This window comes from Arthrobacter sp. 754 (genome assembly GCF_040548695.1).
Lineage (GTDB): Bacteria > Actinomycetota > Actinomycetes > Actinomycetales > Micrococcaceae > Arthrobacter.
This window is the reverse complement of the sequence record NZ_JBEPSC010000001.1, coordinates 454,860-512,530: the sequence shown is the minus strand read 5'-3', so window position 1 is coordinate 512,530 and position 57,671 is coordinate 454,860. Positions and strand designations below refer to the sequence as shown.

At 61.5% G+C, this 57,671-nt stretch carries 39 protein-coding genes and 4 pseudogenes (2 of these 43 cut by a window edge); 24 read left to right on the top strand and 19 right to left on the bottom strand.

The window, feature by feature from the left end; genetic code table 11:
* Positions 1 to 2,314, top strand: the 3' portion of a protein-coding gene (gene secA, locus ABIA70_RS02445; protein WP_354146006.1) for a preprotein translocase subunit SecA. Its footprint begins 428 nt before the window's first position; 2,314 of the gene's 2,742 nt are visible here — the last part of the coding sequence; the start codon falls outside the window, past its left edge; the stop codon is at positions 2,312 to 2,314.
* 94 nt (positions 2,315 to 2,408) lie between these two features.
* Here secA and ABIA70_RS02440 read toward each other — a convergent pair whose 3' ends face one another.
* Entirely contained in the window at positions 2,409 to 2,876 is a 468-nt protein-coding gene (locus ABIA70_RS02440) for an Rv3235 family protein (RefSeq protein WP_354146005.1), read from the bottom strand.
* Between the two features lie 49 nt (positions 2,877 to 2,925).
* On the bottom strand, positions 2,926 to 3,753 hold the full coding sequence (locus ABIA70_RS02435) for a LysM peptidoglycan-binding domain-containing protein (RefSeq protein WP_354146004.1): 828 nt from the start codon (positions 3,751 to 3,753) through the stop codon (positions 2,926 to 2,928).
* Positions 3,754 to 3,899: 146 nt separating this feature from the next.
* On the opposite strand from ABIA70_RS02435, the gene ABIA70_RS02430 reads away from it, so the two are divergent.
* Positions 3,900 to 4,472, top strand: coding sequence for a hypothetical protein (locus ABIA70_RS02430; RefSeq protein WP_354146003.1), 573 nt, complete (start codon positions 3,900 to 3,902; stop codon positions 4,470 to 4,472).
* Between the two features lie 35 nt (positions 4,473 to 4,507).
* Here the strand turns inward: ABIA70_RS02430 and ABIA70_RS02425 are convergent, their stop codons facing one another.
* On the bottom strand, positions 4,508 to 4,723 hold the full coding sequence (locus ABIA70_RS02425; protein ID WP_309811174.1) for a helix-turn-helix domain-containing protein: 216 nt from the start codon (positions 4,721 to 4,723) through the stop codon (positions 4,508 to 4,510).
* A 152-nt stretch (positions 4,724 to 4,875) separates the two neighbouring features.
* On the opposite strand from ABIA70_RS02425, the gene ABIA70_RS02420 reads away from it, so the two are divergent.
* Genes ABIA70_RS02420 through ABIA70_RS02405 form a run of 4 tightly spaced genes read left to right on the top strand, consistent with a single transcriptional unit; the run spans position 4,876 to position 13,232 of the window.
* Complete coding sequence (locus ABIA70_RS02420) at positions 4,876 to 5,520, top strand: hypothetical protein (protein WP_354146002.1); 645 nt, start codon at positions 4,876 to 4,878, stop codon at positions 5,518 to 5,520.
* Positions 5,517 to 6,824 (top strand): CpaE/TadZ family protein, encoded by a 1,308-nt coding sequence (locus ABIA70_RS02415; protein WP_354146001.1) that lies wholly within the window; start codon positions 5,517 to 5,519, stop codon positions 6,822 to 6,824. Before ABIA70_RS02420 ends, ABIA70_RS02415 begins: the two co-directional genes overlap by 4 nt.
* 57 nt (positions 6,825 to 6,881) lie before the next feature.
* Complete coding sequence (locus ABIA70_RS02410; RefSeq protein WP_354146000.1) at positions 6,882 to 11,735, top strand: NAD-glutamate dehydrogenase; 4,854 nt, start codon at positions 6,882 to 6,884, stop codon at positions 11,733 to 11,735.
* 27 nt (positions 11,736 to 11,762) lie between these two features.
* Positions 11,763 to 13,232 (top strand): sensor histidine kinase, encoded by a 1,470-nt coding sequence (locus ABIA70_RS02405; RefSeq protein WP_354145999.1) that lies wholly within the window; start codon positions 11,763 to 11,765, stop codon positions 13,230 to 13,232.
* A 205-nt stretch (positions 13,233 to 13,437) separates the two neighbouring features.
* Here ABIA70_RS02405 and ABIA70_RS02400 read toward each other — a convergent pair whose 3' ends face one another.
* On the bottom strand, positions 13,438 to 13,686 hold the full coding sequence (locus ABIA70_RS02400) for a WhiB family transcriptional regulator (protein WP_003804966.1): 249 nt from the start codon (positions 13,684 to 13,686) through the stop codon (positions 13,438 to 13,440).
* A gap of 245 nt (positions 13,687 to 13,931) precedes the next feature.
* Between ABIA70_RS02400 and ABIA70_RS02395 the strand changes: the two genes are divergently transcribed.
* Positions 13,932 to 14,432, top strand: coding sequence for a hypothetical protein (locus ABIA70_RS02395; protein WP_502917148.1), 501 nt, complete (start codon positions 13,932 to 13,934; stop codon positions 14,430 to 14,432).
* A 13-nt stretch (positions 14,433 to 14,445) separates the two neighbouring features.
* On the opposite strand, the gene ABIA70_RS02390 is transcribed toward ABIA70_RS02395, so the two are convergent.
* The gene (locus tag ABIA70_RS02390; protein WP_354145998.1) at positions 14,446 to 18,567 is read right to left on the bottom strand and encodes an FtsK/SpoIIIE domain-containing protein; all 4,122 of its coding nucleotides are present in this window, start codon (positions 18,565 to 18,567) and stop codon (positions 14,446 to 14,448) included.
* A gap of 238 nt (positions 18,568 to 18,805) precedes the next feature.
* Here ABIA70_RS02390 and glf point away from each other — a divergent pair, with 238 nt between their 5' ends.
* The 5 genes from glf to ABIA70_RS02365 are packed head-to-tail and all read left to right on the top strand — an operon-like array spanning position 18,806 to position 25,854.
* Positions 18,806 to 19,993: a UDP-galactopyranose mutase gene (gene glf / locus ABIA70_RS02385; RefSeq protein ID WP_354145997.1), complete on the top strand. Its 1,188-nt coding sequence runs from the start codon at positions 18,806 to 18,808 to the stop codon at positions 19,991 to 19,993.
* Positions 19,990 to 21,981 (top strand): glycosyltransferase, encoded by a 1,992-nt coding sequence (locus ABIA70_RS02380; protein ID WP_354145996.1) that lies wholly within the window; start codon positions 19,990 to 19,992, stop codon positions 21,979 to 21,981. Before glf ends, ABIA70_RS02380 begins: the two co-directional genes overlap by 4 nt.
* The gene (locus ABIA70_RS02375) at positions 21,982 to 22,851 is read left to right on the top strand and encodes an ABC transporter permease (RefSeq protein WP_354145995.1); all 870 of its coding nucleotides are present in this window, start codon (positions 21,982 to 21,984) and stop codon (positions 22,849 to 22,851) included. It abuts the gene before it with no gap.
* A 1-nt stretch (position 22,852) separates the two neighbouring features.
* Positions 22,853 to 23,623 (top strand): ABC transporter ATP-binding protein, encoded by a 771-nt coding sequence (locus tag ABIA70_RS02370; RefSeq protein WP_354145994.1) that lies wholly within the window; start codon positions 22,853 to 22,855, stop codon positions 23,621 to 23,623.
* Positions 23,620 to 25,854 carry a hypothetical protein gene (locus tag ABIA70_RS02365; protein WP_354145993.1) on the top strand — a complete coding sequence of 745 codons (2,235 nt, stop codon included), beginning with the start codon at positions 23,620 to 23,622 and terminating at the stop codon, positions 25,852 to 25,854. The genes ABIA70_RS02370 and ABIA70_RS02365 overlap by 4 nt, the downstream gene beginning before the upstream one ends.
* A gap of 86 nt (positions 25,855 to 25,940) precedes the next feature.
* Here the strand turns inward: ABIA70_RS02365 and ABIA70_RS02360 are convergent, their stop codons facing one another.
* The 4 genes from ABIA70_RS02360 to ABIA70_RS02345 all read right to left on the bottom strand — a co-directional run bounded on the left by ABIA70_RS02360 (position 25,941) and on the right by ABIA70_RS02345 (position 29,425).
* Positions 25,941 to 26,801: a glycosyltransferase family 2 protein gene (locus ABIA70_RS02360; protein ID WP_354145992.1), complete on the bottom strand. Its 861-nt coding sequence runs from the start codon at positions 26,799 to 26,801 to the stop codon at positions 25,941 to 25,943.
* Positions 26,798 to 27,295 (bottom strand): GtrA family protein, encoded by a 498-nt coding sequence (locus tag ABIA70_RS02355; protein ID WP_354145991.1) that lies wholly within the window; start codon positions 27,293 to 27,295, stop codon positions 26,798 to 26,800. The genes ABIA70_RS02360 and ABIA70_RS02355 overlap by 4 nt, the downstream gene beginning before the upstream one ends.
* 128 nt (positions 27,296 to 27,423) lie before the next feature.
* On the bottom strand, positions 27,424 to 28,359 hold the full coding sequence (locus tag ABIA70_RS02350) for an NAD-dependent epimerase/dehydratase family protein (RefSeq protein ID WP_354145990.1): 936 nt from the start codon (positions 28,357 to 28,359) through the stop codon (positions 27,424 to 27,426).
* 10 nt (positions 28,360 to 28,369) lie between these two features.
* Complete coding sequence (locus ABIA70_RS02345; RefSeq protein WP_354145989.1) at positions 28,370 to 29,425, bottom strand: glycosyltransferase; 1,056 nt, start codon at positions 29,423 to 29,425, stop codon at positions 28,370 to 28,372.
* A gap of 249 nt (positions 29,426 to 29,674) precedes the next feature.
* Between ABIA70_RS02345 and ABIA70_RS02340 the strand changes: the two genes are divergently transcribed.
* Positions 29,675 to 31,909: a glycosyltransferase family protein gene (locus ABIA70_RS02340; protein ID WP_354145988.1), complete on the top strand. Its 2,235-nt coding sequence runs from the start codon at positions 29,675 to 29,677 to the stop codon at positions 31,907 to 31,909.
* Positions 31,902 to 33,836, top strand: coding sequence for a DUF7657 domain-containing protein (locus ABIA70_RS02335; RefSeq protein ID WP_502917147.1), 1,935 nt, complete (start codon positions 31,902 to 31,904; stop codon positions 33,834 to 33,836). The genes ABIA70_RS02340 and ABIA70_RS02335 overlap by 8 nt, the downstream gene beginning before the upstream one ends.
* Before the next feature lie 887 nt (positions 33,837 to 34,723).
* Here the strand turns inward: ABIA70_RS02335 and ABIA70_RS02330 are convergent.
* From ABIA70_RS02330 to rfbA, 3 genes and pseudogenes are all read right to left on the bottom strand, one after another.
* A pseudogene (locus tag ABIA70_RS02330) lies at positions 34,724 to 35,920 on the bottom strand (IS110 family RNA-guided transposase).
* A 650-nt stretch (positions 35,921 to 36,570) separates the two neighbouring features.
* The gene (locus ABIA70_RS02325; RefSeq protein ID WP_354146576.1) at positions 36,571 to 38,061 is read right to left on the bottom strand and encodes a DUF2142 domain-containing protein; all 1,491 of its coding nucleotides are present in this window, start codon (positions 38,059 to 38,061) and stop codon (positions 36,571 to 36,573) included.
* Between the two features lie 130 nt (positions 38,062 to 38,191).
* A complete protein-coding gene (gene rfbA, locus ABIA70_RS02320; protein ID WP_354145986.1) occupies positions 38,192 to 39,061 on the bottom strand; it encodes a glucose-1-phosphate thymidylyltransferase RfbA in 870 nt (289 codons plus the stop codon).
* A gap of 56 nt (positions 39,062 to 39,117) precedes the next feature.
* Here rfbA and rfbB point away from each other — a divergent pair, with 56 nt between their 5' ends.
* The 3 genes from rfbB to ABIA70_RS02305 all read left to right on the top strand — a co-directional run bounded on the left by rfbB (position 39,118) and on the right by ABIA70_RS02305 (position 42,884).
* Positions 39,118 to 40,116 carry a dTDP-glucose 4,6-dehydratase gene (gene rfbB / locus ABIA70_RS02315; protein WP_354145985.1) on the top strand — a complete coding sequence of 333 codons (999 nt, stop codon included), beginning with the start codon at positions 39,118 to 39,120 and terminating at the stop codon, positions 40,114 to 40,116.
* Positions 40,113 to 41,516 carry a dTDP-4-dehydrorhamnose reductase gene (gene rfbD, locus ABIA70_RS02310; protein WP_354146575.1) on the top strand — a complete coding sequence of 468 codons (1,404 nt, stop codon included), beginning with the start codon at positions 40,113 to 40,115 and terminating at the stop codon, positions 41,514 to 41,516. The genes rfbB and rfbD overlap by 4 nt, the downstream gene beginning before the upstream one ends.
* Positions 41,517 to 41,693: 177 nt before the next feature.
* Complete coding sequence (locus ABIA70_RS02305) at positions 41,694 to 42,884, top strand: hypothetical protein (protein ID WP_354145984.1); 1,191 nt, start codon at positions 41,694 to 41,696, stop codon at positions 42,882 to 42,884.
* Positions 42,885 to 42,998: 114 nt separating this feature from the next.
* On the opposite strand, the gene ABIA70_RS02300 is transcribed toward ABIA70_RS02305, so the two are convergent.
* Complete coding sequence (locus tag ABIA70_RS02300) at positions 42,999 to 43,397, bottom strand: DUF2304 domain-containing protein (protein ID WP_354145983.1); 399 nt, start codon at positions 43,395 to 43,397, stop codon at positions 42,999 to 43,001.
* 1 nt (position 43,398) lies between these two features.
* Positions 43,399 to 44,139, bottom strand: a complete 741-nt coding sequence (locus ABIA70_RS02295) for a glycosyltransferase family 2 protein (RefSeq protein WP_354145982.1) — start codon at positions 44,137 to 44,139, stop codon at positions 43,399 to 43,401.
* A gap of 186 nt (positions 44,140 to 44,325) precedes the next feature.
* Between ABIA70_RS02295 and ABIA70_RS02290 the strand changes: the two genes are divergently transcribed.
* From ABIA70_RS02290 to ABIA70_RS02275, 4 genes are read left to right on the top strand one after another with little or no spacing between them, the layout of a single operon-like run.
* Positions 44,326 to 45,354, top strand: coding sequence for a polysaccharide biosynthesis protein (locus tag ABIA70_RS02290; RefSeq protein ID WP_354145981.1), 1,029 nt, complete (start codon positions 44,326 to 44,328; stop codon positions 45,352 to 45,354).
* Entirely contained in the window at positions 45,351 to 46,202 is an 852-nt protein-coding gene (locus ABIA70_RS02285; RefSeq protein ID WP_354145980.1) for an SDR family oxidoreductase, read from the top strand. Before ABIA70_RS02290 ends, ABIA70_RS02285 begins: the two co-directional genes overlap by 4 nt.
* Positions 46,203 to 46,215: 13 nt before the next feature.
* Positions 46,216 to 47,352 carry a non-hydrolyzing UDP-N-acetylglucosamine 2-epimerase gene (gene wecB, locus ABIA70_RS02280; protein WP_354145979.1) on the top strand — a complete coding sequence of 379 codons (1,137 nt, stop codon included), beginning with the start codon at positions 46,216 to 46,218 and terminating at the stop codon, positions 47,350 to 47,352.
* Positions 47,353 to 47,356: 4 nt separating this feature from the next.
* Positions 47,357 to 48,586 carry a glycosyltransferase family 4 protein gene (locus ABIA70_RS02275; RefSeq protein WP_354145978.1) on the top strand — a complete coding sequence of 410 codons (1,230 nt, stop codon included), beginning with the start codon at positions 47,357 to 47,359 and terminating at the stop codon, positions 48,584 to 48,586.
* Between the two features lie 276 nt (positions 48,587 to 48,862).
* On the opposite strand, the pseudogene ABIA70_RS02270 reads toward ABIA70_RS02275, so the two are convergent.
* The 5 genes and pseudogenes from ABIA70_RS02270 to ABIA70_RS02250 form a co-directional block, all read right to left on the bottom strand.
* A pseudogene (locus ABIA70_RS02270) lies at positions 48,863 to 49,024 on the bottom strand (transposase); the annotation flags it as partial.
* Positions 49,025 to 49,076: 52 nt separating this feature from the next.
* Positions 49,077 to 49,235: a hypothetical protein gene (locus tag ABIA70_RS02265; RefSeq protein ID WP_354146602.1), complete on the bottom strand. Its 159-nt coding sequence runs from the start codon at positions 49,233 to 49,235 to the stop codon at positions 49,077 to 49,079.
* A 61-nt stretch (positions 49,236 to 49,296) separates the two neighbouring features.
* A pseudogene (locus ABIA70_RS02260) lies at positions 49,297 to 49,704 on the bottom strand (hypothetical protein); the annotation flags it as partial.
* Between the two features lie 325 nt (positions 49,705 to 50,029).
* Positions 50,030 to 52,150, bottom strand: a complete 2,121-nt coding sequence (locus ABIA70_RS02255) for a hypothetical protein (RefSeq protein ID WP_354145977.1) — start codon at positions 52,148 to 52,150, stop codon at positions 50,030 to 50,032.
* A 582-nt stretch (positions 52,151 to 52,732) separates the two neighbouring features.
* Positions 52,733 to 54,934: a lysozyme gene (locus tag ABIA70_RS02250; RefSeq protein WP_354146574.1), complete on the bottom strand. Its 2,202-nt coding sequence runs from the start codon at positions 54,932 to 54,934 to the stop codon at positions 52,733 to 52,735.
* Positions 54,935 to 55,668: 734 nt separating this feature from the next.
* Between ABIA70_RS02250 and ABIA70_RS02245 the strand changes: the two are divergent.
* The 3 genes and pseudogenes from ABIA70_RS02245 to ABIA70_RS02235 form a co-directional block, all read left to right on the top strand.
* Positions 55,669 to 55,935: pseudogene (locus ABIA70_RS02245) on the top strand (CpaF family protein); the annotation flags it as partial.
* A gap of 41 nt (positions 55,936 to 55,976) precedes the next feature.
* Positions 55,977 to 57,392 (top strand): recombinase family protein, encoded by a 1,416-nt coding sequence (locus ABIA70_RS02240; RefSeq protein WP_354145976.1) that lies wholly within the window; start codon positions 55,977 to 55,979, stop codon positions 57,390 to 57,392.
* A protein-coding gene (locus ABIA70_RS02235; protein WP_354145975.1) for a hypothetical protein crosses the window boundary here: on the top strand, positions 57,389 to 57,671 show its 5' portion. 224 nt of this gene lie beyond the right edge of the window; 283 of the gene's 507 nt are visible here — the first part of the coding sequence; it begins with the start codon at positions 57,389 to 57,391; the stop codon falls past the right edge of the window. The genes ABIA70_RS02240 and ABIA70_RS02235 overlap by 4 nt, the downstream gene beginning before the upstream one ends.

Genomic DNA, 57,671 nt, shown 5'->3' with positions numbered 1-57,671 from the left:
CCGTGTTTACCGGTTCCTTGGCCTGACCAGCGGTTGCATCCTTTCCAACCAGGATCCCGCCGTGCGCCGCCAGCAGTACGCCGCGGACATCACCTACGGCACCAACAACGAGTTCGGCTTCGACTACCTGCGCGACAACATGGCATGGGACAAGTCGGAGCTGGTCCAGCGCGGCCACCACTTCGCCATCGTTGACGAGGTCGACTCCATCCTGATCGACGAGGCCCGCACCCCGCTGATCATCTCGGGCCCCGCCCAGGGGGACACCAACCGCTGGTACAGCGAATTCGCCAAAGTGGTGCAGCGACTGAAGGCCGGCGAGGACTACGAAGCCGACGAGAAGAAGCGCACCGTCGGTGTCCTGGAGAGCGGCATCGAAAAAGTGGAGGATTACCTGGGCATCCAGAACCTCTACGAGTCCGCCAACACTCCGCTCATCGGGTTCCTGAACAACGCCATCAAGGCCAAGGAACTCTTCAAACGGGACAAGGACTACGTCATCCTCGACGGCGAGGTACTGATCGTTGACGAACACACCGGCCGCATCCTTGCCGGGCGCCGGTATAACGAAGGCATGCACCAGGCCATCGAGGCCAAAGAAGGCGTGGAGATCAAGGCCGAAAACCAGACCCTGGCCACGGTGACGCTGCAGAACTACTTCCGCATGTACTCCAAACTGTCGGGCATGACCGGTACGGCCGAGACCGAGGCCGCCGAATTCATGGGCACCTACAAGCTCGGAGTGGTGGCCATCCCCACCAACCGGGACATGCAGCGGATCGACCAGTCCGACCTCGTGTTCAAGAACGAAAAGGTCAAGTTCGACGCCGTCGTGAAGGACATTGCCGAGCGTCACGAAAAGGGCCAGCCCATCCTGGTGGGCACCACCAGTGTTGAAAAGAGCGAGTACCTTTCCGGGCTGCTGGCCAAGGAAGGCATCAGGCACGAAGTCCTGAACGCCAAGAACCACGCCCGTGAAGCGGCAATCGTTGCGCAGGCCGGCCGCAAGGGTGCAGTGACAGTTGCCACCAACATGGCAGGCCGAGGCACCGACATCATGCTGGGCGGCAACGCCGAGTTCACCGCAGTGGCCGAACTGGCCAAGCGTGGACTGGACCCGGAAGAGAACTCCGAGGAGTACGAGGCCGCATGGCCAGCCGCCCTTGAGGCCGCGAAGCAGTCCGTGAAGGACGAACACGAGCAAGTGCTCGAACTCGGCGGCCTGTACGTGCTGGGAACTGAACGGCACGAGTCCCGTCGTATCGACAACCAGCTCCGCGGCCGCTCCGGACGCCAGGGTGACCCCGGTGAATCGCGCTTCTACCTCTCCCTGACCGATGACCTCATGCGCCTCTTCAACTCAGGTGCCGCCGAGCGGCTGATGAACAGCTCCGTTCCGGATGATGTGGCGCTCGAATCCAAGCTGGTTTCCCGGGCCATCGCGTCCGCGCAGGGCCAGGTCGAGGGGCGGAACGCCGAGCAGCGCAAGAACGTCCTAAAGTACGACGACGTGCTGAACCGCCAGCGCGAAGCCATCTACGGTGACCGGCGCCGGATCCTCGAAGGCGACGACCTGCATGAGAAAGTGCAGTTCTTCATTGAGGACACCATCACCGCACTCATCGACTCCGCCACGGCCGAGGGCAACGGGGACGACTGGGACTACACCCAGCTGTGGACCAACCTGAAGACGCTGTATCCCGTGAGCGTGACCCCCGAAGAGATCATCGACGAAGCGGGCGGCAAGTCCAGGCTCACCGTCGAGTTCCTCAAGGAGGAGCTGCTCTCCGATGCCCGCGTGGTTTACCAGGCCCGCGAAGAGGTTATCGGTTCCGAGAGCATGCGTGAGCTGGAACGCCGTGTGGTGCTGTCCGTCATTGGACGCAAATGGCAGGAACACCTTTACGAGATGGACTACCTGAAGGAAGGCATTGGCCTTCGTGCCATGGCCCAGCGCGACCCGCTGGTGGAGTACCAGCGCGAGGGCTTCACCATGTTCCAGTCCATGATGGAGGCCATCCGCGAAGAAAGCGTGGGCTTCCTTTACAACCTTGAGGTGGAAGTGACTCCCGCCCAGGATGTCGTGGTGGCCGATGCCGCCGGTGGCCACACCGAGCACCTCGAACCGCAGATCCGCGCTGCCGGGCTCGAAGCGCCGGAGAAGCCGGCGCAGCTGCAGTACACGGCACCGGGCGAGGACGGAGCCACGCAGACCCGTGTGGAGGGCCGCTCCTCGTCCCGGTCCGGCAACCCCGCCAAGGCCGCGGCACAGGATGCCACCAAGCGTCCGCCCGCAAAGAAGAAGCGCCGCTGACCTGCTGTTTCAGGGGCCGGTCAGGCTTGAATGAGAGAAGTGCCCGGAGCAGCCGCTCGGGGCACTTCTCTGTTTATGTGCACAGCCTTCTGTGTCAACCAATCATGAATTCTGTAATCCGCCAGACCTGTTTGCTCCGCTCGAGCCGGACAGCCACTGCCCGCGCCCGCACATCGTCAACCACCACGGCGCTTGCCTCGTAAATGCCGGGAGCCACCTCGCATGCCCGGACCGAACGGACTACGGAGTTCCTGTGGAGCTTGGCCAGGAAGGGTGAGGCCGTGCGTGCCTGTTCGCGGCGGATGAGAGCTGCACGGTGCTGGAGTGCCGCCAGGCAGCGGGGATCCAGGCGGCGGGCCAGCTGATGGACCGGACGGATCCCGGCCAGGACTTCCATGGCTGCCTGCACGGTGCTTCGGGTGATGGCCAGGATTTCGGAGGTCTCATCTGCTGCCCGCAGTGGCGGACCAGGCGCTGTTGTGGCCGGGAGGGGCACGCGGCGGACTGCGGCTGCGGGGCCCGAATCGGCCAGCGCGGAGCGGATCGGCGTAACGGTGTTCATGTGATTCCCCTTGGATGTGCGGATGTGCGGATGAATGTTGAAATGCCGGCTAGGCCGTGGAAGGTGATTTCAGGATCTGACCGGGCAACAGGACATGAGGACTCTCCCCGATCTGGGATTTGTTGGCTTCGTACCAGCGTGGCCACTGGAGGGCGACGTCCACATCTGTTGCCGTGGGCCCTAACTGGCGGGACGCGATGTCCCAAAGCGTGTCCCCTGCCAGTACCGTGATTTCCCGCGGCGGTGCCGGCAGTCCCTGCGCCGCACGGATAGGCTGTGCCGCCAGCAGCCCGGGATCGGGGACAGGCGCGCTGGGGCGCCATTCGGGGCGGACCGCCGGCGTCGGAGGTTCAACAGGCGGAAGTGCCGCAGGCTGCTGCGTTGGCGACGCTGGGTCCGGAGTATCCGTAATGCCTGGTCCCAACATCGCCTCCGAGGCAGCGGTGGGTGCCCACTGCGCCTGGACAGCTACCTCCTGCGTCGGCACCCAGGCGGGTCCTGCCGGCGGAACTGCCGCTTGAGCGAGCGGAGCGGACAGCAACTGCACAGAGAACGCGGCGAGTGCGAGCCGGCGCATAAAGGCCGGACAAAATCTGCCCGCCTTTACTGCGGCTCGTTTTCGGCCGTACTTCGCCAGTACGGCCGCAGCTGCGGCCAGCAGGACAGACACAATCCACCAGCCCACAATGGCGAGCCCTGCCCAAACGGCTACGGCACCTAGCAGGTCATCGATGTCCGGCCCCTGCCGGCGAGCGGCAGACTGTTGCCATCGTTCCATCAAGCCCATGCCGGTAAGAAACAGAAATAGCCCCAGCAGCAGGACTGAAGCAGCCATGGCCGCATCAGCCCTGAGCCCGCGTGCAGTTGTTGCGTCCATAGCGCTAACAGCTCCTTTTGATGCCGTTTGATGTTGTTTGATACATCTGAATCCAGTTTGACCGAGTAGAGCCGGATTTGTCCATAGACTGGAAAGAACTCGTTCGTGATTGACCGCCAGGGAAGAGGCCGCTTACGCTTGGCCCCATGCGTTGGGATGCTCTGTTCAGTGACATGGAGGCGCAGTTTGCCGAGGGCGACCGGCTGGAGGTCGAAGCAGAGATCTCGGAGCGGGCAAGAATCGAAATCGCGTCAATTGCACTGTGTGACAGGCTGCGGGGCTCGCTAAACAGCCATCTGACAGTCCACCTGCTCTGCGGAAGAACGTATGAGGGCACTTTGAGTCACGCCGCGGCAGATGCCCTGGTTCTCACTGAGGTGCGCCACCAGATCCTGATTCCGTATGGCGCCGTCGCACGTTATACAGGGTTGGGGCGTACATCGCTTGCCGAGCCCTCACCGGTGCGGAGGCGGATCGGCTTATCGTCGGCGTTGCGTGGCCTCGCCCGGGACCGGTCTGAGCTGGTAGTGACACTTCGCAGCGGGCCGGAACGGGACAGTGGACTCAGCGGTGTCATCGACAGGGTTGGCAGTGACTTCTTTGATGTGGCGCTGGTCAGCCCGGGTGAAGCCAGACGGGCATCCCAGGTCCGACAGGTCGCGACCATCCCGTTTGAGTCGCTCGGTGCCATCCGGTCACGGACGGGTGCCGAGTTGTAGCAGTCAATGGATGGGGGCGGGCTGCCCCGGCATGCTCAGGCTTGCTTTGCTTTCGCTTCCTGAATCATCCGGCTGGCCTCGGCGTAGCGCTCCTCGATGTATTGCTCCAGCATCTTTTCCTCAACCCGCCACTGTCCCCTTCCGCCAACCTGGATGGCCTTGAGTTCGCCGCTGCGGACCAGTGCATAGGCTGCCGGCGAATTGATCTGGAGTTGTTCGGCAACGTCGGCGAGGGTGAGGAATCTGGGCATGCATCCATTTTGCCACCGAAGAAGCCGTCTGGCGCTGTTATCCACAGTTTGATGTTGTTTGGACTTTTGACTTTCGTTCCGGGGTGCATGCCGCAACAATGAGGTGTCCGGGTGCAGCAAGCCGTCCGGCGCGAGTTTAGGGGGAGACAGGCATGAGCCATGATGCTGCAACCGCGGGTGCCAGGCTGAAGCCGCCGTCGTGGAAGGATCCGCGGCTGCTGGTTGGCATCTTGCTGGTCCTGGCATCAGTCGTGGGAGTGATCTCCCTTGTTGGCAGTGCCGACCGGACCACAGAGGTCTTTGCGGCCAAGGACTCCATCGCAGTGGGCGAGAAGCTGACCACCGAAAACGTTGTCAGGGCAAAGGTCCGGCTCGGAGAGACTGAAGAGCACTACGTCACGGTTGAGGCAGGGCTTCCCGAAGGGCTCGTGGCAGTCCAGCGAATCGGAAAAAGCCAGCTGGTGCCCAAGGAAAGCCTGGCCACTGTTGACGCACTGGACCGGAAACCGGTTGCGGTGGCAATCGAAGAAGCACTCCCGCCACAAGCCGTGGCCGGAACGCGTGTTGACGTGTGGGTTGCGGCCCCCGACGCACGGAACGGCTTCAGTGAGCCGAAACTGCTGCTGCCCGGCGCCGAAATCGCCCAGGTGACCGCGGGCTCCACAGCCCTGGGGTCCGCCCGCAGCACAGTGCTGATGGTCCTCGTCGCGGACGGCCAGATGCCGGCCCTGTTGGGGGCCCAGGCGAACCATGCCAAGATCTCTGTGGTGTGGAACCCGGGCGGAGGGACGTCATGAGCATCCCCGTTGTGACTGTCGGTCAGGCCCAGGAGGACGTCGTCGGCGGTCTGGAAAGGCTGCACGGTCCTGTGACAGTGGTGAGGCGATGCACTGAACTGACCGAACTGCTCGCCGCCTGCCAAAGCGGTCTCGCCAGGGCCGCCGTGGTGGCCGACGGGTGCGAAGGCCTCACTGCTTCCCTTGTTGACAGGCTCGGCGCGGTCGGGGTGGCGATAATCGCCCTCACAGACAACCCCGAAGAAGCCGCCCGGCTGCGCGGGATCGGCGTGGCTTCCACATTGGCCGGCGTCGAGTCAGCCGCGCTGGCAGGCAGGATTGCCGAGGCGGTTGCCCAACTGACCGGCAGCACGCGGGACGTCGGCTACGGCAGCGGCGTGGGCGATACGGGTGCTGCGCTGCGCCAGATGCCCGCGGAACAGGCGGACGTGCCGCCGGCCTCAGGTACCGGGAGGATCATTGCCGTGTGGGGACCGGCCGGTTCCCCGGGAAGAACCTTCATCGCCGCCAACATTGCGGGGGAGTTGGCGGCAGAAGGCAAATCCGTGCTCCTTGTTGATGCGGACAGCTATGGAGCCAGCATCGCGGCGGTCCTGGGCCTGCTGGATGAATCGGCCGGCCTTGCCCAGGCGTGCAGGCTGGCGGACCAGGGGCTGCTGGACGCCGATGCCCTGCTGAAGGTGGCCACCCCCGTCACCACCAAACTGGGTACTTTCCGCGTACTGACCGGCATCACGCGCGCCGACAGGTGGACCGAGCTGCGGGCAGCAGCCCTGTCACTGGTGCTTGACCGGGCGAAGGAGGTTGCCGACGTCGTCGTGGTGGATGCGGGGTTCTGCCTGGAGGCAGATGAGGAACTCAGCTTCGACACGATGGCGCCGCGCCGTAACGCCGCCACCCTGCGGAGCCTGGAAGTGGCGGACACTGTCTTCGCCGTCGGGGCCGCGGACCCAGTGGGCGTTCCCCGGCTTGTCCGGGGGCTCGCTGACCTTGAAACGGCGGTACCTCATGTGTCGCCCGTTGTGGTGCTGAACAAGGTGCGGGCGGCCGCGGTGGGCAGATCGCCGGAACGTCAGCTGCGGGACGCCTGGCAGAGGTACGGTCCGTCGTCGGCCATCACTGCGTTTCTTCCGTCGGACAGTGCCGTGGCCGACGCGGCGCTGCTTGCCGGCTCGTTGCTGCTGGAAACCGCCCCGGACTCGAAGCTGCGGCGGTCCATCGCGGATTTGGTTTGTGCACGTGTCCAGCGATCTTTGCGATCCTCTGTATTTTCTTCCACACCGAGGCGCCGCCTGAAGGATTAGGCTCACCATAGGAGCTGCAACGGGGCAGCAATAAACTTCTGATGGAGGCGTTTGTCGATGTCGTCTGGATCCAGCGTGGAGGATCAGTCCCTGGCCATTGAAGACCGGGAGGGCTTCCTGGCGGACTATTACGAGCATCTGGCAGAAGAGGACGCCCGAAGCTATCCCCAGGACGTCCTGGCCGCCCGGGCGGAAACGCACCGCAAGGTTGCAGCCAGCCGGTTGCCGGGCCAGGCGAAGGTTTCCATCGTCAACGAGGCGGACAGCAGTGTTGTTTACGTCGTCACGGACGATATGCCCTTCCTTGTTGACTCGGTCAATGCAGAGCTGGTCCGCCAGAAGGCTGCAATCCGCCTTGTCCTGCACCCGCTTTTTGTCGTAACCAGGAACCGGGAAACGGGGCAGTTGGTCAAAGTCGACCGCGTCCCTTCCCACATCGGGATCTCCAGCGGCGACACCGCGGCGATGCCCGTCATGTCCCACCTGATCGCGCAAGGTGAGAATGCCTCCCACATGGAGTCGTGGATCGCTGTGGAGATCAGTCATGTTTCCCACGGTGCGCAGGCGTCGCTCCTGGACGGCCTGGACCGGATCCTCGGCGACGTCCGCGCCGCCGTCGAAGACTGGCCCAAGATGCGGAACAAGGCCCTGCAGATTTCGGCCAGCCTGGACCAGGTTGCCAACCCCGCCCAGATCGCCGAGCTCAGGCAGGCGCAGGAACTCCTGCGATGGCTGGACGACGGCAACTTCACCTTCCTCGGCTACCGCGAGTACGACCTCATCACCGTGGACGGCGAGGACGTGCTGGAACTGCGCGAAGACAGCGGACTTGGCCTGCTCCGTGCCAAGCCGGACTCGCCGCATGTGCAGCATCTGACCGAAGTGGGCCGCCGCAAGGCGCGGGAGAAGCGGGCGCTTGTGATCACCAAGGCGAACTCCCGGTCCACCGTCCACCGGGCCGCGTACCTGGACTACATCGGCGTCAAGAGTTTCGATTCGGCGGGCAACGTCAATGGCGAGCGCCGCTTCATCGGCCTGTTCGCGACGAGCGCGTACACCGGGTCTGTCCGGGACATTCCCGTGGTCCGGGAGAAGGTGGCGGCAGTTCTGGGCAGCGCAGGCTTCCCGCCGGATTCACACTCCGGCAAGGACCTTTTGGGCATCCTGGAGACCTATCCGCGTGACGAGTTGTTCCAGATCGAAACCGAAGATCTTGCTGCCACGGCCACCGGCATCCAGAAGCTCCAGGAGCGGCGGCGCACGCGGCTCTTCCTTCGCCCGGACATCTACGGCCGCTTCATGTCGGCCCTGGTCTACCTTCCGCGCGACCGCTACACCACCAACGTCAGGCTGCGCATCGAGGAAGAACTGCGGTCCACTTTCCGGGCGGAGTCCATCGACTACGAGGCCAGGATGACGGAGTCCGCCCTCGCCCGGCTCTTCTTCCGGATCCGCCTGCCCAAGGGTGCCGACGTCAGCGACGTCAACACCGATGAGCTCGAAAAGCGGCTTGTCCGGGCGGCGCGCTCGTGGAGCGAGGGCATCGCCGAGGTCCTGCGGGAACGCGGCGCTGATGAGCACGCCAAAGAACTCGCCAGCCTCTGGTCCGAGGCCTTTCCGCCCGGCTACCGCGTTGACTACGAGGTCGAGGACGCGCTGGAGGACATCACCCGGTTCGAGCAATACGGGGCCCAGGCAGAACGCGCAGAAGGTGCAGCGCAGGAACGGCCCGGAGTCAACGTGTACCTGCCCAAGGGCGCGGGCGAGGTCCTCGAGGAGGACGCCCGCGTCAAGCTGTACATGCTGGAGCCCAAGAGCCTCAGCCAGATCCTGCCGTATTTCCACAACATGGGGCTGGAAGTACTGGACGAACGGCCCTTCGAAATCGAGACCGCCGACCGCCGCGACTTCTTCCTGTACGACCTCGGGCTGAAGTACCCCGCCGGCATCGACCCGCTGGCCACCGGGCAGCTGCTGGCTGAGTCGTTCGGCGCGGCGATCTCCGGCGCCGTCGAGTCTGACAGCTTTGACCGGCTCGTGCTGCGCGAGGGCATGCAGTGGCGCCAGATCACGATTCTGAGGGCTTACGCGCGGTATATGAGGCAGATGGGAAACACCAACTCCGTGGGGTTCATGGCTGACACCCTGCTCGCGAATCCCCAGGTTACCAAGGCCCTGACCGCGCTCTTCGCCGCGCGGTTCGATCCGGCCCTGGGCAAAGACGAGCGCGTTGCCGCGCAGGCCAGGGTGCGCGCGGCGCTGTCAGCTGCGATCGAAGAGGTGGAGACGCTCGACGCCGACCGTGTACTGCGGACCTTCGCCAACCTGATCGAGGCCACCCTCCGCACCAACTACTACCAGAACAAGCCGCACCTGAGCTTCAAACTCGATCCTTCGCGGATTGAGGGACTGCCGTTTCCGCGCCCGAAGTTCGAAATCTGGGTCTATTCCCCACGGGTCGAGGGCGTCCACCTCCGCTTCGGCAAGGTGGCCCGCGGCGGGCTTCGCTGGTCAGACCGCCGGGAAGACTTCCGGACGGAGATCCTTGGCCTGGTGAAGGCCCAGACCGTCAAGAACGCGGTGATCGTGCCCACCGGGGCCAAGGGCGGATTCTTCGCCAAGAAACTGCCGGACCCCACCGTCGACCGGTCAGCCTGGATGGCTGAGGGCATTGAGAGCTACAAGACCTTCATCCGCGGGCTGCTGGACCTTACTGACAACCTCGTCACCGACGCTGCGGCGGAAACTGTTGTTCCGCCGTCGGACGTTGTCAGGCACGACGACGACGATTCCTACCTCGTGGTGGCAGCCGACAAGGGGACGGCCACGTTCTCGGACGTCGCCAACGGGCTCGCCGCGGAGTACGGGTTCTGGCTCGGCGATGCGTTCGCTTCCGGCGGTTCGGTGGGCTACGACCACAAGGCCATGGGCATCACCGCGCGTGGTGCCTGGGAGTCGGTCAAACGCCATTTCAGCGAGCTCGACGTGGACACCCAGACCCAGCCCTTCACGGTGGTGGGCGTGGGCGACATGTCCGGTGATGTGTTCGGCAACGGCATGCTGCTCTCGCGGCACATCCGGCTGCTGGCGGCCTTCGACCACCGGCATATCTTCCTGGACCCAGCCCCGGACGAGGAAGCATCATTCGGGGAACGGCAGCGGCTGTTTGAACTGCCGCGGTCCTCGTGGGACGACTACAACAGGTCCCTGATCAGTGAAGGCGGCGGCGTCTATCCCCGCCAGGCCAAATCCATTCCGGTCTCGCCGCAGGTCAGGAACGCGCTGGGCCTGCCGGAAGGAACCACCGAGCTGAGCCCGCCCGAGCTGCTCCGCGCCGTCCTGCTGGCCCCGGCCGATCTGCTGTACAACGGCGGCATCGGAACCTACGTCAAGGCGAGCACCGAAACCCATGCCTCCGTGGGGGACAAGGCGAACGATGCCATCCGTGTTGACGGCAAGGACCTGCGCGTCAAGGTGGTTGGCGAAGGCGGAAACCTGGGCATGACGCAGCGGGGCCGCATCGAGGCTGCGCTCCAGGGCGTCATCCTGAACACTGACGCGATCGACAACTCCGCCGGCGTGGACTGCTCCGACCATGAAGTCAACATCAAGATTTTCGTGGACCGGATGGTCGCGGCCGGCAAGCTGTCCGCCGAGGAACGCGCGGGCTTCCTCGCGTCCATGACGGATGAGGTGGGGCGGCTGGTCCTGGAGGACAACGTGGACCAGAACATCCTGCTCCTCAATGACCGGATGCGGGTGGCTGAGTGGAGCCCCAGCTACGAGCGCCTGATGGACTGGCTGGAGAAGTCGGCTGACCTGAAGCGTGACCTTGAAGCACTGCCGAGTACGGAAACGCTGCGGGAGCGGCTTGGCCAGGGCCAGGGGCTAACGTCACCTGAGCTTTCGGTTCTGGCGGCGTACGCGAAGATTGAGCTCGCCACGGCGCTGCGGGCGAGCGACCTCGCCGACGATCCGTGGTTCCGCGGGACTCTGCGCGCGTATTTCCCGAAGCAGCTTCGCGAACGGTTCGACGCCGAACTGGACACCCATCCGCTGCGCCGGGAGATCATAGCCACCGTGGTGGCCAACGACATGATCAACATGGGCGGCATCACGTTCGCGTTCCGCACCATGGAGGAGACGTCCGCCACGGAGGCGGCCGTGGCCAAAGCCTTTGTGGCACTGCGCGAAATCTACGAACTGAACACCATGGTGGACGAGCTGAACGGACTGCCGGCGTCGTTCCCCACCGAGCACTGGAGCACCGTCCATCTGGACATCCGCCGCCTGCTGGACCGCGCCGTCCGCTGGCTGCTGAGCCAGGGCGGCACGTCGCGCTCCATCGCCGAGACCGTCAAAGAGTTCAAGCCCCTGATGGATCCGATGCGGGCACGGCTGCTGGACTACCTGCGGGGCGATGACCGGGAGCGGGTGGCAGGCTGGCTGGAGAAGGCACGCGGGTGGGAACTTCCGGAAGACCTTGCGCTCCGCTGGGCGGAACTCTTTGAGAGCTTCGTCCTGCTGGACATTGCCAAGATCGGTCACGCCCGCAATGAACCCGTGGAAGAGATCGCGGCCGTCTACTACACGGTGTTCAACCGATTCCACATCGACTCGCTGCTGGAGCGGATCACCGGACTGCCGAGGCAGGATCGGTGGCAGGCGCTGGCGAGGGCCGCACTGCGGGATGACCTCTATTCCACCGTTTCCGACATGACGACGGCGGTGCTTGAGTCGACGCCGTCGGACGGTTCTGCGGAGGACAGGCTGAAGGACTGGGAAACCCAGAATGCGGAGCAGTTGGGCAGGGCGAAGACCATGTTCGACGAGGTCAACTCCCTCGAGTCCGACGACATGGCCTCACTGTCGGTAGCATTGAGGCTCTTGAGGTCAATCGTCCGACGCTAGGAATCCCGCGTCGCAACTGGAGGTGCAGTGGCAATCTTTACGGACCCCATCAGGGAACATGCTGATTTCGGGCCGGGCGATGCCGAATGGCTGCACCTCCTGGTTGGCGACTGGCAGATGGTCGCGGACCTGGCGTTCGCGGACCTGGCCCTCTGGTTCCCGCACCCTGACTACGGGTACGTGGCGCTGGCGCACGTCAGGCCATCGACCACCCACACGGTGTTCCACGGCGACTTCGTGGGAGAGCCCATCCGCTCGGACCTGCAGCCGCTGGTGGACAAGGCCTGGGGGAGCCGGGCCATAGAAAGGTCCAGCGAGACCAACTGGAGCACCGACATGGCGCTGCGTGTGGAGGCGGTTCCGATGGTCCGCAACGGCCGCACCCTGGCCGTGGTGACAACGCACATGGATCTGTCCAGTTCCCGGATGCCCTCCCGGCTTGAGTTGACCTACCGGCAATGCGCCTACGACCTCCTGCGGATGGGAACACTGGGGCTGTGGCCGGACTTCGCGTCCCCCACGGGCTCGCGGCGGGGTGCTCCGCGTGTCGGTGACGGGCTCATCAGGCTGGACGCCGAGGGCATCGTGCAGTACGCCAGCCCCAACGGTGTGTCCGCTTTCCGGCGGCTGGGCGACGGCGAGTCCCTGGAAGGCCGCTCCCTGGCCGAAGTGACTGCCAGCCTGCTGCGTGACCGGCGCATGGTGGATGAGACCCTGCCCCTCGTTGTCACCGGGCGGATGCCCTGGCGCAGTGAGATCGAGTCACGCGGGGTGAGCCTTTCGCTGCGTGCCATCCCGTTGCGGGACGAGCAGCATCGCTTCGGCGCGCTGGTGCTGTGCCGCGATGTCTCCGAACTGCGGCGCCGGGAGATGGAACTCGTCACCAAGGACGCCACCATCCGCGAAATCCACCACCGCGTGAAGAACAATCTTCAGACCGTAGCCGCCCTGCTGCGCATGCAGTCCCGTCGGATGGTCAGCGACGAGGCCAAGCAGGGACTGGAGCAGGCCATGCGCCGGGTGGCCACCATCGCGCTGGTCCACGAAACGCTGTCCCAGGGCCTGGCCCAGAGCGTCGACTTTGACGAGCTCATCGGCCGCCAGTTCAGGCTGTCAGCCGAAGTGGCCTCTCCTTCGCAACAGGTGAAGACCGAGCGTTCCGGGCTCTTTGGCGAACTGCCCAGCGACTTCGCCACCCCGCTGGCCCTGGTCATCAACGAGCTGGTGACCAACGCCGTCGAGCATGGCCTGGAAGGGCGCGCAGGAACAGTGTGGCTGATGGCGGACCGTTCCGAGGAGGAGGACGGCGAGGAACTGCTGACCGTCACTGTCGCCGACGACGGCGTGGGGCTGCCGGATACGCCGCACGTCGAGGGGCTGGGGCTTCAGATTGTCCGCACCCTTGTCACCAGTGAGCTGGGCGGTTCCATCCAGTGGCGGCCCCGCGAGGGCGGCGGCACCGCTGTCCAGATCCGGCTCAGCCTGGCGCCGAGATAAGTCCAGGGTTTTGCCGTTCCGGGCGCCGCCGATCAGGACGCCGGTAGCCTAACCGGGACGCCCGGCCATCGGTCGCCGCTCAGGCGGAACGGCCCTTAAACGGTGATGGCCGCGATTCCTGAAAGGATCGCGGCCATCGGCCTCTGAATGCGTTGGCGCCTCATTGGCGCCGTCTTGTCTTGCTGCCGTCTTGTCTTGCTGCTGGCTAGGAGGCGCGGCGGGCGCGTGCTGCACGGCGCTTAAGGGCGCGCCGCTCATCTTCACTCATGCCGCCCCAGACGCCGGCGTCCTGGCCGGACTCCAGAGCCCACTGGAGACACGTGTCAACAACGGGGCAGCGGCGGCAAACGCTTTTGGCTTCTTCGATCTGGAGAAGTGCCGGCCCCGTATTTCCGACAGGGAAAAACAGTTCCGGGTCCTTGTCGAGGCACGCCGCGCGGTTACGCCAATCCATGCTGATCAGTTGCTCCATTTCTGGGAAAAAGCTCTTGTGAAATTATTCACGAGTGGCTACAAAGGAAAGGGGCCCTACGGGGCCCCCTTGTCATCTGGGTCAAGCCTGTCATGTTAACGCTGTGTAAACAAGGGGTAATACGGCTTGAAATCCCCGGATTGCTGAGCGATGCATCACATGTCTGCTGCCGACCCGCACCACTGTCCGACTATGTCCGGTAGGGTGCCAGTGTGTCAAGACCCCCCGTGAACCCTCCAGATCCGTCGCCCGAGCCTGATCCGGGCCAGCCCGGTTCGGGTGAGTCGGCGAGCGGCGATGGGTCGGCTGGACCCCAGCAGGCGGCCGCCGTGGAGCGTCCGCGCGGCATCGTGGTGATAGCGCTGATTGTTGCCGCGGAGGCCACCGCCTTGTTGGTTGCCGCGGCCTGGTATGGCTACGAACTCCTGACCAACGCGCCGGTCCTATCCTTTGCCGGAGCAGTCTTCACGCTGGGCCTGCTGCTCGCTTTTTCAGCCTGGCTTTATGCGGTTGCCGCCTTCCTCCTCCGGGGGCGCCGGTGGACGCGGGCTGCCGCCCTTGTTGCCCAGCTGTTTGTCCTGACCATCGGCTTTCCGACTCTCACGGGCGGCGTTGTATTGGCGGGGATTGCCATGCTGGTGCCTGCCGTAACGGCCCTGGTTCTTCTGTTCGACAAACGCGTCATCAGCTACGCCTCCCGGACGGGCGACTTGCCGCCGGCCCTGTAGCCGCTGACGCTTGTCAGGCCGCCGGTGTTCCAGCCTTATCCGGAGGTATCCAGCCCAACTGGACCGGGGCGGCGCGGCCGTTCTGGATCAAGACGCTACGTCCCGGGGGAGGGTTTGGTTCCGCTTCGAACCGAACCCCAAAGAGGTCTCCGTCCAGGAAAGACCTCGGCGCGATCAGCAATGCCGAGCCCGAGTTGCGGGCCTGCAGCGCCAACGGGATCCGCTGCGAGATAACCGGGCTGAAGCCGGCGGCAAAAACCATGGTGAGGCCCAGCGCATGGAGGTCAGCCAGGTCGCGGTTCACCTCCGGCGCGAGGAGGTCGGCGTCGTCAATCAATGCCACAGACCCCCGGTCAATTTCGCCGGCAGCCACCTGGCGCAGGACCTTGGGCCAGTAGACCGCGGGTTCGGCTGCCGGCTCACGCCCGAGCCACGGTCCAGACCCGGGGTTGAGCGCAGGCAGGAGCCGGAGAAAGGATGACTTCCCGGACGAGGGGCCGCCGAGCACGGCAAGGACCCCGCCTGACTGCAGCCGGAGGGATACCGGGTCCAGTTCGTCGCCGCCAACGCCGATCCGGATGACGCGGTGTCCCGGGGTGGGCCTCGGTGTGGTTCCCGCGCCCGGTATTTGACCCGCCGGGACCATCTCCGGCAGCGGCTCAACGCGGAAGGGCCGGCTCAGCAGGGAAGGATCTTTCGCTTGGCGGGCCGAGATTGCCTGAGCTTCCGCGCGTGGCGTGTAGAACTGACAAACGGCGGTGTCGACAGCGGAAAGCGAACCGTCTGCCACCAGGGCCCCTACTGCGACGCCCCGCCCGCTTGCCGACAAGGTCGAGGGCAGTTTCGGCCAGGCCAGCCGGCTGTCTTCGCTGGACCCTGCCGGGAAGTACACCCGGTTGGGAATGGCTGCGAAGAACCTGGAGGTCGCCAGTTCGCGCTGCCCGGAGATAACCACTGTTATCCCCGCCCGGCCGCCGTCGCGGACCAGGTCATGGACGAGATCCTCCGCCCAGCCCCAAGGGCCGGCACGAAAAGCCGAGACCCACGAACCCCACCCGGCGACCGCCAGCACGAGTGGGGTGTGGCCCGAATCGGCCGTGCGGCCCAGACGCCGGGACTGCTCCTGCGTTAGACGCTCCAGGATGCGGACCGCGCGCCGGACCTCATGGAGACCGGCCCTGGCACCCACCCGACAATGGGAAGCAATTCCATTGAACGAGCTGTCCGGGTCGAGGACGTACAAGTGCGATTCCACCGGGTGTGACGCCAGAGCCACAACAGCCAGCCGGATCGCCTCCGGGACTCCAGACTCCGGTGCGCCGACAAGCGCCAGGTGTCCGAGCCGGGCAGGTTCCCAGATCAGGGGTGCTGTCCTTTGTTCGGTGGGGAGGTCCATCAGTCCGAGTCCGACGGACCAGCCGTTGCTGCCGCTGCCGCTGCCGCTGCCGCCGGCACCGCCGCCACGGCCGCCATGGGCAGCGTGCCCTGCACCGTCGGCTGAATCAGCCACCGAACCGGTGGCAGCCGGTGGGATGGGGAAGCCATCAGGTTCGGGCAGCACAGTCGGGAGCGGCGAAGCCACGGGTCTCCGGACGGCTCTGCCTTCCACGGACTTCCACAGTCCGGACATGGCAGCAACCAGGGGAGCGGTTGCCGTGGCGGGAGTCTGTTCGGGGCCAACAGCCCCGGGCCGCGGCGTTTCCGTGGGGGAGTCAATGCATTCCACCGCCAAGTGAACCGACATTCCGGCGGGTTCGGTATCCACGGCTCCTGCTGTCAGCGAACCGGCTTGGAACTCTGTTGGAGCTTCTGTCCCACGCACCAGAAAGGCCCTGCCAGGAGTATCTACGCTGATGCCGGCTGCGGCTTTGGAATTGATGATGTCCATGGACTCCATCTCGGATTGGACGCGCAGCGCAATGCTTGTGGTCACGTTAGCGCGGATGTCCGCCGTCAACGCCCCTTGGGGACGTTGCGTTGCCATGATGAGGTGAATCCCGAGCGAACGGCCGATTGCCGCGATCCTCATGAGCTCACTAAGAGCCGAGGGTGCCTCCTCTACCAGCATGCGGAATTCATCTATGACAATCACGAGGTGGGGGAGCGGTGGGCCACCAGCTGTTGAGGATCGGTAGGACGACAGGTCGGGTGCCTGAGCGCCGGCGAGGGCTTGCTCGCGGTACCTGATTTCGGCCCGGAGGGACCGTAAGGCCCTGTCCAGCTCATGGCTCGAAAGGTCTGTGAGCATTCCCACGCAGTGCGGCAGCCCGGTCAGTGGCCCTAGTCCCGAGCCACCTTTGAAGTCGACGAAGAGGAAGTTGATGCGATCCGGCGGGTAGCTGAGCGCCAGGGCAACCGTCAGGCTACGCAGGAGTTCGGACTTGCCCGAACCGGTGGTGCCGGCGACCAGCAAGTGGGGCCCGTCCGCTTCAAGGTCGAGTATGCGGGTACCGCCCATGCCGATGCCGATGGGGACTGCAAGGCCGGCGCGGTTGCAGTTCGCTGACCACCTTTCCGACGTTTCCGCTGCCGAGTGGGGGAGCAGGTCCTCAAGCCGGCACGACGTGGGGATGGTTTGGCTGGAGGGCGCGGCTTCAGTGGCATTGTGCGCCAACTGCCGGCACAACGTGTTGAAGACGTCCAAGGGAACCAGATCCGGGGCGAACCGGATGTCCTCGTCACCTGCGCGGAAGAGCGATGACCGTTCACCGAGTTCGACATCGGCCAGCATCGTGGCTGCTGTGCTGCTTACGAACCGCAGGACTTGCCACGCCTTCGCGTGAGCAGTCCCGATGATCCGGTCAGCGGATACGGCGGTATCCAGCAGAATCAGGACTCCTTGCCCGGGGCGGGGATCGCGCTGCAGCATTGGCTCCAGCGTGGCTGCCGCACTGGAGAGCGTGATGCCATTCAGATAGCGGGCGCCGAGCGGAAGCTGGTCCGCGCTGCCATGAATCAGCACACGGATGCCGCAGCCCGAAGGATAGCCGGCGAGTTGGATGACGAGGGACCGAACGAGTCCAACGACCGAAGCCTTCGGCCCCCGGATTGTGGTGAGCGGCTTGTCCGGGTTGAGGGTCAACGGCAGCATGCCGCCAGGCGGAATCGACCGGCCCGGATCAGGCGGCTCGAACCGCAGGTTGGCCGGCTGCACGGCCTGGCCCAGGCGCAGCCATATACCGTTGCCCTCGCCCGGACCGGGCACCTGCATGCGCGCTGGCCCGCCGAGGTTGCCGCGGCCCCGGATCCTGAGAGCGACGGTCAGGTCCGACAGCGGCGGGGCGGCCCGCCGTCGTCGTTCCTGATCGGTGGCCACGGCGGCGCGGACCGCAGCAGCGAGTTCGCGGCGTTGCCGGCGGCCGGAGATCAGAGGCACCACAATGGAGACCGCCGAGACGGCGGTGAAGGCGAGGAACATCCACATGCCGGTGACCACGGCCAGTCCCACCCCGATGACGAGCGGCAACACAGCCGTCACCAGCAGCGCCGTACGGTTGGCGGGATCCTCACGCCGGCTGACAATTAACGGCTCGTCGACAGCCAGCCCGGCTTCATCCAATGTGCTACCGGGCTGTTCGAGGAAGACCAAAGACAGGGTCGAATTGCCGCAGCGAATGGTCGATCCGGTCGAAATGATGGCGCTTCGCACGCGCTCGCCGTCCACCTCGGTGCCATTGGCGCTGTCCAGATCCACAATCGAGATAGCGGACTCGGTCACCACCAGGCTCGCATGTTCCCGGGAAAGATCCGCGTCGGGAATGAGGATTTCACCGTGGCTCCGGCCGATGGTGTACGTGCCCCGCCGGAGTGGCACAACGATGCCAGCCCCGGCGCCGCTGTGGACCGCAAGTGCAAGTGAGGCGGGAGGATCCGAGGTGCGCTGCCTCGGCCGGAGCCCGCCGTCCGGCGCGGCGCCGTCAACAAGAACGGCTCCGTTGACAAGCGGACGCTGTCCGAAAGTGAGTGAACCCACATCCTGGCCGTCGACGCACACCCGTCCCGTCCTGAAACGGGCGGTCAGTTGTGCCTGCAGTTCCGTTCCCGGGTGCCCTTCCGGGCCCTCGATGGTCAGTTCTGCCGGGGGCTCCTGCAGGGCAGCGCCGGGGCTCCGGACGAGCGTGCAGTGCAACAACATGGTTTTCAGTTCCTAACGGTCAGCTTTTCTCCAAGGTAGCCATCACGTGGGCGGGTGTCGTGGGTGGGTGTCCCTATGTGGACTGGACGGCGTTATGTGGAAAAGGAGGCGAACCGGGTTGAGGCCTGGGGGTGGGTGATGGCTCACCCAATTGGACGGTCACAACGGGGTCTCGGGTAGGCTGGAACAGCAGACAAGGCATGGTGTTGTGCTGCCCTCACTCGAAACTGGAGATTTTGTGACCGCTGACCTCGTCATTGTAGGGTCTGGCTTTTTCGGCCTGACAATCGCAGAACAGGCCGCCACTGAGCTCGGCTTAAAGGTCGTCGTACTCGACCGCCGCCACCACATAGGTGGAAACGCGTACAGCGAAACTGAAGAGCAGACCGGGATCGAAGTCCACCGCTACGGCGCCCACCTCTTCCACACCTCGAATGAACGCGTGTGGGAGTACGTGAACCGGTTTACCACCTTCACCAACTACGTCCACAAGGTGTACGGGGTGCACAAGGGAGAGGTCTACTCCCTCCCGATCAACCTGGCTACGATCAACCAGTTCTTCCGCGCCAACATGACCCCGGGTGAGGCTAAGGCACTGATTCAGGAACAGGCCGGCGAACTGGCGGGAACCGATCCCCAGAACCTGAACGATAAGGGCATCCAGCTCATCGGGCGGCCGCTGTACGAGGCGTTCATCAAGCACTACACCGGCAAGCAGTGGCAGACGGATCCCAAGGACCTGCCCGCGGGGATCATCTCCCGCCTCCCGGTGCGCTACAACTACGACAACCGGTACTTCAACGACAAGTACGAAGGCCTCCCGACGAACGGTTACACCGCCTGGATCGAGAAGATGGCGGAACACCCGAATATCGAAGTCCGGCTCAACACCGACTTCTTCGACGAGTCGCACGAGTACAGCAAGAACAAGGTTGTCGGCAATATCCCTGTCATCTACACCGGTCCAGTGGACCGCTACTTCGACTTCGCTGAAGGCGACCTCTCCTGGCGCACCATCGACTTCGAAGAGGAGGTGCTCGACGTCGGCGACTTCCAAGGAACCTCCGTGGTTAACTACAACGACGCCGATGTGGCCTACACGCGCATCATCGAGCCGCGCCATTTCCACCCGGAACGCGAGTACCAGACGGAGAAAACCGTCATTATGCGCGAGTTCTCCCGCGCCGCGGAGAAGGGCGACGAGCCCTACTACCCCATCAACACGGCCGCGGACAGGGAGCGCCTGCTCAAGTACCGGGACCTGGCGGCGGCCGAGAAAGACGTACTTTTCGGCGGACGGCTCGGTACCTACAAGTACCTGGACATGCACATGGCCATCGGGTCCGCGCTGACCATGTTCGATAATACAATCCGCCCGCACTTTGAGGGTGGCGCCAAAATTGAAAGTGGAGGAGTCACTGCATGAGCTCCGGCGACGCAGTCATTGACTGGGCAACGATCCAACGGGTAATCCTGCCCTCCGCCGATCAGACAGACACCATCCCGCTGTACGTGGATGCCGGCCCGGCTAGCGGGATCCGGCTCCGGGAGAACGACGAACTGGCCCGCTCGCCTAAGCTGCCTGAAGACAAACTGCAGATGTTTAGTTCTGGCAGCAGCCAGGCGCACTTCGAGGACCTTCTCACTCGTGAATCCATGCGCGTTCGATCCGGTGAACAGATCTCGTTCGGCACTTACTTCAACGCCTTCCCGGCAAGTTATTGGCGACGATGGACATCCGTCCGCGATATCCGGCTCGTCGTCAGGACCAGCGGCGCCGGAACGGTCACGGTCTACAAGTCAAACGCAAGGGGTTCCGTTCAACGCGTTGATGGGCACCATGTCGAAGGAGAGGCCACCTCGGTTTTCGAGCTCTCCCTCAAGCCGTTCGGCGACGGTGGCTGGTACTGGTTTGATCTTGCCGCCAGTGCAGATGGGCTGGTGCTGGAAAGCGGACGCTGGGAGACCGCGGAGGCTGCTCGTGAAAATGGTCAGGTAACTCTGGAAATCACCACCATGAACAAGCCAGATTTTTGCCTGAACAACGCCAGAATTCTCGCAGAAAACCTTGAGGTCCTCACGAACGTCAAGGAAATCCTGATCGTGGACCAGGGCACGCAGAAAGTGGAGGACCAGGAGGGCTTCGCCGAGGTTGAGGCGGCACTTGGGGGCAAGCTGCGCGTCATCAACCAGGCCAACCTGGGCGGGTCCGGTGGCTTTGCCCGCGGCATGTACGAGGCAGTGGAGAACGGCAGTGATTACGTCCTGCTGCTTGACGACGATATTGTCGTGGAACCCGAGAGCATTGTCCGGCTACTCACGTTCGCGGACCGCTGTCGCAAACCGACGATCGTCGGCGGGCACATGTTCGACCTGTACAGCCGCAGCGTCCTGCACACCTTCGGCGAAGTCGTTGACCCCTACCGAATCGTGCCCGCACAGCCACACGCCGACATGGAGCTGCGCCACGATTTCAGCGTCGCAAACCTCCGGCAGACTGCCTGGCTGCACCGCCGCGTGGACGTCGATTACAACGGCTGGTGGATGTGCCTGATCCCCACCAAGGTGATCGAGGAGATCGGCCTTTCCCTCCCGCTGTTCATCAAATGGGACGATGCCGAATACGGTCTGCGCGCCCGGGAAGCCGGTTTTGCGACCGTATCTCTACCAGGTGCAGCGGTATGGCATGTCTCGTGGGCCGACAAAGACGATATGGTCGGCTGGCAGTCGTACTTCCACGGGCGTAACCGGTTGATTACCACGCTCATTCACAGCCCTTATCCTAAGGGCGGCCGTGTGTTGCGGGAGTCTGTGCAGGCTGATGTTAAGCACCTCGTTTCCATGCAGTATTTCACCGAGCATGGCCGGATCGAGGCGCTCAAGGACATTTTCAAGGGACCAGATGACCTCCACCGGGTCCTGGCCACAAGACTTCCGGAGATCAATGCCCTGAAGTCCGAGTACCCGGACGCCCAGCTGAAGGAGGACGTTGACGAATTCCCTGCGCCAAAGCTGGGCCGGGGCCCTATTGGGGGAGCAGCTATCGGCATGCCGCGCAAGAAGGACCTCGTTTCCTGGGGTATCAAGACCGTGGCGCGGCAACTGGTCAAATCTCCCGCGCCGGAGAGCTCCCAACGTCCGCAGGGTTTCTTGGCCCACCGCGACAACCGCTGGTTCCGGCTTGCCCACTACGACAGCGTTATCGTGTCCAATGCTGAGGGTACCGGAGCCTCCTGGTACCGGCGCGACCCCAAAAAATTGAAGTCGATGCTGGTGGAGGCCACTGGCTTGCATCTCCGGCTCTATCGGGAGTGGGACAAACTTGCCGCGCAGTACCGCGCCGCAGTTCCTGAGATTACCTCGATGGCAGCGTGGAAGAAGACGTTCGACGCCGATGCCAGGGACGGTCGGTAGATGGCCGGACAGGCTGACCAACTCGTCAGGCCCGGTATGGGCCGGGGCCTCCTCGACATATACGGCGATCGATTCCTGTTGAAGCTGTTGGTACGCAAGGAAATCAAGATCCGCTACCGGGGATCAGTGCTTGGGCTGATGTGGTCCTATGTGAAACCACTGATGCAGTTTCTGATTTACTTCATTGCGCTCGGCATCTTCCTGAATCTTGAACGAGGGACGCCCAACTACGCGATCTACCTCTTCTCGGGCATCGTCCTGGTGAACTTCTTCACGGAATCCCTGTCGAATGCCACCCGCTCCATCGTCGACAACCGGGACCTCATCCGGAAGATCTATCTCCCGCGCGAGTTATTTCCGGCGGCGACTGTGTGGGTCTCAGCCGCCCATTTCCTGCCGCAACTGGTAGTGCTGATTGCGGCGTGCCTGGCTGTCGGCTGGACGCCGTCGGTACTGCAACTGGCGGCCGCGACCTTAATCTTCTTCATGATGGCTGTGCTGGCTACCGGCCTTGGCCTGATGTTCGGCGCAGTCAACGTCTACTTCCGCGACTCGGAAAACATCGTGGACATGATCGTTATGGTTGTCACTTGGGCCTCTCCCGTGCTTTACGTATGGACCATGGTGGAGCGGGTCATGGGGCCCTTGTACTGGGTCTACCAACTAAACCCGATCACCACCGCCGTCGAAATCTTCCACTGGGCGTTTTGGGAGCCGACGCTAAAGGCGGACCAGATGGTCAGCGAGACGATGGCCCCGGATTTGCTGACCTTCTGGCTCCCAGTGTCCTTGCTCATTTCCGTCGCCATCCTCTTCCTTGGTCAGTTGATGTTCCGGCGCCTTTCATTACATTTTGCTCAGGAGCTCTGACATGACGTCGCACGGCCACATTGCAATTAGCTGCATTGGCGTCCGCAAACAATTCGTTCTTCGCCATACCCGTTCCCTCAAGGAAGCATTGGTTTGGTTAATTAAGGGACGCAAGGGCGATCTGTCGAAGAGGTTTATGGCATTGACTGACGTGTCCCTGGAGGTGAAGCAGGGGGAGACGGTGGCACTCCTAGGGCTTAACGGCTCCGGCAAGTCCACGCTTCTTAAACTGATCTCAGGTGTTCTTCAGCCGGACGGAGGTACCGTCCGCACCCGCGGACGCGTAGCCGGCCTCATCGAAGTTGGGGCAGGCTTTCACCACGACCTCAGTGGACGTGACAACGTCTACCTCAACGGTGCCATCCTTGGCATGACCGAGAAACAGATTGATGAGATGTTCGACTCCATCGTTGAATTCTCTGAAATCGGCGAATTCATCGACACCGAGGTGAAGTTTTACTCCTCAGGAATGTACCTCCGATTGGCTTTCTCCATCGCTGTTCACACCGATCCAGAGGTTTTCCTCATCGACGAGATTCTCGCCGTCGGCGACGAACCGTTCCAGCGAAAGTGCATTGCAAAGATCAAGGAACTGTCCGCGCACGGGAAGACGCTGTTTGTGGTCAGCCATGATCTTGACCTCGTGTCAACCGTTTGCGAGCGGGGAGTCCTCCTTGAGCACGGGAATGTGGTTATGGACGGCGAAGTGCACGCGGTCGTGTCGGAGCTGAGGCGGCGTTCCGCTCACGCGGAGTCCGGGGATAGTTTGTGAGTCAGTTGCGCAAGCGCGGGGATCTGACGTGGCTGGCAGTGACTGTGATGGTCGCTCTCCTCGGTTCGTTGATTCCGCTCGTCACCAATAACAGGTTCTACTACTTCGACGATACCCAAGCCGGCGCGTTCGGCATCTGGTTCGAAATCGGGACCAAGCTCAGCGCGGGGGAGTGGCCGCTCTTCAGTGACAGTGCATGGGGGGCTGGCAACTACGCCGCCGAGGGGCAATGGGGGATCTGGAACCCGGTTATCCTCTTTATGGGCTGGGCAGCCAGCCGCTCAGCAAACATTGTCCTCTTTTCGACGATTCTGAAGATCACCTTCCTCTGCACACTGGCGGCAGGCACTTTCCTGCTGGCCAGGAATTACAAGGCAAGCGCGGAATGGTCAGCCATCGCTGGGGTTGCAGTGACACTGACCGGATTCACTGTGTATATCGATGCGGCTTCTTGGGTCACTGGGCTGATGGTGTTCAGCCTCCTGCCTATCACGTGGTGCGGGCTGCGTCGGATGGCCTTTGAGGTCAAAAATCCGTTCTCCGCAATAACTCCCGCCTACATACTAATAACTATTGGCTATGTCCACGGAACGCTCCTTTTGGCCGTTGTATTCGCGGGTCTGCTCATTGAGGCGTGGTTGCACCGTAGCCGCAGCGGAGCCGTCCGCCTGCTTCTCGCCGGCATGGTCTGTGGGCTTGTGGCGCTGGCGGTTTACCTCCCAGGCGTTCTGACTGCTCCAGTAACTGCCCGCACCGGCGGCATCACGAACAATGGCTTCCTGACACCCGATCTGACCGGCCTGCTGACGGCCTGGGTGCCTGGAAGCCTGCCCCAAGTCACTGGGTGGTGGGGCAGTTTTGCCACTGTCCCACTCTTGTACGTGGCCTGGTTCCTTCCCCTTTTCACCATTGTGGACTATGCAAAGGTGAAGGCAGCCGGCCGGGAACTGTCGTCCCTCGGGGTCGTAGGGCTGGTGGCGCTGGCCTTGACGTTGGCTCCCAGCGATCTGGGGCCTCTTCGCTTTCCCATCAGGATCATGCCGTATGTTTCTTTGGCGGCACTGCTGGCCCTGTCAGTGATGGTCTCGCGCTTCAGGGTGACAACGCTGGGCCGTGGACGCATCATCATCACCTCCGCGCTGGTTTTTTCCGGGCTGTACCTCGCCTGGAGCCAGTACCCGTCTTTCCGGGTTGCAGCGCTCTTCGGTTTGCTGTCCGTCGGAGGTATCGCCGCGGTTCTCTTGTTGCTCTATATTCCCCGGCTACGGCCGCGTCTCAAAGGCCCGGCAGTGGTGGCCGCAGGGATACTGTTGGTGAGTATGGTCATCGCCGTGGGTCAGCATGTGGCCTTTAAATCTTCGCCCCTGCCAGACTACCGAATGCCTGATAGCCGGGCAGGATACTCCGGTCAACTTCCCGCAGCCCAAGGCGGCACATTTATCGTCGGGGATCCCACTGTGTTGGGACCGGGAATCTGGAATGAAACGCTCGCCGCAAACGCCTGGTATCTGAATTCTGCCGAGGTCCAGAACCTGTATTCGCCAATCATGTTTGCGAAATACGCTGAAGACCTCTGTATCTCCAGTCATGGCTGGACGTGTCCAGCGTCCGGCCGAAAATTGTTCGAGGCCGACGCTGCTACAGGCAAGCCGCTGGCGGACCTGCTGTCCATCGACACGGTCCAACTCCTTCGTGATCCAGACCCATTGTCCGACGGAGCGTTCAATGCCAGCCCACCGGTTGGCTGGCGCGAAGCCAGCAGGTCCGTCGACACGGCTACATGGGTCCGTGACCAGCCGTTGCTGAACACTGGCCAACTGGTCTGGTCCTCAGATGGAACAGCCCTTTCCTTGGTCTCGGAAAGCAATCAGGAGGTTGTGCTCCGCGTGGACCGGATGGGCGATGCTGCTGGTAAGGCAGTGCTCAGCCGACTGGCATGGCCAGGATACGATGCCGACGGGGCGGCTATCACTGCGCCGCACCGCGGGTACCTTCTCGCAATGGACATTCCGGCTGGGTCTGCCGGAAAAATCATCACGGTGCGATTCGAACCGCCGGGTTGGCCGGTTGTCGTTGGCTCCATCGTTCTGGCACTTGGGGTTTCCGCAGCCTGGACTCTCGCCGAACTCTTCTTACGTCGAGGACGGAAACGCAGGGCTTCGCCGCAGCGCCGTGGTGGAGCCGCAGGTGAGCTTCCCCGGCGGCAGACAGAATCGACGCCAGCGTCCTGATGTGCTGGTGGCGCCTTGCTAAAGCCAAGGCGCCACCAGCACATCCGGCCGCACAGCGCCGCCCGCGTGGGCGGCGCTCCTACAAGCTAGACCGTGCTTTGGACGGCGTGCTGATGTCCCATCCGCCGGTTCAGCCGGACGTAGGCCAGTCGCCGCGCGTACGACATCGCGATTGCCTTTGCGTTTCCAACCGCCACATCGAACCGGCTAAGCAGCAATGGGTCGTCTTTCCTAAGCTGGTTATGGAAAGCGATCGCCTGGTCGGACTGCTGGCGGGCCAGCCTCACACTCCACTGGCTTGCACTGATCCTGAAGGACGCCAGAGTTTCGCGCAGCGCCACAAAGTCGCCGTGGCGACAGATGCGTACCAGTGTCGCTTCGTCAATGAGGTAGGGGTGGGAGTTATCCCACCATCCTTCCACGGCGAGCAGCTCGCGTTTGAATAGTGAGCAGGCAGGTTCGCCAAAGATGTTGGAGCCAGCGAGAACGGTGGCTCGGATGGCTTTTCGCCCGCTTATTCGGCCGTCTACGCCCTGCAGCCCGCGGCCCTTGAGGAATAGCCTCCCATTGGCGTCAACGAGATCACGGCGGGACGAGACCATGACAGCCCCCGGGTTGTCCTCGAGGGCTTTTACCTGGAGCTTCAGCGCGTCGGGCGAGATCAGGTCGTCGCCGCACACCAGTTTGAGGTATTCCCCTGTGGCCGCCTGGCTGACGCGGTTCCAGTTGGCCTGGGCTCCACCGCCGGTCGGCGTCGGTGTCAGAACGCGGACTTTGGGGTTGTCCGCGTAACGGGCAATAATTTCAGCCGTACCGTCGATCGATGAATGGTCGGCAATCACCACCTCGTAGTCCTCGAAGGTCTGATTCAACACCGACTGGAGGGTCTCATCGATGTACTGGACATTGTTATACGCTGGAACGACGATCGAGACTTTGGGGATCATGTGGTGCTTTCCTTGGAGGCTTCTTTGGGGGACACGGATTCGGGGTTTCGGCGGAATGAGAAATACTTGTGGCCGAAGTAATTGATGATGACGGTCACACACGTGATGGCTATCTGGGCCGGAATCTGCGGATATCCGAGGACTTCGTGGGCCAGCAGCAGCAGCGCCATGTTCGTAAAGAACATCGTTAGGTTGACTAAGGTGAACCTGCCCAGATCCAACCAGAAGTGGCCTTTGACGCGGAACACCAGCTTCCGGTAGACGAAGAACACCGCTATCAGCGAAACGACGAATGCGATGCTGAGAACCACCGGCGAGGGCAGGCCGGGGTTGAACCATGCAATTGTTATAAAAAGGCCGGTGCTGAAGGCTGTGTTGGCGCCTCCCACAAGGACGAAGGCTACTCGTTCGTCCTTAATGATCCTCAGGAGGGGTCCCGGAGGTCCATTATGGATACCCTTGACAGCCTCTCCGGGCGTTTCAGGCTGCTTCATGGGACCGACCTATTCTTTGAATTCCTGGAACCGTTACCGGCAAAGACACACCCTAGACTACCGAAGAGCGGCAAGGCAGTCACAACGGGCCAGCGCCGGCAGGCTCTCAATTGCGGCTGCATGCCGCGTCAGAGTTGACCCGAGAGGGCCAGCCGCTGGACTTCCTGGACCGTGTTGTTGATGCCAACTGCAAGCGGCGTCACGGGATGCGCGTCCAGTTCGGCCCAGACCGTGGATTTCAGGCGCAGGTCATGCGCCTGGGCCTTGGCGAAGGGGGATGCGCCCAGGATGATCAGAGGGCGCCGCTTGAAGATCGCGCGGCAAGCACCAATAAGATTCCCGATGGTGTCTGCCCGCTGAGACGCTAAGATCTTGATGACCGACTCTCCTGCCTGGACGTCAGGACAGACCAGTCGGTCGAGTCCGTCCGCAACAAGCCGGCTCGCGTCGTCGACAAACAGATAGTCCCGCAGGGTGTCCAATGACACGTAGACCGAAACCGGAGCGCCCGTGAGGTGCGCTTTGGCAAAAACCGAGATGAGGCCCTGCGGCTTCCGCAGGTTTTGGCCGGGGCCGTACAAATTGCTGACCCTGCCGATTAAAGTCCGGACGCCCGTACGCCGTGCGAAGTCGGCCACCGCTGCTTCGGCCCGCAGCTTGGCGAATCCATACGGCGCCAGAGGCTGCACAGGGCTGTCCTCTGTGAACGGCGGGGTGCTTGACCCCGCGTAGACGCCCCCGGCCGATGACGCCAGGAACATTGCCCCGTTCTGTCCTCCGTCGGCGCAGAGGTCCTCTTCGAACACTTTGAGCGCTTGCGAAAACAGCGAGAGTTCTGCCTCGAGGGCTTCAGGAGAGGTTCCGGTGACGCCGGCGCCTGCGCACCAGGCAATCGTCCAGGGACCCGAAGCCGCTGCCTCAGCGAGTGCCGCGGCACCATTCCTGAATGCATTAAGCGCGGACTCGGGGTCGGACCACGGAATCTTGCTGGTCAGGGCAGTAACGCCGCGCGATTGAAGTTCTCTGACGACAGCCTTGCCGAGGAGGCCTCCGGCGCCGATCACCCACGTGGGCCTACCCTGCATTAGCCACAGGGCCGGAGGGCAACGGGGCCGGTGACTGATGAGCGGTCTTGCCGAGCGGACCTAATGCGGGGTCGCTCACAATCAGGTAGGCAGGCTTCCCCATCGCCATATTGACGTTAACGCCGACATATTCAGCGATGACCCCCAAGGCAAAAAGGGTGACCCCCGTGCTTACTAGAAGGACCACCATGGTTGATGTCCAACCCTGCTGGCCGGCTCCGTGGCCCGTCAGGTAGGCGATGATGAAGTAGATGGCGAGCCCGATGCCAGCCAGTGCGAAAACTGCGCCTATCAGACTGACCAGGCGAAGCCCACGCGTTCCGCTGGAAATCACCATGCGCCAAAAATGTGACAGCAAGGAGCGCAGGCGGTAGCCGGAGCGGCGGTCACCCTCCTCGCGCAGCATCACCGGGCAGGTCGCTGTCTTGTCGGCAATCCAACCCATGGCGACGTCGAGGTAGACACCGTGACCTGCATAGGCGGCGACCGAGCGTGCGACTTCACCGGTCACCAGACGAAAGCTCTGGTAGCTCGTAGCATCGTCGCTGGAGAGCAGGAAGCGAACCGCGCGCTTGGCGCCCTTCGAAGCCACGTTCCGGAGGAAACCGTGCGGCGCAGGATTGCTGGGCATCGCGTAGGTCACAGCTGCGTTCTCGGTCATGGCCGTATCAAGGAGATCACCGATGGCTGCCGGGTCATGCTGTCCATCCTCATCCATTGTGACGACCCAGTCGCCCCCAGCGGAGGCCATCCCGGCCAACGTGGCAGCATGCTGCCCGAAGTTGCGGCTCAGCCAAACGCCACGGACTATATCTATGGAACCAGTGAGAGACCGGATGACGGCGGCTGAATTGTCTGGACCATGGTCAAAGACCAGCAGGACTTCCGAGACCACATAATCGTGGCCACCCTTAGTGGTTGACACTTGCCGGTAGGGGAGAAGTTCGTTAACCACTCCCACCAGAGTCTTCTCGCCTTGGTACACGGGGATGACCACGGATATGCGATGGGGCGTTGAGTTGGTCTCTGGTTGAGCGAGCGTCATATTAGGAGATTCTACCGGCTCAACCGGGCAATGTTGGCGCCGGCGCCACATGCTTGGATCCCCCGGGACCGTGCGCAGCCTCCGCCTGCAGCGTCCGGAACGTCCCTCAGGTAATATGGGCCCTGTCCCTCGCGCGCTGTCACTGCGGCGGACGCATGCCCAAACTGAACGGATCGTGAATTGCAGCCTTCCCTACCGCCCTCGTCACGCAACAGGAAGTGGCTACTGTCAACGGCCGGAGCGGTCTTGATGCTCAGTCTGATCCCGCTGATGTTCTACCGCCGGTATTACTTCCAGGACGATACGGAAAACGGCGCTTACGGAGTGTGGTACCACCTCGGTGAGAGTCTGTTTCAGGGGAAAGTGCCGGTCCTAAGCCCCTCAGTCTGGTCGAGCGGGAACTTCATTGCCGAAGGACAGTGGGGCACTTGGAACCCGTTGGTCATGCTGTTCGGTGTTCTTACCTATATCAGCCCGAACGCCGTTGTCCTGACAACGGCGTTGAAGGTCGCCATGCTTATAGTCGCGGGAATTGGGACCTTCGTTCTCGCCAGAAGCTACTCCGTGCCGCCGGAATGGGCTTTCGTAGCCGGCATAGCTGTGCCACTCAACGGTTTCACGATGTATTTCGATGCGCCGTCGTGGGTCACCGGAGCACTCGTGTGGGCGATTTTTCCGTTTTTCTGGGCGGAACTGCGCGAGCTCATGGCTGGCAAACGCAACCCCATCTGGGCCTTTGTCACGGGTTATCTCATCGTCACAGTCGGTTATGTAGCCGGCACCGTCGCTATCGGATTCATCCTCCTCGCCGTCGGTATCGAGACGTTGATTAGGAGGGCGTGGCTGCAAGCGGTCCGCATTGCCATTACGGGTGTTTCCCTGGGGGTTGTCGCCGTCGTCGTATTCCTCCCAGGGGTCCTTACCGCTGCAGTGACTACACGCGGAACAACGGGCGTCTGGAACGACGACTACATGAGCATCGACTTCACGAGTTTGCTCATGGCCCCGATCGCCACCGCTTACCCCCAGCTTCTTTCCTGGTGGTGGTCGGGAACGGCGGCAACGAGCCCGGCCGCCTATATTGCATGGTTCCTGCCGGCCATCGCGTTCATTAGCTGGAGCGCTTTCCAGAAACTGTCAACCGAACTCCGCGACCTGTTCTTCTTCCTGGCAGCATCCGCCGCCTTTGTCCTGCTGCCGACGACCATCGGTCCACTGCGCTATCCTGCCCGCTTCATGCCCTACGTCGCGATGGCGGCGGTTCTGCTGTTGGTGGTTACGCTCGCCCGCTCAAGGCGGCCCGTGATAAGCCGTCCCTCCCTCTACTTCGCACTGGGGCTCGTCGGGCTGGCGGCTTATCTCGGCTGGGCGCAGATTCCAGGGCGGTTCCTAACCATCACCTTGGCATCAGTCCTGGTTGTCAGCGGGCTTCTGGGCATTTGGTGGCTGCTGAACCACCCGGAAGTTAAGGAACACCGCTGGAATAAGTACGGATTGAGCGCGCTCTCACTCCTCGCGATCGGTGTGCTGCTTGCGACGACGGCGACCACGGTGCTCCAGCACCGGACATCCCCCCGCAGCGGTTTATCGATCGCGAATCAACCCGAAGACGTCTCTACCTATAAGGGTGTTCTCCAGGGCGTGAGAAACGATGTGATCGTAGTTGGTGATCCACTGGATTATCCGCAGGAGCAGGTCACATGGGAGCAGACGCTCATGGCCAACGCCTGGTATGTGAGTGACGCCACCGTCATGAACCGCTATCAACTGGTCGGCTATTCCAAGCTCAATGAGCTCCTTTGCTTACGCTACTTGGGAGGGACGTGTCCGGAACTTGCTGAACGGTTGTTCGACCGCAGGGCGGAGACGGGAATGTTGCTCGTTGATGAGCTGCACATCGATAACGTTCAGATCCTCAAAGAGTCATTCAACAAGCCCCAAAGAGCGACGGCCTCCAACAACTACGTCTCACGGGACGAAGAAGTGGAGATCCCCAAAGTTCCTGACGGTTGGCACGTAGCGGCAGAGACCGAGGGAACCATCCTATGGAGCCGTGACGTACCCTTGGGCCCTGCCGGTGGTGTCACTTGGACCCGTTCCGGGACACAACTGAGCGAAATCTCGCGGGACGACACTAAAGTCGTCCTTCGGGTAGACGAGGTGCCTGCATCCGGCGGGCGCGCGGCACTGAGCCGGCTTCCGTGGCCCGGATACAGCATCGACGGTGCCCAATTTACTCAACGTCCAGTGGGCGGCTATCTCCTTGGCCTGGCTATTCCGGGTGATGCCAAAGGCAAGTTGATCACCATTAGCTTCGAGCCTCCCGGATGGCGAGTTGGTATCCCGCTTTGGGCCCTGGCTGTAGCCGGAATGCTGATCTGGTCCACAGTCACGGTGATACGGGGCCGTCGTTTGAGTCGGCAAGGCGTCGGTCGGGCCGCGCCGGCGGTTCCGGGCGAGCTCGTGGCAGCCGACATTGTCTGAACAGCTGAGCAAATTGTGGACGAATATATGTGTTGGGGATCGCTGGGCGAGAGCATTGGTGGTCATTGCATACCTCGCTGTTTCGTTGGCAGGCGTCACAACCTCGTCCATTGGAATAGCAGATCTTCGGCAGGAAACTACCAGTCCATTGGGGTGGCAGTTCGGGCCAGCCCAGCCGATCCGATCTGACGAAATACACGCTAACTCGGCTATTGCACTTTCAATCATCGCGACAGGGGACTCGCCTAGCCTCAGTCCTTTGGCAGCCCGGGCAGACTTAGTTCACCGTTATCCGACTAACGGCGTTTTCGAGCAACTGGTCTTTTTCGACGGACAGATATTGCGTTTGGGTGCGTTCGTTCCCCACGACGTACTCTTCGCCGCTCATTGGTGGTTGCCTACTTTGTTCCTGTTCCTCGCATTTCCGGCGTGGTTCAAGCTGATGGGCCTGTCCACCCGGTACGGGTGGTTCGCTGCGGGGCTGATTGCTCTCTCGCCGGCCAATGCGTGGTGGTCGCTGCTTCCCGTCCATATGATGGCCTACACCGCCGCCGGTTGTGCGTTGATGATCGCGGCATTTCGCGCGTTTGAGCAGATGCGAAGGGTACGGGGATCACTCCTTGCTATTGCTGCTGGCATCCTTATTGCTGGAATGCCTTCGTCGTATGCGCCGTGGGCCATCCTGCTCGGAACTCCTCTCTTGGTCGCGTCAACTCTCTTTGTGCTCACACGGAAAGCATCGCTAAGGCCCCGGCTTGTAGCCGTCGGCATCACTGCAGGCGCCGCAGTAGTGTTCGGGCTTGGCACCCTGTGGGAGAACCGCGCCGGACTGTCAGCCATGACGGGTACTGTCTACCCGGGCGGTCGGAGGTCTATCGCGGAGCCTCAGCCTTTCGGACAGATATTCGACGCACCTCATTTGTGGCAATTGCTACGATCTGTGCCCAGCGGCATCAACTCCAGTGAGCTGTCGACTTCATTCACGGTCCTCTTTTTCGTGGCGGCGCTATTATTCGCCGTTAGTTGGCGGGCAGGAGGATGGCTACAGCGAATCCCGGAGTTGACGATGGCATGCTGGGCCGCGCTTTGGCTGGCTTGGATGACGCTACCACTGGGTGAATGGAGCCGGTCGTTCCCTCTGTTCAGTTTGATCCCCCCCTACCGGGTTTCTCAGGTAATCGGCATGGTTGCGGTGGTCCTGGTCGCGCTTTTACTGGCTCGCATGCGCGGAGACGGGACTTGGCGCCTTGCCTTGACTGCAGGAATTGCCTGCGGTGCGGTGACTGTGTACGCGGGCGAACTCCTCAGGAGTTCAGAACTACCGGACCTTACGGTTGAGGCCAGTTTCACTTCTGCAGCGCTGGTGGCATTCGCCGTTATTGTGTTGGTAAAGTTCCCGCACCGTGTTTGGCCTTTGACTCTCATATGTGTCTTGGCGCTCATTCCTGTGGTCCGGGTCAACCCCGTAATCGCTGGTGTGGGTGATCTCCGCGCTTCGAGTACTGCAGAGTGGGTGGCCAACCAGGCAGCGACAGTGCGAGAAAGTGGAAAGCTGTGGGCAAGCAATGACCCGGCGCTAAATACATTGCTCTTGGCAAATGGCATCCCTTCGCTTTCAGGCCTTCAGCGTTCCGGACCGAATCTTGAAGCCTGGCGAAGGCTGGACCCCTCGGGCGCGGAATCAGTCAATTGGAATCGCGGCGGAGGCTACATCTTCTTTTCATGGACTCCCGGAGCACCCACAAAGTGGGACAACAATGATTTTGACGCCGTTGGTGTCGCAATCGATCCCTGCACTCTGGGGCGTGCTTGGCCCGAGCTTGATCGAATACTGTCAACCGAGCCGGTGACTGCGTCATGCCTGACGCTGGATCACCAGATGATTTGGCAGGACAAACAAGTATTTGTATACGGCGTCCGCCTCTAGACGATTCGAACAGGAGGAGGCTGGCGTCCCAGGTCGCATCGGATCCTTCTGAAGGCCACCGTCGCCGATGCGGATCCGGATCACCCAGCTTGACGGGGCGTGTGATGCGCTCGGGGCAGTGATGTTCCGGTCCTGGCCGAGGCGCGGATGGCCTCTGTCGAAAGGACCCGGAAGTGTGGTCAGGGGCGGAACCTCCTTTTCTAAGCAAGGCGTGGGTTGCCTGCCACACTCCGTGGACAGGTAGGCCACATTTGAAATTTGGAGTTTCCAGCTACGTTCGAGCGTACAAGGGTCGGTTGGACGTCCATGCCCGCACCGTTGGCCGGCGCCTTGGACGCGCTGACAAGACCGGGGAATCATTCTCCACCGGATGACTCCGGATCATGGCGAGATTCTTGCCGGGATCCTCTGGCATCGCCGGTGGGAGTCGTCTACGAAGCGGGCCCGACAGGCTTCGGCCTGGCCAGGTTCCTGCTGGCCGCCGGGTCGAAACGGTGGTCGCAGCTCCGCCCAAGCTCCAGTGCACATCTGGGGACCGGGTAAAGACCGATGCGAAAGATGCGCAGCATTTGGCCCGGCAGGGCAAGCTCGGTGAGGTCACCGGCGTCCGGGTACCGTTACACGATCGGGATCTGGTCCGCTCCCGCGAAGACGTCCGGGGAGACCTCATGCGCTCCCGACACCGCCTCTCCAAGCTCCCCTTACGCCAAGGCATCGTGTATTCGGGTGGGCAGGCCTGGACCGGCACCCATGAACCCTTGCTGGCGCGCCAGCGTTTCGACTCTCCGGCCCGGCAGCTGACCTACGAGCAGCGCCGGGCAGTCAACAGATGCGCCATCGGGATCCGTTCGGACTCGGAGAGAAGGGGGGTGCCTCTATGGTTTTCGTCAAGCCGCTGAGGGCAGATTTCGTGGTTCGGGGTCTTGGTAGAGGGTTCCGTCTCTGAGCATGGCGAAGAGGACGTCTGAGCGTCGGCGTGCGAGGGCGATGAGGGCTTGGTTGTGCGTTTGCCTTCGGCTCGTTTCCGGTCGTAGTAAGCGCGAGGGCGGGTGGTGCGGGGCTGCGAAGGCGGAGAGGAAGAGGGCACGTTTGAGTTTCTTGTTCCCGCGCCTGCTGGTGTGTTCGCCCCGGATGTCCTGGAGCGCCTGGTGACGCGTGCGATGCAGCGTAGGAGGCCAGGTGGGCGGCGCTGGCGAAGTGTTTGCCGGTCACTTCGGTGAGGATTCGGGCACAGGTCCTGACGCGATTCCGGGCATCGAGGTCAGGACCTTGTGAAGTGGGTGGGCCTCCACGAGGGCTTCGACCTGGGCGGCGATGTCATCGCGCTGGTGGCGAAGGGACAGCAGCTGCCCAGCCAGTTTCGGCAGCACGACCCCTGCCGCGCCGGTGCCCACGACCACAACGGTCTGTTCTCCGAGGGCAGCGAAGACTGCGTCCGTGAGGCGTTCGGCGGCGCGGGGTGCGCGCTTCTTCAGCCGTGCCTTGATATGTCCGCGGCCGGCAGTCCTCAGTGCAGCCGGTGTGGGATAACGGGTGAGCAGGTCAGCTACGGCCGGGTGATCGAGATGCGGGCCCAGTGCCCGCTCGAGGGCTGGTGGATCTGGGTGAGCAGCCCGCGGATCGGTTGGAGGTTGCGGTGATCTGGGCGGCGAGGTCGTCGTCGAAAGCGCCAAGAACGGCGAGTTCGGCCAGCGTTTCATCATCCACGGCGATGGATCGCAGTGTGTGGGGCATGGTGCGGGCGGCCTCGGCGACGATCGCCGCGTCCCTGGCATCAGTCTTGGCCTGGCCCGGGTGCAGGTCCGCGATCCTGTGCATCGCAAGGCCTGGAAGGTAGCCCATGGCCACACCGGATGCCTGGGCGATCGCGACAGGCAGCGCTCCGGTCGTCGCCGGCTGGTCCACGACGAGCAGGATCTTCCCGTTGGCGGACAAGGAATCCAGGATCTCCCGCAGCCGGGCCTTGTCGTTGGGCAGGGCCTTGTCGAAGAGCTTCTTCCCCGTGCGATTCAGGGCCACGCATGGTGGCGGGATTTCCCCACATCCAATCCGATGAATACGTCTATGTCCTGCTGATCCAGAATCACCGCCACACCGAGTTCCTTCTTCGCGCGTCACCGTCCTGTGCTGGCTGGTCAACGGCGGCAGGAGTCGGCATCCACGTTACGAGGGACCCGTCGTCGTGCCTCTACCAGCGATCAACTGCCGCCAGGCCGGTCCCGGTGACAACACCCCCCGGGTCATGAACGACTGGGAACAGAAACCATGCCGGGACCGACCGGCCAACACACTCTCATCCTCCAACAGGACCGGGGCTACGAAAAAGGTAACGTGCGGGAGATCACAGGCGGCCTCCGATAGGATGGGACTGTACTTCTTCATGTCTCCGACTTCGGAACGACCGTGCGGCCGTGTCGCCATCAACTGCGGGGGCTACGGCTGCTTCGTACAATCCGGCACGCGGCGGGATTGCTGTTCCTGTTTTCCTGGTGGAGCGCCTGACCTTAGGTGTTGTTGCAATGATCGCTGGACGCCAAGGCCCACGAATGGCTCAGTTTTCGACCTGTGCTGACACACGGGGAAAGTCGGCACAGGTCGTGATGTAACTCAATCGATGGCCGCCCGACGTCCAAGGCGTTTTCGACCAGCGGTAACCTCACGAATTCGCTTGTCGCCTAACCGCCCGCCGGCGCGCTTGGACGGCCGGCGGGAGCCAAGTCTCGTGGGTCAAGACCTAGACTGTTTCTGATGGCACCTGCGCGGAGGCAGGCTCCACCTGCGCCGGTACGCTCCGGACATCCGCCGCAGCCCGAACAAACATGCGATGAACAATCACGCAGGCGGCCGTGATGAGGGCGGCGTGAAGGATGAGTGCCAGGGCCACGCCACCCGGCGGCGTCCAGGACGGGGAGGAAAACATCTGCCCCCAAAGCCTGTCGGTTGCCAAACCAGTCACGAAGCGCCGCAGCGTCAGGGCAAAGGTCCAGAGTGCTGCGACCCCCAGCACTACTACTACTCCTTTGGCGATGCCGGGCGCCCATGCTTCGCCCGCAGCCACAGTGGCACGATCGATTGCTACGCCGCATATCATCAGGAATAGAACAAAGACCGCTAGAAGGTAGCGCCCTTGCCAGACGATCCCGACCGACTCAACCGCCTGGGCCTGGAGCACTGGAGGAAGTCCCACGATCGCGACCAGCGCAAGGGCTACGGTCAAGCGTAGCCTCCCTCGAGTCAGCGCAAACGCGCATATTGCAAACGCCATCGCGAGCCCGATCCAGACGGTGTACGCCATCAAAGGTGGCGGAACTTCCAGCCAGCCAAATTGGCCCACATATCCCTTGAAATATTCGAACGTCCTGTCGGCCATGATCTCCATGCCGGCAGCTGGAGTTATACCGGCCGCCTCGAAGGGGATACCTTCGAATGCATTGACGACAATGATCCATGCCACTGCGCAAGCGACCGCGATCGCTACGACACCCGACCCAATCCAGAAGACAGGCCGATTCAGCATGCGCCGGACATCCGGCCACGAGGAAAGAAGCAGTGCGGCGAGAACGGCGATTGCCAGCCACATCCAGGCCAAAGGTTTTGCGTTTGCGAGCAAGGCGCCGGACATTGTCACTGCTGCCATGACGGGGACGTGCCACGCCAGCTGCTTTGACTTCTCGAAGAGAAGGAGGAGGCTCGCAAATACACAGGCTGTGCCGGCAACTTCCAGACCGTTGGGATTCACCGCGCCGTTGAGGAACAGCACCATGGGGGTCATCGCAACCGCCAAAGCCGCGATACTCCAGCGCCGTGCCCCGAGGCACGCGAGGGCGGCAAAGGCCGCTGCGAACAGTACGCTGCACAGTAGTGCATTGAGCAGTCGCATGCCGTATACGGACTTGCTATCCGACCACACGAGAGTGGGCAGACCGACAGCCCAATAATAGACAGGGTTGTAATTCGCAGCCGAGGTTCGGGTCTGGACGAGGGTGTCCTTGTCGCCCGGAACACTATCGACGCATTGCGGGGTAATAAGTACGTTCTGCGCAAAGCACCCATAGTGGGCAAACTCTTCGATGCCCCTTGGCACCGTGACAAGCCTTATTGGTCCGCCACCTACATCAAGGGTGCCGCGGAGGTCGCCACGTACCACTGAGGCGGCCTTGATGACGTGAGCAGGTTCATCTGGAACACTCATGAGCGGGCTGGCGAATGTCCACGAGGCTGACAAGCCAAATATCAACGCAAATGCAACGGCAAAGGTCGACGCGTAGTGTCGAAAGCCCGGGTCATCGGTTGCAGTGCCGACACCGTTTCTGGCTTCGCGCCTCGTCAAGCTTAGGGCCGCCGCGGGGGAGATACTACGCCCCTTGGTCAAGGAGTTCGAGAAGATATGCGCCGTAACCGCTCTTCATCAGAGGCAGCGCCCGCTCCCGGAGTTCGTCATCAGTCAAGAAACCAAGGCGCCAGGAAATCTCTTCGGGAGCCCCGATCTTCAACCCCTGCCGGTTCTCGGTCGTGCGAACGAAGTTCGAAGCATCATTAAGGTCGCTGAAAGTGCCTGTGTCCAGCCAGGCGGTTCCGCGCGGCAGAATTTCAACCTGAAGCTTGCCTGCCTCAAGATAGGTCCTGTTGACGTCAGTGATCTCCAACTCGCCGCGAGGAGAAGGCTTCAGATCTTTCGCTATGCTCACCACGTCGTTGTCGTAGAAATATAGGCCAGGCACGGCGTAATGGCTTTTGGGCTTGGCCGGCTTCTCCTCAAGGGAGATGGCCTTACCGGCAGCATCGAACTCCACCACGCCGTAAGCTGAAGGTTCTTTGACCCAGTAACCGAACACGGCGCCGCCGTCAATGTTGGCGTGGCGACGCAGTTGGGTGCCCATGCCGGGGCCATAAAAGATGTTGTCCCCGAGGACCAGGGCAACGGTCTCATTTCCGATGTGTTCCTCGCCAAGGACAAATGCCTGGGCCAACCCATCGGGCGAGGGCTGCTGAATGTAAGTGAGATTGACGCCGAACTGCGAGCCGTCTCCGAGGAGCCGCTGGAACTGCTCTGCGTCGTGCGGAGTGGTGATGATCAGGATGTCGCGGATGCCCGCGAGAATAAGTGTGGAGAGCGGGTAGTAGATCATGGGCTTGTCGAAGACCGGCATCAGTTGCTTGCTGACGCCCAAGGTAATCGGATGAAGCCTGGAGCCGGTCCCGCCGGCCAAAATTATTCCGCGCATGTAGCCTATCTTTCCTCTGACTCGCGCAGCATCCAAATCCGGTAACCTTTGAAACTATGCAGCGATTTTTAGTAACCGGCGGCGCCGGCTTCATAGGCTCCAATTTTGTCCACTACGTCATGTCCTCGACGGACAACCACGTAACGGTCCTTGATAAGATGACATACGCCGGTAATCTGGAGTCGCTTGCGAATCTCCCGGCGGAGCGCTTCCAGTTCGTTCAGGGTGACATTTGCGACCTGCCCCTGGTTGACGAGCTCGTCGCTGCGCATGATGTCGTCGTTCACTATGCCGCCGAATCGCACAACGACAACTCCCTGCATGACCCCCGCCCATTCCTCGACACGAACATCATCGGCACTTATACGCTGATTGAAGCGGCCCGGAAGCATGACAAGCGTTTTCACCACATCTCCACGGATGAGGTCTACGGCGATCTTGAGCTCAATGACCCGGAGCGGTTTACGGAGGACACCCCCTATAACCCCTCCAGCCCGTATTCGTCCACTAAGGCGGGCTCTGACCTCCTTGTCCGGGCCTGGGTGCGCTCTTTTGGCCTGCAGGCCACCATCAGCAACTGCTCCAACAACTACGGTCCTTACCAGCACGTGGAGAAGTTCATCCCGCGCCAGATTACTAATGTTATTGATGGGATCCGGCCGAAGCTTTACGGCAAGGGCGAGAATGTCCGGGACTGGATCCATGCAAACGATCATTCATCAGCCGTACTTGCCATCATCGCTAAGGGCAGGATCGGCGAGACATACCTGATCGGCGCCGACGGGGAGAAGAACAACAAGGACGTCGTCGAGTTGATCCTCAAGCACATGGGTCAGTCCCCGGACGCGTACGACCATGTGGTGGACCGGGCCGGCCACGACCTGCGTTATGCCATCGATTCAACCAAGCTCCGGAATGAGCTCGGTTGGGAACCGCAGTTCTCCAATTTTGACGCCGGCATCGAGGACACGATCGCCTGGTACCGCGACAATGAGCCCTGGTGGCGCCCGCAAAAGGCTGCCACCGAAGCCAAATACAAAGAGCAGGGTCAATAGGGATGGAGTTTCAAAAGCGGCTCGCCGCCAAAGGGACTTCCATTCCCGGGATGCTGCTTTTTGACCTCCCTGTCCATGGTGACAACCGTGGCTGGTTCAAGGAAAACTGGCAGCGAAAAAAAATGATGGAGCTCGGCCTGCCGGACTTCAGCCCTGTACAGAACAACATTTCCTTCAACGACAAGGCCGGCACAACGCGGGGTATCCACGCGGAACCGTGGGACAAGTTCGTGTCGGTTGCGACGGGCCGGATTTTCTGCGCCTGGGTGGATCTACGTGAAGGTCCGAGCTTCGGTGCGCAGTTCACGACGGAACTTGACCCCGGCCAAGCAATTTACATACCCAGGGGCGTGGCCAACTCTTATCAGACGTTGGAAGCCAACACGTCGTATGTCTACCTGGTTAATGACCACTGGTCGCCGGAGACTGCCTATACGTTCGTCAATCTCAGCGATCCTTCACTGGGCATTGATTGGCCGATTCCGCTTGACAGGGCTGAGGTTTCTGAGAAGGATCTGGGGCACCCAATGCTGGCAGAGGTTGCTCCGATTCCACCCAGAAAGATTCTTCTCATTGGTGGACACGGGCAATTGGGGCTGGCCTTACAGGAAGTGTTCGACGGCGATTCCCGCCTGGAGGTCGCGGACAGGACCACGGTCGACTTGGGCAAGCCGGAGTCCCTTTTGGAGATCGCCTGGCGCCAGTACGACACCATAATTAACGCCGCAGCCTATACTGCGGTCGACAAGGCCGAAACTCCTGAGGGGCGTGCTGAATCCTGGGCCGTGAACGCCACGGGGGTTGCAGCCTTGGCAAAGATCGCCGCCGAACATGGAATTCTCCTGGTGCACGTTTCCAGCGACTATGTGTTCGACGGTCGGGTTGAAGAGCACGACGAAGACGAGCCCTTCACCCCGCTGGGCGTCTATGGGCAATCGAAGGGAGCGGGGGACACCGTGGTGGGCTCCCTGGCCAGGCACTACATAGTACGGACCAGTTGGGTGATCGGGGAGGGCAACAACTTCGTGCGCACCATGGCGTCGTTGGCGAGCCGCGGAGTAAAACCAGCGGTGGTGAACGACCAATTTGGGAGGCTCACATTTACCGCTGATTTAGCGGCTGGCATCAAGCATCTCGTGGCAGTATCTGCTCCGTACGGGACATACAATCTGTCCAATACCGGAAGCGTGGCATCCTGGGCAGAGATCGCTGCCGATGTTTTCGAAATAGTCGGAGCCGATCGCGACTCCGTCACCGGCGTGTCCACGGAAGATTACTTCGCCGGCAAACAGGCTGCTCCGCGGCCGAGGCACAGCACCCTGAAGCTGGATAAGCTGGAAAGTGCCGGCTTCAGTCCGGCGGATTGGCGCAGTAGGTTGAAGGCATATCTGTGCCCATGATGCAACACGGTGTTGGCAGGCCCCACACATTTCGCGTCGGTACACGTTGCCTCAGGACGCCCGGAGCTCCGGGACAGAATGTCGATGACTGCTGAGAGGAATCAAGGGCAGGAGCGTCCTGTTCGGCGCACCTCCATAATAGGGAGGAAAAGCGCCGGGGGAGTCGCAGCCGCATCTGTGATTGCTGCCGCGAGCAGCTACCTGGTGCTCATGATTTCAGCCCGTGCTCTTGGCCACGCGGACAACGCGGAGTTTCTGGCCTTCTGGGCGCTCATGTTTTGCGCGTTCGGGATCACGACCGGTCTTCAACCAGAATTCACTCGACACACGCTCCTTAGCCGCTCCGACCCTGATGCGACTGAAGGCCGCGGTTGGCGGCTGGGAGCAGTCGCCCTGGGATTCGGTGCGTTGGTTGGTTTACTCGTGATGGCCTCGTCACCGTTTTGGTCAACGGCCATCCTTGGCCGCGAGGGCCAACTGCTGGCACTCTTCTGTGCGGCAGGTCTCGTGGGGCATGCGCTCCAGATGGGTCTCACCGGGACGCTTGCGGGCAGCCAGCGATGGAATGAGTACTCGCTGCTGATTGCGACCGAGGCCCTGGCTCGATTGGGCCTGGTGGGCCTGGTCCTGCTGCTGTTGCCCACGGTGGAAGGTTTTGCGGCTGCGTCCGCTGCTGCGACGTTTGTTTCCGTCCTAAGCCTCGGTGCATCGCCTTCTGTCCGCCGCGCCTTCGCCCTGCGCAGCAGTCTGTTCCCAAGACCGCTGGTCACCGGAATCGTGCATGCCGCTACGTCAACTGTTTCCAGCGCTATCCTTGTTGTCGGCTTCCCGGTACTGCTGAGGCTCACCACTTCGGCGGAAGAGTATTTGACGACGGCACCGCTCCTGATGGCCACAGCACTGACGCGCGCTCCCCTCATGGTTCCCCTCATGACCTATCAGAGCGTAGCGGTGGCTCATTTCATGAACAACCGGCATCGTGGGCTGAGGGCACTCTGGCCGATAGCCCGGATAATCGGCGTTGTGGGCGTTGTTGGCGCTGTTCTGGCCGCTTGGTTTGGCTCGCCACTAATGGAGTTCCTGTTGGGACCTGGTTATCGACTCGGCTGGTTGACATTCGCCGGCCTGACCCTGGGCGCTGCACTGCTGGCCACACTGAGCCTTTCGGGTGCCTTGGCCGCGGCGTTGGGCCGCCACTTGGTTTACTCCAGTGGCTGGCTTTCGGCCACCGCGCTGGCAGTGATGTTGCTCCTGACTCCTTTTGATGCGGAGATACGCACACTTTTGGCTCTTCTTCTGGGCCCGGCGCTAGGTATTACGGTCCATGTGGTCTCGCTTGGGCGTACTCACCTGAAACTCGGCATCTAGGGCGTCCGGTCACTTCCGTAAAAAAGTTACGCCACTGCTCCTGCCGGGATGCCGTTGGCCCGAGCGGATGAAGAGTTCAGGTCAACCCATCGACGCTGCGCCCAAAATGCAGCTTCAGTTCGTTGAGTCGCGGGGAGCGCCCGGCTTCTGTTCACTGCCTTCGGACCATACGCTGGGTTCGGGCAGGAGTTGGTCGATCGCTGTTCGAAGGAGTGCTACTTCTTCCGCCAGCGTCCGGACTTCATCCTCAACGGCCGACAATTCCCAGGACAAATGGAGGCTCACACCAAGAAGGAGGACAATACACAGCCCGAAAAGGAGATTCGACGGAACTTGGACCCCGAGCGCTTCGCTCGTACGGACCAGGAGCTGCGGCCACGCGGCCAGAACAAGAGCAGCGACGCCGACAACGATCCACAGGGCAGCGTACTTCTCCCGGAATTGCCGCCGCCGGACCAGCTCCAAAACAAGTCCAACGATCAGTAGGGCAAATAAGAATGCTGCCAATTCCAATTTAGAGCCCTCCTTCGGAGATCTGAACGGACGACCGTTTTCGGGTCAATGCAAAGAGCAGTGCAAACACACTGCGCAGCAGATAGATGGATGCCTGGAAGGGATTGTGACTCGGGCGGCCGCCCTGGCGGACACGCATCTCGACGGGCACCTGGGTGACTCGACAACCGGATTTAATTGCGACGACAAGGGAATCGATGGTGTCACCCAGGTATTCGGCTGGATAGTGATCAAGGTATTGGATGATGGCTTTTGAGTTTGCCGCCCTGAAACCCGACGTAACATCCGAGAGTCGCGTCCGTGCAAGTTTCGACACCACCGAGGCGAGGAAGATCATTGCCAGCCGACGGGCTCCTGAGACCTTGTAGTTTCCCTTCTCGGTGAACCTGGCCCCGATTGAGATGTCGGCCCGCTCAAGTCCAGACAGTACAGCGTCGATGTCTTTGGGGTTGTGCTGGCCGTCGGCATCCACTTGGACCACGCGCGAGTATCCGTGTCGCTGGGCGTACTTGAATCCTGTGCGCATCGCGCCGCCGACGCCCATATTGAAGGGGAGGTCGATGACAGTTGCACCGGCAGTCCGCGCCCTGGCGCTCGTCGAGTCAGTAGACCCGTCGTTGACGACAAGGACGTGGTAACCATTATTTGCCTGCAGTATTTCCGAGATCGTGTTAGCGACGGTCGCCGCCTCGTTCCAGGCGGGCATGATCACTAGAACCGGCAGGGTCGGCAATCCACTCATGATTTCAAGTCTACGCTGGCGGACATACCCCCAAGGACGGGCACCAGGGCCTGCAGGGCGATACCCGGAAGGTTCGCTTGGCACCTTCGCGCCGCCACGTGACAGGCTGGATGGCTGATAGGGTTGTTTCCGTTTGGCATGACGCTGCACTCGGACGGCCAGTCCGTCCGACTCCAAGGAGGCCCGTTGTTCAAGGACAAGACGCTGCTGATTACAGGCGGCACTGGTTCATTCGGAAATACCGTGCTCAAGCATTTCCTGCACACCGACATCGGGGAGATCCGTATCTTCTCGCGTGACGAGAAGAAGCAGGACGACATGCGCAAGGAATTCAGGAGCGACAAGCTCAAATTCTATATCGGTGATGTTCGCAGCATCGAAAGCGTCCGCGAAGCTGTCCGCGGGGTTGACTACCTCTTCCATGCTGCTGCACTCAAACAGGTGCCGTCGTGTGAGTTTTTCCCGATGGAGGCCGTCCGTACCAACGTCATCGGTACAGACAACGTACTGACCGCCGCCATTGATGCGGGCGTGCGAAAGGTCGTTTGTCTCTCGACGGACAAGGCGGCTTACCCAATCAATGCCATGGGGACTTCCAAGGCAATGATGGAAAAGATAGTCATTGCGAAGTCCAGAAACATTGATCCAAATGAGACCATGATTTCCTGCACCCGCTACGGCAACGTGATGGCCTCCAGGGGATCCGTGATTCCATTGTTTGTCAGTCAAATCGCTTCCGGCAATCCAATTACCATTACTGATCCCGGCATGACCCGGTTCCTGATGAATCTTGATGAAGCGGTTGAGCTTGTGCTCTTCGCCTTCGAGAATGCCAAACAAGGTGACCTCTTCGTCCAGAAGTCCGATGCATCAAATATCGCCGATCTTGCCGCTGCCGTGAAGAACATCCTTGGATCGGATGCAGAAATCAAAGTCATCGGGACACGGCACGGAGAGAAATCGCACGAGACCCTCCTTACCCGCGAAGAACGTGCGAGATCAGAGGACCTGGGCAGCTACTTCCGTGTGCCAGCGGACACGAGGGACCTCAACTATGGGAAGTTCTTCGAAGAGGGAGAGAACATTGCTGAGGCACTGACCGAGTACACTTCTTCCAATACTCGCCAGCTGACAGTCGATGAGGTTGCAGCGAAGATAATGACCACCGACTATATGCAGGCGGTCGTGGCGGGAACTGAGTCAAGAGCCTCATGAAGGTCGTTGTATTCGGCGCCACGGGAATGGCGGGACATGTTATTGCCGTTCATCTGCGTGAACTGGGCCATGACGTGCTCCCGGTGGGGGGCCGGACGGCTCTCGAGCCTGATGCGCCGAAAGTAGACGTCACTCACCAGCAAGAACTCCTCGAATTCCTGAGTGCCCACGCAGACGCAGACATCATCGTGAACTGTGTCGGAATCCTGATTGAGGCTAGTGAGAACGACCCCGCTTTGGCGGCCTATGCAAACGGCTACTTTCCACACCTGTTGGAAAAAGCAACCCGTGACACGACCACGAGGATTGTGCACCTGAGCACGGACTGCGTATTCGCGGGAACCAGAGCGCCGTACAGGGAGACTGATCCGTATGATGGAGAGTCCTTTTACGATCGCTCCAAAGCATTGGGCGAGCTGAAAAACAGCAAGGACCTCACGTTTCGAATGTCGATCATCGGTCCGGACCTTAGGGCTGATGGTGTGGGGCTGTTCAATTGGTTTATGGCACAGCGGGGCACCATCCGCGGATATACGGAAGCCATCTGGAATGGCATAACCACTATAGAGCTTGCCCGCGGTATCGAAGCTGCAATGCATCAAGGTCTGACGGGGCTGTATCACCTTGTACCTGAGGGAAACATCTCAAAATTCGACTTGTTGAACCTGATGAAGGCCGAATTCGGACGCGACGACTTGGTCATCGAAGCTGATCATCGTCCAGCCCCGGATAAGACGCTGGCCAATACGCGAAAAGATTTTGATTTCAGCGTCAGCCCTTATTCGCAGCAGATCCGCGAAATGCGGCAGTGGATCGACATGCACAGAGAGTATTATCCCCACTACTGAATGTGAACACCACGTGATAGACAAGTTGAAGATCGCAACCATTGTAGGAACGCGGCCTGAGATTATCAAGATGGCAATGACGATCAAGGCTTGCGACCTCTATTTCGATCAGGTTCTGATTCATACGGGCCAGAATTATGACTACAGCCTGAATCAGGTTTTTTTCGACAACTTCGGGCTACGCGAACCGGATTACTATCTGGAAGCAGTTGGGGACACCTTAGGGTCGACGATGGGGAACATCATCGCCAAGTCATACCAGGTTCTCAGTGAAATCAGGCCTGACGCGATTCTGATCCTGGGAGACACGAATAGCGCCTTGTCGGCCATCTCCGCCAAGCGGCTTAAGATCCCGATTTTTCATATGGAAGCGGGGAACCGCTGCTTCGACGAAAACCTTCCGGAGGAGATCAACCGCAAAATCGTTGATCACATCAGTGATGTCAACCTGCCGTACTCGGAGCATGCCAGGCGTAACCTCGACGCTGAAGGGTTGAAGAAGGAGTTCACTTTCGTAACGGGTTCACCCATGCAGGAGGTGCTGGCAGCCAGTGCCTGCGGAATCGCTGAAAGTGCTGTCCTGGAATCCTTGGGTCTCGAAATAGACCGTTACATGCTGGTGTCCGCGCACCGTGAGGAAAACGTTGACGACGAGGCCAACTTCGCCTCGCTGACCTCCGCCTTGAATCACATCGCAGTGGCCTACGATATGCCGATTGTCTTTTCGACTCATCCTCGAACAAGGCAACGTTTGATTCGCCACGAAGTCGTGCTGGATGATCGCATCCGACTGTTGGAGCCGTTCGGATTCTTTGACTACAATCGCCTTCAGTTGGACTCTTTTTGCGTACTTTCCGACAGCGGCACCCTGGCCGAAGAGAGCGCCATATTGGGGTTCAGTGGTGTTTCCCTGCGGACATCGACGGAACGTCCTGAGGTCATGGACAAGGGAGCCTTTGTCATCGGCGGGATCAACTCCAGCGATATAGTGCGCGCGATCGAGATGACCCGTGCGATGAAGGCCGCCAATGCTACTGCCGCACCAGTTCCGGACTACCAGGACACAAACGTCTCTATCAAGGTCGCGAAACTCATCCAGAGTCATACAAAGATCGTCAACAAGTTCATCTGGCGCAAGGCAGGGGCATAGGCCGTTGGCTTCACCGAAGCGGATTCTCGTCGTCTGCCAACACTACTGGCCGGAGTCCTTCCGTATCACTGACATCTGCGACTATTTCGTTGAGTGTGGTTACGAAGTCGACGTGCTTTGCGGTCTGCCCAACTACCCGAAGGGCGAGCTTTTCCCCGGATACTCGTGGAAGGGTCCATACAGCGAGCGTCACCGCGGGGTGCGCATATTTCGTGCACCGGAGATTCCGCGGAAGGGAAACACCGGCGTACGCATCTTTCTTAACTATGTTTCTTTCCCCATCACCAGCATATTTCGCCTGCCAGCCCTAATTTTCAACCGCTACGACAGAATTTTCCTTTACCAGCTTTCTCCGGTCATGATGAGCATCGCTGGCATCGTCTTGGGACGGATCAAGCGCGTACAAACGACTATGTACGTACTCGATCTTTGGCCTGAGAACCTTTTCTCTGTACTCCCGGTGGGGAATCCGCTCGCACGTCGCCTGGCAACTGCCGTTTCGCACTGGCACTACCGCCAGGTGGACAAGATGGTGGTCCTGTCCAGTCTCATGAAAGAGAGGGTTTTGGAGGCCTCTAAGTTGGCCCCCGAAAAGGTGGTAGTCCTTCCCCAGGCCTGCGAAAAATTCTACGAAGTAGACATTGTGGATGAATCCCTCGCGGAAAGGTTCTCAGGGCGATTTAATGTCGTCTTCACTGGCAATATCTCACCGGCGCAGTCCTTCGAGACAATGATCGAGGCGGCCGAATTGCTACGGGACCGGGGCCATCAGGAAGTCCGTTGGATCATCGTTGGAGATGGTATGAGCAGACGGGAAATCGAATCTTCGGTGGAATCTCGAGGCCTTTCGGACTGCTTCGAGTTTATTGGTCAAGTTTCTCCTGAAGAGATTCCCGCATACACCACGATTGCGGATGTCCTGGTGGGGTGCCTGGTGAAGAGCGATCTCCTCGAAGCGACGATACCGGCGAAGGTCCTTTCTTACGTAGCGGCCGGGCGCCCCGTGGTGCTGGCCATGGACGGCGAAGTGGGAGAGTTGATCAGGGATTCCGGGTGCGGCCGCGTCGGACCCGCCGGCGACGCCCAGACCTTGGCCTCAAACCTGGAGTCGATTCTGTCCCTTCCGGAGTCCGAGAGGCAGCGAATGGGCGTCAATGCCCGGAACTATCACTTCAAGCACTTGGAACGAAACATTGTGCTGGGGAGGTTGACCGACTTCTTGTTCAAGCCGTAGCAGGACCGCATTCGGCAGCTTGTCTCGAAGCACACCAGTAGGTACTACGGCACTCAGGACCGGTGAGGCTGCTTGCGGCCAAGGGCTCTCCCGCAAAGCTCCACGGTTCACCAAAATCCTCCCATCCCCGCGGCCACGGTTCACGCATCATGGCTCTGCCTGCCTCCGGAATGGGGGGGGGCGAACGGGGAGGGTCAGTGCCGGCAGGGAGAGGCCCCAGTCCGGGCCGTTCTTGTCGCTTCACGGTTCGTGGGAAAAGGGATTCCCGGATGAGTGTCATGCCGCCGTCCGGACGGCACTTCTCATGAGAATAACTGATTTGTAATTGCCGGGGTTGCGGTAGCCGCGCGCTGTGCGTTTGTTGTATTTGATGCCGGTGTTGTTGGCTTCGACCTTGCTGGTGGTTGCGTCGGCGACAGGGGTTTCGATCTCTTTCCGCCACCGGCAGACGGCCCGGTAGAGCTTGTTCGTTTCCGGCCGGGCGGCAGTCTCAACAAGGGCGGGCTCTGAGGTCCTCTTTCGCGGCGTCCGCGTCGGCGAGGGAGCTCGTGCGCCGCAGTGTCCGCAGCTGTTCCTTGACCTTCCAGACTGCTTCGAGCTTGCCGGTCGGGTCGTCTGCGGCGAAGACTTCCTCTAGGCGGTGGGCCACGTTCGGCCTCAGCCATGGCCCGGTTCCCGAGGGAGACGAGGTGGAAATGATCGACTGCTACGGCGGTGCGTGGAAGCCACATCCGCAGGGCTTTCCGGAACGCGGCTGAGGGGTCGATCGCAACGACTTGCACGCCAAGGCGCCAGGCCAGGGGGCGGGCGAAGGGCCAGTCTCCGACGCCGTTGTGGTCCCGGCCATCGACGACGCCGAGCCGCGGGCAGGCAGGTTCCTCGCGGTACCAGCGGAATTTGGACCAGAGGACGTCCACGGACCCGGCGACCGGGATGTCCCGGATCCGCTGGAGACGCCGCACTCTCCAGCGCGATGCCACGATACCGCAGGTCGGGCAGCCCCGTGGCTGGTCGGTTTCGATAATGACCCGGCGCTGACCACACTGGCGGAGATGACACGGTAGTCGGGCAGGTCGAAGAAGCTGGCGGCAGCTCAGGCGCGGCCCCAGTAGGCTCATTCAAGGCTCGTGGTCCTGTCCCTGGTTTGAGCCCGTGTTTCAGTCTTCCGGGGACCCGGGAAAGGGCCCAGAAGAGCAGTCCAGGGCCGTGTAATGCGGCTGCTGGCGGGCGGCTGGGTTCCTGCGTGGTTCAGATTTCGGGTCGGCTTTCTTTATGGCCAGCCCGCCGCACGCAGTCCACCATCGAGGACTAGCACAGCATAAACTAAACTCCCTCACAGTGACCGTGCTCTTACTCCTCCTCCGATTTGTCCCGGACTCGACACCCTGCCGGCCATACGACAGGGCGGCCGCCCAGGTCAGGGGCACCCAACTTCCGCATGGATCAGCTTTCCGCACTGACGCTGACTTGGCACCCCGTCGTCTGGCCGTCGACTCCTAGTGTCAGGACGTGGCTCCACGGCCCGCCGCCCTGGCCGGCGCCCGGGATTTGGAGTGTCTGCGTTGCACCTGGCTGGAGCGTGCCCTCGTTGGCTTCCACGCCCGTGACGGGCGGACTGGTTGTAGATTGTCCCAACACTGTCCACTCGTAGCGAAGGCCATCGCAGCCTTCCTTCTTAACGCCGAGGCTTATTGAGCCCGTGGCCGCGCCCTCAACGAGCAGTCGTGTCGGCTCCGAAAACGAACCTGCTGTGGCCGTCCACAGGGTAGGTGTCTGAGCGCTTGGTCCCTCCGTCCGCCGGTCATGATCGGTGAGCAGCGCTACAGCCCCCTGCAGCCCATGATCGGCACTAACAGGCAGGAATGGTTGAACGGCTGCTGCGAAGGTAAGGGCGTCGCCTTCCGGTATTACCAGGTGGATCACCCGGAGGTCTGAGAGTTGTCCTGGCACCCCGGCATCCAACGGCTGAGAGGACCTGATCCACCGATGCGCAGCGGGCGAATCAAGGAACTCGTTCATCGCTTGCAGATTGCGGTGGCCGTCCGGAAGGTCCGGGACCCAGTCACGGGAGACCAGCACGGTACGCCCATCGTCACCGATAAGCGTGGACCAAGGCAGCGCATCCCGAAGGTCCACCTGGGGAGGTTGGTAGATATCGGGGATCGGGGTACCTACCTGCTGAACGTAGGCCTGATAAAGGAGGCTCGAATTGAAGGCCGTGGACGCAATAGGCACAAGCACGGGCCCGTCAGTTCCAGATAAAGTCCGGACAGTCGTCGCAATCGCTATCAGGTTGCCAAAGTTCGTCTGGACGAACGGCTCGGTGACGTTTGGGTACATCCCGGCCGACAGACGTGAGGCGGCTATTCTCATGCCATTGAGGGCAGGGGCTGGCGCGTACATGAACACGAAAAGGACTGCCGCGAGAACAAGTGCGATCCCTTGGCGGATAACGGGGCGGGGGCGCGGCACTACACGCACGAGGCCGACGAAGCCAAGCATCATCAGTAGCGGCCAAACGTGCACCTGATGGATGATTCCGGCCTGCTTCTGCACGAACGCCCACAGAATTTCGGAGCAGACCAGGAACATCGCCACGAACACCGCATTACGCGTGACCGGGGGCGATGTCCGCCGGGCAATCAGCATTGCAAGCGCGGCGATTGCTGAGAAGGCAAGGGCGAGAGCCACGAAACCGCCCGCATACGACAGGTTGCTCGAGAGGGCATAACCCAGCGACGTCTGGTAGCTGACGTAGAACAGCGAGTTATCGCGCCCGAAGATGGAGGACAAAGTCCCTGGGGTCAGGATCGCGGTGCCTGCTACGACGGCGGCCGCGGCGAATAGCACCCGCAGGCTCAATACCTCAGTGAGGAGGTTCCGCCACCGTTCTGGCGGGTGCCGGTATCGCAGAGCCGCGACAGCGAAGGCGAGCATATAGCACGCCACGACTGCCGCGAGGTCGAAGAGGAAGTTTTTCTTCACCAGTAGCGCGCCCGCGCCGACAAGTAGTGCCCAGAACAGGGTGGAACGCTCCATCGGACGGGAGATCAGGATCCAGGAAGCAGCCAGGATCAGAGACATTCCTATCAGATCGGGCACGCCTTGCACACACACGAGGAACGCCAAAGGGTTGAGGCCCGCCACAAGTACCATCCAGGGTGTGACGCGCAGGCCGAAGATGCGGCACGCGATCTTGGTCGTGAAAACGCTCAGCGGCAATAGACCAAGCGCACCCATGGCCATCTCGTAGGGCACCCTCAGGTTGAGGACCTCTGGCGGCAACACGGCCAGCGGAAGGGACCAATAAGGCGGATACTCGCCCAGCGATTGCGCCCTAAGCCACTCATACAACTCATACGGCCCGCGACGGATTGCCCCGGATGCACCCATGGCCACTTCTTGAAAGCCGCGCGGATCGTAGAAATAGATGCGATGCTCGCTTGCCACATACAGGGCCAGGAGTCCCAGGATGAAGGCCAGCGGCAGAACCCAAGTAACCCAAAAGTCGCGGCTTCGCAACTTCCTCCCGATTGCCAGTCTCATGTTTTTTTCCACAGTCATGCCTCCCCGTCAGCCTCCCCCACGATACCGGTCTTGCGCCTAGGAGTCCCATCGGGGACGCATCGCTAAGCCCCGATCCGCCGACCGGGTTGAGGGCTCGGCGGCGTTTTAGACGGAGAATGCCGTCGGATCGGGAAATCCATGCAGGTGGCAGCCACGGTCGATGATTCCAATCGCGTTTCGGTCAGGGGGTCCGGCGAGCCTCCGGACAAGGTTACTCGCAGCAAGGGGTGAACGCGCTGATCGGGATCCCCTCGACCGCGACCCGGCGGTCATCTTCGGCGCAGAAAGTGTCCGAACCGTCCAGTGGGCCCGGCCGTTAGACGCGCCATCGCCACCATGGAACCGGAACACCATCCATGTCCCGAAATTGAGGAACAAGGAACACCACGGGCAGCAAGGCCGGGGCCCCGTCATGCCCTCGAACGAAACCAGACCAAGATCAGAACGACACCGCCCAAGACCAGACTGGTGGATTGAGGCAGGCGGCCCGATGGCGGGTCCGATCGACAATGACGACACGCAGGGCCCTCGGTGAAATTGGACTCACATAAGCCACGAAGAGCCAACAACGGGGTTGGGTTACTGCGTCGGTACCCTTCCGATCGCGGTCCCTCCGAACACTGCGATCGTGGGATTCGGGTCCCCGCCGTTGAGTGTGATGAGCGCCGACCAGCCGGAGACTGCAGATTTGGTGCCGTCATTCATCCACCACACGGTGGAGTCGTAGGGGCTCTTGACAAAGACAGGGCGCGAAGTGGGCGTTTGGCCTGCGCCGAGGTTGATAGCGCTGCAGCGGCCCGCGCTCAAAGTCGTGGCGGGAAGAGTCTGGCTATTCGGTGTGGCCGCAAGCAAACGGAAGGAGCCGTTTCCCAGGCCCAAGTACTTGGCTCCTCCGCACAGCAGGACAGGCGTCAAGGGCGGCTTGGTCCGGTTGTATCCGAGGACGGAAGCGGTGCTGACGAAGACGAGTTGACGGGCGCTAATCTGATCTGACACGGCAAAGCTCTCCAGCGGCAGGGCGTCGAATTCGTCCGCAATGTAGTAGACAGTGGCGCTATCTGGCGCCACGACCAAGGTTCCCGGCGTGTGGAGCGCTGCTCCTGCGGCCGGTCCCTCAGCGGTTGCGTACTCAAGGGTCTGAATGCCATTGGGTGCCGTGCCTCCGAGTTCGGCAAGCGTTGACCAGTCTGGAACGGCACGTCGGGCGCCCGCCACCATGCCTGATATCAGGCTCGAGCGGGCGGACTTTATGAAGGGCGTTGTTGTTATTACGGCTTTTGTAGGGATCGAGTCAAGAAGGGCCTGGGAGAAATTGGGCTGGCCGCTTGGCCAAGCGCTCCGGCTCGTATAAACGTATTTCGATGTACCAGCGATGGCAGTGACGTCACCTGTCGGCGTGGTTGCAAGACCTGCAAAGGCTGACTGTCCGGCCAGCAAGGCCAGACTGTCGTTATCCATCGTGCGGGACGGCAGCGACGTGAACCAGGTGTTCTGGGTGGCGAAGTCGGGGATGACCAGCGTTCGCTTCCCCCCGGTGTAGACAAACTGGTCGCCAGAGAATCTGGCGGAAACCCGCACGTCGTTGCGAATAAACGGCAGCCCATAAGGGATGCCCTGGACTGATTCAACGTTCAGGGACGACGGCGTTCCACTGACCCCGGCCAGCCTTCCGGACTCGATATCGTAAAGTTCTCGTTTCGCGCCGCCGGCTATGTAATAGGTCTGGCCGGCGTTGGTCGTTACGAGGTTCGACAAGACGCCCGCAACAGGAACGCCGGCAAGCTGGTCAGCAGGAACCGGTAGCCAGGCTTCGCATAAACCGCCTCCGAAGTCCCGCATCTGCTCGCACGACGACACGTGGAACCGGCGTCCGCTGTCCATTAAGTAGATGGACCCGTCGTCGGATCTAACGAATCTGGTTGCTGATCTGCCTGTAACCACATTGTCGAGATCTGCCTGCCTAACCGTTTGGAACTCTCCAGCGAACGTGGACAGCTGCAGGTACGTCCCCCAATCCGAGATCGGATACTTCTTCGACGCCGAGACATAGTAAAGAGTGGGATTGGTTGCCGACCTGGCCAGCACGGCACGATTGGACGGAAAAGCCCCGGTCGCGAAGGCAGCCAACTGCTGGCTGTCCCCGTTCCAAACATTGGAGTCGCCAGCGAGCGGTCCGGTGCTGCTGTACTGCCACATGCTGTACGTTCCCCAACTGGACGTGGGAACCGGGCCCGCGTTGTTGGTAGCAGAACTGGGGTACGCCGCGATCCACAGCGGGTAGTCACCAAACCCTGCAGGATTGCCGAGGCACTGATTCCACCAGCTCGTGTTGGTGTAGATAACGGGAAGGCGTCCGGTCAGCGCCTGCATGGTGCTGCCGAAGTCCCGGACCCATGAGCCAAGCTGAGCCGGGGACATGCCGTAGCACGTGTTGCCGAAGTAGAACCCGTTGATCGTCCGGCCCTCGTAGGGGTTGAACTCAAAGTCCAGCACCGGCGGCATCGTGTAACCGTCGGCTGACCAACCGCCGCCGTTCTGCACAAAGTAGCGTGCCTGGTCGGCACCTGAGGACCAGTTGGGGATTGCGAAGTGGTAGGCGCCGCGGATCATGCCGACGTTGCGCGATCCCTGGTACTGGGAGTTGAAGTAATCATTTGTGAAGTAGTTGCCCTCGCTGGCCTTCACATAGGCAAACCGCGCGCCCATGTTCCACTGCTGCTGCCAGTCGACGCTCGGCTGGTGGCCGCTCACGTCCAATCCTTGAATGCCGAACGTGGGCATCCAGGTGCCTTCAGTCGATAGTGACTCCGTGGTGAGCATCTTCATGCTGGCGGAGGGGGAGGACGCTGTCACTCGCTTGGAGCGCTGACCCATTTCCGCTCCACCAGTGCCGGCGGCTTCAGCCATGGCCTCGTTCATCGTGGCGACCGGCACCGACGCGGCGACGGAGGGGGCCGCCGTCGGTGGTGTTGCGGGCACCGGTGAGACTGGAGTGGCGGACGTAGTGGGCATTGGCTCCGGGGCCGGAGCTGATGCCGTAGGCGCGACAGCAGGCTGGGAAGGATCGCTTGTTGGAGCGGTTGCGGAATCGGCTGTAGAAGCCGGAGCCGGTTCAACAGCAAACGCGACGCCGGAGGGGCTCGGCCCAGTCACCAGTAGGACCCCCAATAGGACTGCCCATATGGACTGCATGACAGGATGACGGGACTGAGACGGGTTCCGCTTCATTTTTCTTGGCTCCGGAGGCAATGAGGCGCTCCCCTGAACGCTCATCTGGGTAGCTGTTCCGGTGTATCCCCCAGGGAGCCGCCGGACAGTGTGATTGAGACTTAACGCGCTCACCCTAACACTCCAGTGGCTGGTGCAACCAGTGTTTCCGCTGGTGCCATTGTTAAAGATGTGTCAACCGTTATCCACAGGTGGCTCCATATGACTTGGCGGCATGGTCTATGCTCCCTAGGCTGTATCCCAGTTGGACTGCCTCCGCCGGGGGCGGCAGTTGTATTGGGGAACTCATGGACGCTGTGCGCATCGTGGAGGACGAAGTCCGCGAGCTGATCCGCCGTCGGGGTCTGGATCCTTCGCAGCAGGCCGGCGAAGTGCGCCGCCTGGTTGAGGCGGCTGTCAGCGATTACGACGAGCGCGCATTGATGGGCCCGCTCCCGCCGATCGGACCCTTGGAAGCCGCCCGTCGGTTCGTTTTCGACGCGGTGGCCGGGTTCGGGGTGCTTCAGCCGCTGCTGGACGATCCGTCCATCGAGGAAGTCTGGATCAACGCGCCAGTCAAGACGCGATATAGGTTTCTTTCCGCTAGTCTGTAGATATGACGAAAAGCGTTCGATCCTGTGCTGTTTACGCCCGCATCAGTTCCGACGAGGGAACAGCACTAGGTGTTACCCGCCAGATTGAGGATTGCACGGCTGAGGCGTCTCGACGCGGTTGGCCGCTGGGGGAGATCTTCACGGATAACGACGTCTCAGCCACTCGGACCAAGAAGCGCCCGGCGTATGAACGGATGCTTGACGCCATCGAACACCGCACGATTGACGCCGTAGTGGTCTGGGACGTGGACAGGCTCACCCGCACACCCGCGGAGTTGGAGCGGTTTATCGGACTAGCTGACACCCACGGTCTCGCACTGGCATCCATCGGCGGGGAAGTGGACCTAGCGACACCGCAGGGCAGGCTCACGGCCCGCATCAAAGGCAGTGTGGCGCGGCATGAGGTAGAGCAGATGTCGCGGCGCCTCAAGCGAAAGTTTCAGGAGAATGCCAAGGCGGGAAAGTCCCACGGCGTTATGCCATTCGGCTACCGCCGGGAACCTATCTTGGATGAGAACGGGCGTCGGATCGGAAGCCGTGACGCAATCGTGCCAGCGGAGGCGGAAGTCATCCGCGAACTGTATGCCCGAGCCATCGCAGGGGACACGCTCCGCTACCTCGCAAAGTACCTGAATGAGCAGGGATTCAGGACAGGCCAAGGTAACGCGTTCATAGGCAACGTTGTAGGGAACATGCTGCGCAAACCCCGCTACGCCGGGCACCGCACACACGCGGGACAGATCATCGGCAAAGGCGAATGGGAACCCATCATCAGCCAAGACACCTACGATCAGGCTATGGCCGTGCTGACGGCTCCGGGCCGGCGGCACCAGCGCGGCATTGAACCAAAGCACCTGCTTTCCGGCATTGCGCTTTGCGGACGCTGCGGCGGGACTATGCGCCCAAACATGCACAAGCCCCTACCCGACGGAACGCACCGCAGATCCAACTACGCCTGCTCTGACTGCATGAAGCTCACGCGGAAGATGGAACCCGTGGACGAGGTGGTTGAGGCGGTCATGATTGCCCGCCTGTCCCGCCCTGACGTCCTAGCGCATCTATCGGAGAAGCCCGACGACCTTGCGGCCGCTGCAAGCTCACGTGACGCCATACTGGCCCGCATGGACACCGCAGCCGACGACTACGCAGACGGCACCATCACAGCGCGGCAGATGGCCCGAATGAATGAACGACTAAAAGCTAGCCTGGCTGAGGCTGAGGCTCAGGTCACGAAGTACCAGCCAGTCCGAATCCTGGATGGAATGACAGGGGAAAACGCGGCTGTAGCGTGGGGGTCTACCACGATCAACCGGAAGCGGGAAATTATCCGGCAGCTCGCAACCGTCACCATCCTGCCGTCAGGGCCGGGTATCAGATTCACTCCAGAGCAGGTCAAGATCGAATGGAAGCAAGCATGAGTGACTGGACCTACAAGATACCGACCCTCGACGAAGCGCCCAAACGGCTCTTTGACTGGGATTCACCCATCCGCACAGATGGGTCCCCGGAGCTACGCCTAGGCGTCTTTTGTGAGGAAAGCTCACACGAGGGCGAGCCGTGGTTCATTGCCTCATTTGTTCCCAACTACCCATGGATGGAATCCACAGGGGAACTGGTCTGGGCTGTCTCACCGGATTACCCCACGGGCTCCGGACATGCGCTGCGGGTGGCCGGCGCGCATCAGCAGCTTTTAGTTG

Bases quoted from the DNA above. Each gene is read 5' to 3' on its own strand.
- ABIA70_RS02375 (WP_354145995.1), top strand. From the start codon at position 21,982: ATGGCCGGACAGGCTGACCAACTCGTCAGGCCCGGTATGGGCCGGGGC.
- ABIA70_RS02425 (WP_309811174.1), bottom strand. From the start codon at position 4,723: ATGCCCAGATTCCTCACCCTCGCCGACGTTGCCGAACAACTCCAGATC.
- ABIA70_RS02255 (WP_354145977.1), bottom strand. From the start codon at position 52,150: ATGACTGTGGAAAAAAACATGAGACTGGCAATCGGGAGGAAGTTGCGA.
- ABIA70_RS02240 (WP_354145976.1), top strand. From the start codon at position 55,977: ATGACGAAAAGCGTTCGATCCTGTGCTGTTTACGCCCGCATCAGTTCC.
- rfbA (WP_354145986.1), bottom strand. From the start codon at position 39,061: ATGCGCGGAATAATTTTGGCCGGCGGGACCGGCTCCAGGCTTCATCCG.
- ABIA70_RS02390 (WP_354145998.1), bottom strand. From the start codon at position 18,567: ATGTTGTTGCACTGCACGCTCGTCCGGAGCCCCGGCGCTGCCCTGCAG.
- ABIA70_RS02295 (WP_354145982.1), bottom strand. From the start codon at position 44,139: ATGAGTGGATTGCCGACCCTGCCGGTTCTAGTGATCATGCCCGCCTGG.
- ABIA70_RS02430 (WP_354146003.1), top strand. From the start codon at position 3,900: ATGCGTTGGGATGCTCTGTTCAGTGACATGGAGGCGCAGTTTGCCGAG.
- ABIA70_RS02435 (WP_354146004.1), bottom strand. From the start codon at position 3,753: ATGGACGCAACAACTGCACGCGGGCTCAGGGCTGATGCGGCCATGGCT.
- ABIA70_RS02415 (WP_354146001.1), top strand. From the start codon at position 5,517: ATGAGCATCCCCGTTGTGACTGTCGGTCAGGCCCAGGAGGACGTCGTC.
- ABIA70_RS02410 (WP_354146000.1), top strand. From the start codon at position 6,882: ATGTCGTCTGGATCCAGCGTGGAGGATCAGTCCCTGGCCATTGAAGAC.
- ABIA70_RS02340 (WP_354145988.1), top strand. From the start codon at position 29,675: ATGCTCAGTCTGATCCCGCTGATGTTCTACCGCCGGTATTACTTCCAG.
- ABIA70_RS02380 (WP_354145996.1), top strand. From the start codon at position 19,990: ATGAGCTCCGGCGACGCAGTCATTGACTGGGCAACGATCCAACGGGTA.
- ABIA70_RS02360 (WP_354145992.1), bottom strand. From the start codon at position 26,801: ATGATCCCCAAAGTCTCGATCGTCGTTCCAGCGTATAACAATGTCCAG.
- ABIA70_RS02250 (WP_354146574.1), bottom strand. From the start codon at position 54,934: ATGCCCACGTTCGGCATTCAAGGATTGGACGTGAGCGGCCACCAGCCG.
- ABIA70_RS02370 (WP_354145994.1), top strand. From the start codon at position 22,853: ATGACGTCGCACGGCCACATTGCAATTAGCTGCATTGGCGTCCGCAAA.
- ABIA70_RS02355 (WP_354145991.1), bottom strand. From the start codon at position 27,295: ATGAAGCAGCCTGAAACGCCCGGAGAGGCTGTCAAGGGTATCCATAAT.
- ABIA70_RS02345 (WP_354145989.1), bottom strand. From the start codon at position 29,425: ATGACGCTCGCTCAACCAGAGACCAACTCAACGCCCCATCGCATATCC.
- rfbB (WP_354145985.1), top strand. From the start codon at position 39,118: ATGCAGCGATTTTTAGTAACCGGCGGCGCCGGCTTCATAGGCTCCAAT.
- ABIA70_RS02400 (WP_003804966.1), bottom strand. From the start codon at position 13,686: ATGGATTGGCGTAACCGCGCGGCGTGCCTCGACAAGGACCCGGAACTG.
- ABIA70_RS02285 (WP_354145980.1), top strand. From the start codon at position 45,351: ATGAAGGTCGTTGTATTCGGCGCCACGGGAATGGCGGGACATGTTATT.
- ABIA70_RS02420 (WP_354146002.1), top strand. From the start codon at position 4,876: ATGAGCCATGATGCTGCAACCGCGGGTGCCAGGCTGAAGCCGCCGTCG.
- ABIA70_RS02440 (WP_354146005.1), bottom strand. From the start codon at position 2,876: ATGAACACCGTTACGCCGATCCGCTCCGCGCTGGCCGATTCGGGCCCC.